53 protein-coding genes and 1 riboswitch (1 of these 54 running past the window's edge) are annotated in these 57,671 nt (G+C 42.3%); of the genes, 44 read left to right on the plus strand and 9 right to left on the minus strand.

Annotated elements, in window-relative coordinates; all coding sequences use genetic code 11:
• Nucleotides 1-515: 515 nt before the first annotated feature.
• The 16 genes from JOC77_RS10055 to JOC77_RS10130 all read left to right on the plus strand — a co-directional run bounded on the left by JOC77_RS10055 (nucleotide 516) and on the right by JOC77_RS10130 (nucleotide 21,303).
• On the plus strand, nucleotides 516-977 hold the full coding sequence (locus JOC77_RS10055) for a MarR family winged helix-turn-helix transcriptional regulator (RefSeq protein ID WP_204542650.1): 462 nt from the start codon (nucleotides 516-518) through the stop codon (nucleotides 975-977).
• A gap of 2 nt (nucleotides 978-979) precedes the next feature.
• Nucleotides 980-4,108 carry an MMPL family transporter gene (locus JOC77_RS10060; protein WP_204542652.1) on the plus strand — a complete coding sequence of 1,043 codons (3,129 nt, stop codon included), beginning with the start codon at nucleotides 980-982 and terminating at the stop codon, nucleotides 4,106-4,108.
• Nucleotides 4,109-4,252: 144 nt separating this feature from the next.
• Nucleotides 4,253-4,453, plus strand: a complete 201-nt coding sequence (locus tag JOC77_RS10065) for an NETI motif-containing protein (protein ID WP_377337460.1) — start codon at nucleotides 4,253-4,255, stop codon at nucleotides 4,451-4,453.
• Nucleotides 4,454-4,547: 94 nt separating this feature from the next.
• A riboswitch (purine riboswitch) is annotated at nucleotides 4,548-4,649 on the plus strand.
• A 111-nt stretch (nucleotides 4,650-4,760) separates the two neighbouring features.
• Nucleotides 4,761-5,252, plus strand: a complete 492-nt coding sequence (purE, locus tag JOC77_RS10070; RefSeq protein WP_204542656.1) for a 5-(carboxyamino)imidazole ribonucleotide mutase — start codon at nucleotides 4,761-4,763, stop codon at nucleotides 5,250-5,252.
• Nucleotides 5,233-6,369 carry a 5-(carboxyamino)imidazole ribonucleotide synthase gene (purK, locus tag JOC77_RS10075; protein ID WP_204542658.1) on the plus strand — a complete coding sequence of 379 codons (1,137 nt, stop codon included), beginning with the start codon at nucleotides 5,233-5,235 and terminating at the stop codon, nucleotides 6,367-6,369. The genes purE and purK overlap by 20 nt, the downstream gene beginning before the upstream one ends.
• A gap of 19 nt (nucleotides 6,370-6,388) precedes the next feature.
• Nucleotides 6,389-7,681: an adenylosuccinate lyase gene (gene purB, locus JOC77_RS10080; protein ID WP_204542660.1), complete on the plus strand. Its 1,293-nt coding sequence runs from the start codon at nucleotides 6,389-6,391 to the stop codon at nucleotides 7,679-7,681.
• Nucleotides 7,682-7,772: 91 nt separating this feature from the next.
• Entirely contained in the window at nucleotides 7,773-8,492 is a 720-nt protein-coding gene (purC, locus tag JOC77_RS10085) for a phosphoribosylaminoimidazolesuccinocarboxamide synthase (protein WP_204542662.1), read from the plus strand.
• Nucleotides 8,485-8,739 carry a phosphoribosylformylglycinamidine synthase subunit PurS gene (gene purS, locus JOC77_RS10090; protein WP_204542668.1) on the plus strand — a complete coding sequence of 85 codons (255 nt, stop codon included), beginning with the start codon at nucleotides 8,485-8,487 and terminating at the stop codon, nucleotides 8,737-8,739. Before purC ends, purS begins: the two co-directional genes overlap by 8 nt.
• The gene (gene purQ, locus JOC77_RS10095; protein WP_204542670.1) at nucleotides 8,736-9,422 is read left to right on the plus strand and encodes a phosphoribosylformylglycinamidine synthase subunit PurQ; all 687 of its coding nucleotides are present in this window, start codon (nucleotides 8,736-8,738) and stop codon (nucleotides 9,420-9,422) included. Before purS ends, purQ begins: the two co-directional genes overlap by 4 nt.
• Entirely contained in the window at nucleotides 9,406-11,628 is a 2,223-nt protein-coding gene (gene purL / locus JOC77_RS10100; RefSeq protein WP_204542672.1) for a phosphoribosylformylglycinamidine synthase subunit PurL, read from the plus strand. Before purQ ends, purL begins: the two co-directional genes overlap by 17 nt.
• Nucleotides 11,613-13,016: an amidophosphoribosyltransferase gene (gene purF / locus JOC77_RS10105; RefSeq protein WP_204542674.1), complete on the plus strand. Its 1,404-nt coding sequence runs from the start codon at nucleotides 11,613-11,615 to the stop codon at nucleotides 13,014-13,016. The genes purL and purF overlap by 16 nt, the downstream gene beginning before the upstream one ends.
• A gap of 73 nt (nucleotides 13,017-13,089) precedes the next feature.
• Nucleotides 13,090-14,127, plus strand: coding sequence for a phosphoribosylformylglycinamidine cyclo-ligase (purM, locus tag JOC77_RS10110; protein ID WP_204542676.1), 1,038 nt, complete (start codon nucleotides 13,090-13,092; stop codon nucleotides 14,125-14,127).
• On the plus strand, nucleotides 14,124-14,729 hold the full coding sequence (gene purN / locus JOC77_RS10115) for a phosphoribosylglycinamide formyltransferase (protein ID WP_204542678.1): 606 nt from the start codon (nucleotides 14,124-14,126) through the stop codon (nucleotides 14,727-14,729). The genes purM and purN overlap by 4 nt, the downstream gene beginning before the upstream one ends.
• Nucleotides 14,711-16,246 carry a bifunctional phosphoribosylaminoimidazolecarboxamide formyltransferase/IMP cyclohydrolase gene (gene purH / locus JOC77_RS10120; RefSeq protein ID WP_204542680.1) on the plus strand — a complete coding sequence of 512 codons (1,536 nt, stop codon included), beginning with the start codon at nucleotides 14,711-14,713 and terminating at the stop codon, nucleotides 16,244-16,246. The genes purN and purH overlap by 19 nt, the downstream gene beginning before the upstream one ends.
• A gap of 16 nt (nucleotides 16,247-16,262) precedes the next feature.
• Nucleotides 16,263-17,540: a phosphoribosylamine--glycine ligase gene (purD, locus tag JOC77_RS10125; protein ID WP_204542682.1), complete on the plus strand. Its 1,278-nt coding sequence runs from the start codon at nucleotides 16,263-16,265 to the stop codon at nucleotides 17,538-17,540.
• Between the two features lie 172 nt (nucleotides 17,541-17,712).
• Nucleotides 17,713-21,303, plus strand: coding sequence for a lamin tail domain-containing metallophosphoesterase family protein (locus tag JOC77_RS10130; RefSeq protein ID WP_204542683.1), 3,591 nt, complete (start codon nucleotides 17,713-17,715; stop codon nucleotides 21,301-21,303).
• Nucleotides 21,304-21,589: 286 nt separating this feature from the next.
• On the opposite strand, the gene JOC77_RS10135 is transcribed toward JOC77_RS10130, so the two are convergent.
• Nucleotides 21,590-21,832: a YgaP family membrane protein gene (locus JOC77_RS10135; RefSeq protein WP_204542685.1), complete on the minus strand. Its 243-nt coding sequence runs from the start codon at nucleotides 21,830-21,832 to the stop codon at nucleotides 21,590-21,592.
• Nucleotides 21,833-21,981: 149 nt separating this feature from the next.
• Between JOC77_RS10135 and JOC77_RS10140 the strand changes: the two genes are divergently transcribed.
• From JOC77_RS10140 to JOC77_RS10170, 7 genes are all read left to right on the plus strand, one after another.
• Complete coding sequence (locus JOC77_RS10140) at nucleotides 21,982-23,724, plus strand: adenine deaminase C-terminal domain-containing protein (protein ID WP_204542687.1); 1,743 nt, start codon at nucleotides 21,982-21,984, stop codon at nucleotides 23,722-23,724.
• 49 nt (nucleotides 23,725-23,773) lie between these two features.
• On the plus strand, nucleotides 23,774-24,793 hold the full coding sequence (locus JOC77_RS10145) for a DUF3048 domain-containing protein (RefSeq protein WP_204542689.1): 1,020 nt from the start codon (nucleotides 23,774-23,776) through the stop codon (nucleotides 24,791-24,793).
• 34 nt (nucleotides 24,794-24,827) lie between these two features.
• Nucleotides 24,828-25,127, plus strand: a complete 300-nt coding sequence (locus JOC77_RS10150; RefSeq protein ID WP_204542691.1) for a YerC/YecD family TrpR-related protein — start codon at nucleotides 24,828-24,830, stop codon at nucleotides 25,125-25,127.
• A gap of 605 nt (nucleotides 25,128-25,732) precedes the next feature.
• Nucleotides 25,733-26,425 (plus strand): heptaprenylglyceryl phosphate synthase, encoded by a 693-nt coding sequence (gene pcrB, locus JOC77_RS10155; RefSeq protein ID WP_204542693.1) that lies wholly within the window; start codon nucleotides 25,733-25,735, stop codon nucleotides 26,423-26,425.
• A 64-nt stretch (nucleotides 26,426-26,489) separates the two neighbouring features.
• A complete protein-coding gene (gene pcrA, locus JOC77_RS10160) occupies nucleotides 26,490-28,703 on the plus strand; it encodes a DNA helicase PcrA (protein ID WP_204542695.1) in 2,214 nt (737 codons plus the stop codon).
• A gap of 26 nt (nucleotides 28,704-28,729) precedes the next feature.
• On the plus strand, nucleotides 28,730-30,736 hold the full coding sequence (gene ligA / locus JOC77_RS10165; RefSeq protein WP_204542697.1) for an NAD-dependent DNA ligase LigA: 2,007 nt from the start codon (nucleotides 28,730-28,732) through the stop codon (nucleotides 30,734-30,736).
• 12 nt (nucleotides 30,737-30,748) lie between these two features.
• Entirely contained in the window at nucleotides 30,749-31,921 is a 1,173-nt protein-coding gene (locus JOC77_RS10170) for a CamS family sex pheromone protein (RefSeq protein WP_204542700.1), read from the plus strand.
• 18 nt (nucleotides 31,922-31,939) lie between these two features.
• Here the strand turns inward: JOC77_RS10170 and JOC77_RS10175 are convergent, their stop codons facing one another.
• Nucleotides 31,940-32,182: a hypothetical protein gene (locus JOC77_RS10175; protein ID WP_204542702.1), complete on the minus strand. Its 243-nt coding sequence runs from the start codon at nucleotides 32,180-32,182 to the stop codon at nucleotides 31,940-31,942.
• A gap of 692 nt (nucleotides 32,183-32,874) precedes the next feature.
• On the opposite strand from JOC77_RS10175, the gene pruA reads away from it, so the two are divergent.
• From pruA to JOC77_RS10200, 5 genes are all read left to right on the plus strand, one after another.
• A complete protein-coding gene (gene pruA, locus JOC77_RS10180) occupies nucleotides 32,875-34,422 on the plus strand; it encodes an L-glutamate gamma-semialdehyde dehydrogenase (RefSeq protein ID WP_204542704.1) in 1,548 nt (515 codons plus the stop codon).
• Nucleotides 34,423-34,784: 362 nt separating this feature from the next.
• Nucleotides 34,785-35,075 carry an Asp-tRNA(Asn)/Glu-tRNA(Gln) amidotransferase subunit GatC gene (gene gatC / locus JOC77_RS10185; RefSeq protein ID WP_204542706.1) on the plus strand — a complete coding sequence of 97 codons (291 nt, stop codon included), beginning with the start codon at nucleotides 34,785-34,787 and terminating at the stop codon, nucleotides 35,073-35,075.
• 12 nt (nucleotides 35,076-35,087) lie between these two features.
• A complete protein-coding gene (gene gatA / locus JOC77_RS10190) occupies nucleotides 35,088-36,545 on the plus strand; it encodes an Asp-tRNA(Asn)/Glu-tRNA(Gln) amidotransferase subunit GatA (RefSeq protein WP_204542708.1) in 1,458 nt (485 codons plus the stop codon).
• Between the two features lie 15 nt (nucleotides 36,546-36,560).
• The gene (gene gatB / locus JOC77_RS10195; protein WP_204542710.1) at nucleotides 36,561-37,991 is read left to right on the plus strand and encodes an Asp-tRNA(Asn)/Glu-tRNA(Gln) amidotransferase subunit GatB; all 1,431 of its coding nucleotides are present in this window, start codon (nucleotides 36,561-36,563) and stop codon (nucleotides 37,989-37,991) included.
• Between the two features lie 760 nt (nucleotides 37,992-38,751).
• Nucleotides 38,752-39,465, plus strand: a complete 714-nt coding sequence (locus tag JOC77_RS10200) for a hypothetical protein (protein WP_204542712.1) — start codon at nucleotides 38,752-38,754, stop codon at nucleotides 39,463-39,465.
• 109 nt (nucleotides 39,466-39,574) lie between these two features.
• Here the strand turns inward: JOC77_RS10200 and JOC77_RS10205 are convergent, their stop codons facing one another.
• Nucleotides 39,575-40,102, minus strand: a complete 528-nt coding sequence (locus tag JOC77_RS10205) for a hypothetical protein (RefSeq protein ID WP_204542714.1) — start codon at nucleotides 40,100-40,102, stop codon at nucleotides 39,575-39,577.
• A gap of 139 nt (nucleotides 40,103-40,241) precedes the next feature.
• Here JOC77_RS10205 and JOC77_RS10210 point away from each other — a divergent pair, with 139 nt between their 5' ends.
• Complete coding sequence (locus JOC77_RS10210) at nucleotides 40,242-41,555, plus strand: hypothetical protein (RefSeq protein ID WP_204542716.1); 1,314 nt, start codon at nucleotides 40,242-40,244, stop codon at nucleotides 41,553-41,555.
• A complete protein-coding gene (locus JOC77_RS10215; RefSeq protein WP_204542718.1) occupies nucleotides 41,527-42,747 on the plus strand; it encodes a hypothetical protein in 1,221 nt (406 codons plus the stop codon). Before JOC77_RS10210 ends, JOC77_RS10215 begins: the two co-directional genes overlap by 29 nt.
• Before the next feature lie 56 nt (nucleotides 42,748-42,803).
• Here the strand turns inward: JOC77_RS10215 and JOC77_RS10220 are convergent, their stop codons facing one another.
• Nucleotides 42,804-43,241 carry an Lrp/AsnC family transcriptional regulator gene (locus tag JOC77_RS10220; protein WP_204542720.1) on the minus strand — a complete coding sequence of 146 codons (438 nt, stop codon included), beginning with the start codon at nucleotides 43,239-43,241 and terminating at the stop codon, nucleotides 42,804-42,806.
• Between the two features lie 129 nt (nucleotides 43,242-43,370).
• Between JOC77_RS10220 and JOC77_RS10225 the strand changes: the two genes are divergently transcribed.
• Both JOC77_RS10225 and JOC77_RS10230 read left to right on the plus strand, forming a co-directional pair.
• Nucleotides 43,371-43,931, plus strand: coding sequence for a cysteine hydrolase family protein (locus JOC77_RS10225; RefSeq protein ID WP_204542722.1), 561 nt, complete (start codon nucleotides 43,371-43,373; stop codon nucleotides 43,929-43,931).
• 34 nt (nucleotides 43,932-43,965) lie between these two features.
• Nucleotides 43,966-44,565: a histidine phosphatase family protein gene (locus tag JOC77_RS10230; RefSeq protein WP_204542724.1), complete on the plus strand. Its 600-nt coding sequence runs from the start codon at nucleotides 43,966-43,968 to the stop codon at nucleotides 44,563-44,565.
• A 43-nt stretch (nucleotides 44,566-44,608) separates the two neighbouring features.
• Here JOC77_RS10230 and JOC77_RS10235 read toward each other — a convergent pair whose 3' ends face one another.
• The 3 genes from JOC77_RS10235 to JOC77_RS10245 all read right to left on the minus strand — a co-directional run bounded on the left by JOC77_RS10235 (nucleotide 44,609) and on the right by JOC77_RS10245 (nucleotide 46,335).
• On the minus strand, nucleotides 44,609-45,061 hold the full coding sequence (locus JOC77_RS10235; RefSeq protein WP_204542726.1) for an OsmC family protein: 453 nt from the start codon (nucleotides 45,059-45,061) through the stop codon (nucleotides 44,609-44,611).
• 170 nt (nucleotides 45,062-45,231) lie between these two features.
• Nucleotides 45,232-45,747, minus strand: a complete 516-nt coding sequence (locus tag JOC77_RS10240; RefSeq protein WP_204542741.1) for a YfiT family bacillithiol transferase — start codon at nucleotides 45,745-45,747, stop codon at nucleotides 45,232-45,234.
• Nucleotides 45,748-45,891: 144 nt separating this feature from the next.
• Nucleotides 45,892-46,335 (minus strand): VanZ family protein, encoded by a 444-nt coding sequence (locus JOC77_RS10245; RefSeq protein ID WP_204542744.1) that lies wholly within the window; start codon nucleotides 46,333-46,335, stop codon nucleotides 45,892-45,894.
• 204 nt (nucleotides 46,336-46,539) lie between these two features.
• Between JOC77_RS10245 and JOC77_RS10250 the strand changes: the two genes are divergently transcribed.
• Together JOC77_RS10250 and glsA are read left to right on the plus strand one after the other, a co-directional pair.
• Nucleotides 46,540-46,977 (plus strand): GyrI-like domain-containing protein, encoded by a 438-nt coding sequence (locus tag JOC77_RS10250; RefSeq protein WP_204542747.1) that lies wholly within the window; start codon nucleotides 46,540-46,542, stop codon nucleotides 46,975-46,977.
• Between the two features lie 120 nt (nucleotides 46,978-47,097).
• Nucleotides 47,098-48,027 carry a glutaminase A gene (gene glsA / locus JOC77_RS10255; protein ID WP_204542755.1) on the plus strand — a complete coding sequence of 310 codons (930 nt, stop codon included), beginning with the start codon at nucleotides 47,098-47,100 and terminating at the stop codon, nucleotides 48,025-48,027.
• Between the two features lie 111 nt (nucleotides 48,028-48,138).
• Here the strand turns inward: glsA and JOC77_RS10260 are convergent, their stop codons facing one another.
• Nucleotides 48,139-48,807: an SOS response-associated peptidase gene (locus JOC77_RS10260; RefSeq protein ID WP_204542757.1), complete on the minus strand. Its 669-nt coding sequence runs from the start codon at nucleotides 48,805-48,807 to the stop codon at nucleotides 48,139-48,141.
• A gap of 220 nt (nucleotides 48,808-49,027) precedes the next feature.
• Here JOC77_RS10260 and JOC77_RS10265 point away from each other — a divergent pair, with 220 nt between their 5' ends.
• The 5 genes from JOC77_RS10265 (at nucleotide 49,028) to JOC77_RS10285 (ending at nucleotide 52,711) form a co-directional block, all read left to right on the plus strand.
• Entirely contained in the window at nucleotides 49,028-49,414 is a 387-nt protein-coding gene (locus tag JOC77_RS10265) for a DoxX family protein (RefSeq protein ID WP_204542759.1), read from the plus strand.
• Nucleotides 49,415-49,503: 89 nt separating this feature from the next.
• Nucleotides 49,504-50,478: a VOC family protein gene (locus tag JOC77_RS10270; RefSeq protein WP_204542761.1), complete on the plus strand. Its 975-nt coding sequence runs from the start codon at nucleotides 49,504-49,506 to the stop codon at nucleotides 50,476-50,478.
• An 18-nt stretch (nucleotides 50,479-50,496) separates the two neighbouring features.
• On the plus strand, nucleotides 50,497-51,444 hold the full coding sequence (locus tag JOC77_RS10275) for a ring-cleaving dioxygenase (RefSeq protein WP_204542763.1): 948 nt from the start codon (nucleotides 50,497-50,499) through the stop codon (nucleotides 51,442-51,444).
• The gene (locus JOC77_RS10280; RefSeq protein WP_204542765.1) at nucleotides 51,441-52,055 is read left to right on the plus strand and encodes an alpha/beta hydrolase; all 615 of its coding nucleotides are present in this window, start codon (nucleotides 51,441-51,443) and stop codon (nucleotides 52,053-52,055) included. Before JOC77_RS10275 ends, JOC77_RS10280 begins: the two co-directional genes overlap by 4 nt.
• Nucleotides 52,056-52,102: 47 nt before the next feature.
• The gene (locus tag JOC77_RS10285) at nucleotides 52,103-52,711 is read left to right on the plus strand and encodes a flavin reductase family protein (RefSeq protein ID WP_204542767.1); all 609 of its coding nucleotides are present in this window, start codon (nucleotides 52,103-52,105) and stop codon (nucleotides 52,709-52,711) included.
• Between the two features lie 34 nt (nucleotides 52,712-52,745).
• On the opposite strand, the gene JOC77_RS10290 is transcribed toward JOC77_RS10285, so the two are convergent.
• Complete coding sequence (locus JOC77_RS10290; RefSeq protein WP_204542769.1) at nucleotides 52,746-53,051, minus strand: hypothetical protein; 306 nt, start codon at nucleotides 53,049-53,051, stop codon at nucleotides 52,746-52,748.
• A 500-nt stretch (nucleotides 53,052-53,551) separates the two neighbouring features.
• On the opposite strand from JOC77_RS10290, the gene JOC77_RS10295 reads away from it, so the two are divergent.
• From JOC77_RS10295 to JOC77_RS10315, 5 genes are all read left to right on the plus strand, one after another.
• The gene (locus JOC77_RS10295; protein ID WP_204542771.1) at nucleotides 53,552-54,094 is read left to right on the plus strand and encodes a ribonuclease FAU-1 family protein; all 543 of its coding nucleotides are present in this window, start codon (nucleotides 53,552-53,554) and stop codon (nucleotides 54,092-54,094) included.
• Between the two features lie 520 nt (nucleotides 54,095-54,614).
• Nucleotides 54,615-54,929, plus strand: coding sequence for a DUF485 domain-containing protein (locus tag JOC77_RS10300; protein ID WP_204543023.1), 315 nt, complete (start codon nucleotides 54,615-54,617; stop codon nucleotides 54,927-54,929).
• Nucleotides 54,926-56,464 carry a solute symporter family protein gene (locus tag JOC77_RS10305; protein WP_204542772.1) on the plus strand — a complete coding sequence of 513 codons (1,539 nt, stop codon included), beginning with the start codon at nucleotides 54,926-54,928 and terminating at the stop codon, nucleotides 56,462-56,464. Before JOC77_RS10300 ends, JOC77_RS10305 begins: the two co-directional genes overlap by 4 nt.
• A gap of 184 nt (nucleotides 56,465-56,648) precedes the next feature.
• Nucleotides 56,649-57,020: a GntR family transcriptional regulator gene (locus JOC77_RS10310; RefSeq protein ID WP_204542775.1), complete on the plus strand. Its 372-nt coding sequence runs from the start codon at nucleotides 56,649-56,651 to the stop codon at nucleotides 57,018-57,020.
• Nucleotides 57,021-57,031: 11 nt separating this feature from the next.
• Nucleotides 57,032-57,671: the 5' portion of an ABC transporter ATP-binding protein gene (locus tag JOC77_RS10315; protein WP_204542777.1), read on the plus strand. It continues 50 nt past the right edge of the window; only the first 640 of its 690 coding nucleotides appear in the window; the start codon lies at nucleotides 57,032-57,034; its stop codon lies off the right edge, out of view.

Raw genomic sequence — 57,671 nt, forward strand, 5'->3', positions numbered from 1 at the left:
GATGGTAGTTGGGGGATCTCCCCCTGTGAGAGTAGGACGCTGCCAGGCAATCCGAAGATCAGCTGATATAGCTGGTCTTTTTTTGTGTTGTTTTTAAACCGAAGGTTAAGAATTAAAAAATCAAAATTAATAAATATATCTCACCCAGAATGAGGAGGAACAAGGAGGTCCAGGAAGAGAAGCAGCGAGGAACCGGCATGTGCCTGTACATGAGGACCGGATGAGGGAAGCTGACGAAGAAATCCGCCGGTCATTGCCATTTAGGACCCGGGCACGGAAGTTAAGCTCTTTAGCGCCGAAGGCTTGCCTGCGGGATCTCCCCCTGGGAGAGCAGGATGCTGCCAGGCAAACGAAGAGCAGCTGTTATAGCTGGTTTTTTTGATATTTATTAAAAAGGACCAATCAAATATACTATTGACACCTCATATCCAACCATATTAAAGTTAAACATGTTAATAGTTAAACAGTTGAATTATTAAATAATAGAACTTATTTCAGGCAGGTGAGAGCTCAACATGTCTCAAGAGCATATTAAAGAATTAGTGGATAGGTATATTTCTCTTTCCTTTTCGGTAGCAAAAAAAGGTGAGAATTTAGTAAAGTGTCAGATTGGTGATGATTTAACAAATGATCAGCATTATACCTTAAGGTATATTCATCAGGTCAGTGAGTGTACTTCGACGGAGCTGGCTGAAGTGTTTGAGGTGAAAAAAAGTGCGATCACAGCAATCATTAATCGATTATGGGAAAAAGGACTGATCCAAAGAACTCGTGATCAAAAAGATCGCCGGGTAGTGTACTTAACGCTGACTGATAAAGGAAATATTCTTTTTAGGAAAACGGAAAACAGGATACATAAGCTGGTGGAGTCGTTGATTAATAAGTTTGAACAAGAAGAAATTGAAAAGTTTTTAAAGACATATGAAAAGTTAAATCAGGTTTTGACTGAGAGTAAAGATTATAAGATGGAGGAATAGATGTGGATGTAATAATAAGGAAAAAATGGCTTGTGCTAATTATTTGGATTGCTGCAGTAGTTGGGCTGTTAATCGCTGCTCCTAATATGGCAGAGCTTGTTCGTGAAAAGGGGCAGGTAGATGTACCGGAAGAATATTCTTCAGCGATAGCAGGGAAAATTCTGGATGAAGTTCAAAAACAGAAAGGCGGCGGGGATGAGACTCAGGTTGCCCTCGTATTTCACGATAATAAAAAATTGACAGCAGAAAAAATAAATGAGGCTGAAAAAGCGATTAAAACTTTGGAAGACAAGAAGGATGAATTAGGCATTAAACAGCTTTTAAGTCATTTCAACGATAAAAACTTAAAAGAACAGCTTGTATCAGACGATGGGAAGTCCATTTTGGCCTCCATCAGCATCAGCTGGAAGGATCGTGAGCCAGACGAGGTGAGCGCCGCTTTATACGATACAATAAAAGAATCAAAGGTGGATCATTATTACACAAGCAACTGGATGATCAATGAGGATCTTACCAAAAGCTCAGAGGAAGGGTTAAAGAAAACAGAGGGCATTACGGTTGTCTTTATATTGGTCGTGTTGTTCCTGGTGTTTAGGTCAGTTGTAGCTCCGGTTATTCCATTATTAACGGTAGGGTTTTCATATCTTGCTTCACAATCAATTGTTTCTTTCTTAGTGGATAAGTTTGATTTTCCGATCTCTAATTACACACAGATTTTCTTGGTAGCTGTCTTATTTGGAATTGGAACAGACTATTGTATTTTACTGCTTAGCCGGTTTAAAGAAGAATTACCGCATCATGAAACAATGGCACAAGCGATTGTAGCGACCTATCGTAATGCAGGAAGAACGGTGTTTTTCAGCGGCTTGGCCGTTATGATTGGATTTGCTGCAATTGGTTTCTCTCAATTTAAACTGTATCAATCGGCGGCGGCTGTTGCTGTAGGTGTGGCAATTCTTTTAATTGCCTTGTTTACAATTGTTCCTTTCTTTATGGCGGCCTTGGGTATGAAGATATTCTGGCCATCAAAGAGTAAAGCAGAGCACGGGGAAAGTAGATTATGGGGAGCTGCCGGTCGATTTGCTTTGGCTCGTCCATTGGCAGCCCTGGTTATAGTTGCAATCGTTTGTGTGCCATTTCTCGTTAAATATGACGGAAATTTATCTTTTAATTCATTAGAGGAAATTAGCGGAGATGTACCTTCTATTAAAGCCTTTAATGCAATTGCAGACAGTTTCGGACCTGGGGAATCTATGCCGACGCAAATTATTCTGAAGAATGATGAAAGAATGGATTCTACAGAATATGTCGGCCTGGCAGAGAAGATCAGCCAGGAGCTGGAAAAGGTTGATTTAGTGCATACTGTCCGCTCGGTAACAAGACCGACTGGTGAACCAATTGAAGACTTTTTTGTATCCAAACAGACGAAAAGTCTTGTAGCTGGCCTGGGCGAGGGCAAAGATGGTATCAATCAGATTAGTGAAGGTTTGCATGAAGCAGGCAGTGAGTTATCTAAGTCAGAGCCAGATTTAAAGGAAGCTGTTACAGGAATTGATTCTTTGATTAATGGAACAGGTGAAATTCAGTCTGGATTATCAGATATTCAATTAAATCTTTCGTTAATAGAAAATGGGGTCCGGAAAGGATCCTTAGGTTCGCATGAAATCAAAATGGGATTAGAGCAGGCAAAGTCTGGAGCTGAAGAATTAGCAGCAAATTATAATAAACTGTTAGAGGGCTACCAGCTTGCTGAAACCAACCTAAGCAGCTTAACTTCTAAATATAAACAAATTGGCAGCGGGCTGACGGCATTATCAAGCAGTCTTGCACAGGTTAAGGAAGAAGACTTTACCTACCTGGAAAAGACACATGAAGGCCTAGCAGATGAGAGCCAATATCAAAGGATTAAAGGAACCGTACAAACACTGAAGCAGCAGCTACCTCCGCTTTCGAGCGGCCTGAACCAATTAAACTCAGGACTTGGGCGAATAAGCGGTGGTGTTAAAACGGCTAACTCTGGTTTTGAAAAAGCCGTCATCGGACAGCAGCAAATGGCAGTGGGGCTGGAAAAACTAATTTACGGTATTGAGCAGCAAAAAGCCGGTTTAGACCAGCTGGCTGACGGGCAGGGAAAAATAGTCGATAACTTCCCTAAATTAACTCAAGGCCTTGAAGGGATTAATGGAGGACAAAGACAGCTGCTTGATGGATTCGGAGATTTAACCGGACAATTAGGTCAGTTAACGGAAGGATTAGGTCAAAGTGCCAAAGGGTTAGATCAAGTTTCCGAGGGCCTTGGTTCAGCTCAGAGTTATCTAACAGGGTTGTCTAAATCGGATCAGATGCATAGTTTCTATCTTCCAGAAGAGGTGCTTGAAAGCAAAGATTTTGAACAGTCTCTAGATGTGTATATGTCAAAAGATCGAAAATACATGACCTTGGATGTAATCTTTAAATCAAATCCGTATTCTAATGAATCCATCAACCAGGTGCCGGAAATTGAGGAAGCAGTGAAAAGGGCAACAAAGGATACAAAGCTTGAGAATGCAGTGCTGGCTGTAGGGGGTATTACAAGTATAAATGCAGATTTAGATAAGATGTCAGGCCAGGATTATTCACGAACAGTAGTACTGATGCTGGCGGGTATATCCATCATCCTTGTTTTCCTATTTCGTTCCCTTATTATGCCTGTTTATATTATTGGTTCATTAATTCTAACCTATTACACTTCTATGGCAATGAATGAGGTCTTATTTGTTGATATATTAGGTTTCACCGGCATAAGCTGGGCTGTGCCATTCTTTGGATTCGTCATCTTAGTTGCTTTAGGGGTGGATTACAGCATTTTCTTAATGGACCGCTTTAACGAATATAAAGACATGTCAGTCGCAGAAGCCATGCTGCTTTCAATGAAAAAAATGGGAACAGTTATCATTTCTGCTGTTATTATTCTAGGCGGTACCTTTGCTGCCATGATGCCATCTGGAATGTTATCCTTGCTCCAGATAGCTTCCATCATATTAATAGGCTTGCTTTTGTATGCCTTTATCATTCTTCCCTTGTTAATACCGGTAATGGTTAAAAACTTCGGGGAAGCGAACTGGTGGCCTTTTAAAAGAGGAACAAGCTGATATTCAAAGAGTAATCCACACTGGGTTACTCTTTTTTTTATCCGGGTAAGAATTCGAGTGTGATATTAGAATCAGGACATTAATTGAGTTTCTATACAAATATGGTTAAACTAGAACAAACATTTAAACACGTGAGGTATGCATATGGAAAAAGGAAAGAAAGTAAAATTTGAAGTAGCAGATCATGAATCGATCGACGACTGTCTAACCCGGATGAAAGCAGAAGGATATTCACCTGTCAGAAGGATGGAAGAGCCCATATTTAAAGAAGTAATAAAAGATGGAAAGGTTGAATACGAGCCATTTGGGAGAAGAATTGTTTTTGAAGCAAGAAAAGATGGTTAAAAACCGAACGTTATAGTTATTTTAAAAGATATTGTTCGAAAATAAGTTGACTCACTCTCACAGGATTGATAAGATAAAGACAAGGAAAAATGAAAATGATTAATAACGTTTCTCTCATATAATAGCGGGGATATGGCCCGCAAGTTTCTACCCGATTACCGTTAATAATTGGACTATGAGAGAAGGTAGCAGTGTTTTCGGCGCGCATATTTTCTTAAATCAATGTATTACGCCGGGTAGACTATCTTCTCTCATGGAAGAAGTCTACCCGTTTTTTTATGTTCAAAATAGTTTGGAGGAAAAACAAATGAGACCTCAAGTTGGAGTCATTATGGGAAGTATCTCAGATTGGGATACAATGAAATATGCGTGTGAAGCATTAGAAAGCTTAGAAGTCTCATTTGAAGCTAAAGTTATATCTGCACACCGCACGCCAGATCTTATGTTCGAGTATGCAGAAAGTGCAAGAGACCGCGGGTTGAAAGTAATAATTGCAGGAGCTGGGGGAGCAGCCCATCTGCCCGGCATGACTGCCTCTAAAACGACACTTCCTGTAATCGGAGTGCCAGTGCAGTCTAAGGCGTTAAAAGGTTTGGATTCGCTGTTATCCATAGTTCAGATGCCTGGCGGAATTCCCGTTGCCACAGTTGCAATCGGTAAAGCCGGCGCTGTAAACGCAGGTATTCTGGCAGCACAGATGATAGGCGCCTCGGATGATGCCCTTGCCTTAAGGATCGAAAACATGCGAAAAGAAACCAGAGAAAAGGTGTTAGCAAGCAGTGAACAACTTACATTTTAAAACCATCTTACCGGGGCAGACAATTGGAATCATTGGCGGCGGTCAGCTGGGCCGAATGATGGCATTAGCTGCAAAGGCATCGGGATTTAAAATTGCAGTGCTTGATCCAACAACTAATTGTCCATGCGCACAGGTAGCGGATACCGCCATAACATCAGACTACGATAACCTGGAAGCACTTGAACAGCTGGCTTCAATTAGCGATGTTATTACCTTCGAATTCGAAAATATTAATGCGGAAAGCTTGGAATGGCTGAGAAAGTATGCGTATATTCCCCAGGGAACAGAAATATTAAGAATATCGCAGAACAGAGTGCTGGAGAAAGAGGCTATCCAAAAAGCCGGGGTTTCAGTTGCTCCGTATGCAGTCATAAATGAAGCCTCACAGGTACAGGAAAAGGTAAAAGAGCTCGGATATCCATGTGTGCTTAAAACTGCAACAGGCGGATATGATGGGAAAGGCCAGCATGTAATCCGGGCAGACTCCGATATCGCAGAAGCGGTGGAGCTGCTTCGTAATGGGCAATGTGTGCTGGAGGCCTGGGTTCCTTTTGTAAAGGAAATCTCTGTGATTGTCACTAGAAATGTAAATGGTGATTATACCGTCTTTCCAACGGCTGAGAATATTCACATCCAAAACATCCTGCACCAAACGATTGTCCCTGCAAGGATCAGCGGGCAGGCTTCCAAGGCTGCGGAGGAGAAAGCGATCCAGCTGGCTGAGCATTTAGGACTTACAGGCACGCTTGCTGTTGAAATGTTTTTAACCGAAGACGAGGAAATCGTTATAAATGAAATTGCGCCGAGACCTCATAATTCTGGACACTATACCATGGAAGCCTGCGAAACTTCGCAATTTGAACAGCATGTCAGGGCTGTATGCAACTGGCCTCTTGGCAGCACAGAGCTACTAAAACCGGTTGTAATGGTAAATATCCTGGGTGAACATTTGGCAAAATTGATGGAAGAGATTCCTGTATTAGATAACTGGAAGGTCCATCTTTATGGAAAAAAGGAAGCTAAAGAAAAACGCAAAATGGGGCATGTGAATATTTTGCGGAATTCAGTGGATGATGCACTAAGAGAAGCAGGCTTGAGCAAGATCTGGCAAGCTTAATATTGAACGGGGGATTTACATGATTGAACGTTACACAAGACCTGAAATGGGCCGAATTTGGACAGAAGAAAATCGATTTAATGCATGGCTTGAGGTAGAAATCCTGGCATGTGAAGCATGGGCAGAATTAGGCGCTATCCCAAAAGAGGATGTAGCTATACTTAGAGAAAAGGCATCCTTCGATGTAAATCGAATTAAGGAAATTGAAGAAGAAACACGTCATGATGTTGTTGCTTTTACAAGAGCGGTTTCTGAAACACTCGGCGAAGAGCGTAAATGGGTTCATTACGGCTTAACTTCAACAGACGTTGTAGATACAGCTTTATCATACGTATTAAAGCAAGCTAATGAAATTCTTCTTAAGGATATTGAGAACTTTGTTGAAATCCTGAAAAACAAGGCGCAGGAACATAAATATACCGTTATGATGGGCCGTACACATGGTGTCCATGCAGAGCCGACTACATTCGGGCTAAAGCTGGCACTATGGTATGAAGAGATGAAACGAAATCTGGATCGTTTTAAAGATGCGGCTAGAGGAATTGAATTTGGGAAGATTTCTGGCGCTGTCGGCACTTACGCGAATATTGATCCTTTCGTTGAACAATACGTATGCGAGAAATTAGGCCTGCAGGCTGCACCTATTTCAACGCAGACACTTCAGCGCGACCGCCATGCGCATTATATGGGTACACTGGCTTTAATTGCGACTTCCGTTGAAAAATTTGCGGTTGAAATCAGAGGCCTTCAGAAGAGTGAAACACGTGAGGTGGAAGAGTATTTTGCAAAGGGCCAAAAAGGATCTTCGGCGATGCCGCATAAGCGTAATCCAATCGGATCTGAAAACATGACCGGTCTTGCCCGTGTGATCCGCGGCTTCATGATGACGGCTTATGACAATGTTCCACTGTGGCATGAACGGGATATTTCCCACTCTTCTGCTGAACGTATTATCCTGCCAGACGCGACGATTGCCTTAAATTACATGTTAAATCGTTTTGGAAATATCGTGAAGAACTTAACGGTATTCCCAGAGAACATGAAGCGCAATATGGACCGCACACTTGGCCTGATTTATTCACAGCGAGTACTGCTTGCGCTGATTGATAAAGGGCTTGTCCGCGAAGAGGCATATGATACTGTGCAGCCAAAAGCCATGGAAGCATGGGAAAAGCAGGTGCAGTTCCGTACGCTGATTGAGGAAGATGATAAAATTTCAAGCCTTCTATCTCCAGAAGAAATAGCCGATTGCTTCGACTACAATTACCATTTAAAGAATGTAGACGTCATATTTGACCGCGTAGGTCTTTAACTAAAAATAGTTTGGCTGCTTGACCAAGGATGGCAGCCAAACTATTTAATCTCAATATTCCTAATATTCCTAAACTTCGGAGGGGAAAAACATGCAAAAAGGTACTTTATTGTACGAGGGAAAAGCGAAAAAGATCTATTCAACAGAAGAAGAAAAAATCGTTTGGATCGAATACAAAGATTCTGCCACAGCTTTTAACGGTGAAAAAAAGGCAGAAATCGAAGGTAAAGGAATACTAAATAACGAGATTACTAGTTTACTGTTTTTAAAGCTTGATGAAGCCGGCATTCCATCACACTTTATTAAAAAGATATCGGACCGTGAACAGCTTGTACAAAGAGTCGATATCATTCCGCTTGAAGTGGTCGTTAGAAACTTTTCGGCAGGAAGCCTTGCAAAGCGTTTGGGAATAGAAGAGGGAATTCAATTCAAACAGCCAATCGTAGAGTTTTACTACAAAGACGATTCTCTTGGGGATCCCTTGATTATCGATGCACATATCAGAGAATTAGAGATTGCGAGTTCGGATGAATTAATAAAATTAAAAGAACATGCTGTAAAAGTGAATGCAGTTTTATCAAGCTTTTTTGAGGAAATTGGTATCCGGCTTGTCGATTTTAAGCTGGAGTTTGGAAAAACGGCAGAAGGAAATATCCTGCTTGCAGATGAAGTTTCACCTGATACCTGCCGCCTATGGGACCTGGAGACAAATGAAAAGCTCGATAAGGATGTATTCCGAAGAGATTTAGGCAGCTTAACTGATGCATATGAAAACATACTTACAAGACTAGGGGGACGTCTTCATGTATAAAGTAAAAGTTTATGTAACATTAAGGGAAAGTGTTTTAGATCCGCAGGGTACAGCGGTGAAAGGATCTCTTCACAGCATGTCTTACAATGAAGTCCAGGATGTTCGGATTGGAAAGTACCTGGAGCTTACGATTGAAAAATCAAACCGCGACCTCGATGACCTGGTTAGGGAAATGTGCGAAAGACTTCTTGCGAACACAGTGATTGAAGATTACAGATACGAGGTTGAGGAGGTAGTCGCCCAGTGAAATTTGCAGTCATCGTGTTTCCCGGTTCTAACTGTGATGTAGATATGTTCCACGCGATTAAGGATGAGCTGGGTGCTGAAGCAGAATATGTATGGCACTCAGAAGGAAGCCTTGACGGGTACGATGGAGTTCTTCTTCCAGGAGGATTTTCGTATGGTGACTATCTTCGCTCCGGCGCGATTGCGCGCTTCTCAAATGTGATGAATGAAGTAGTCAAGGCGGCTGAAGCCGGCAAACCTGTTCTGGGAGTATGCAATGGATTTCAGATCCTTTTGGAAGCTGGACTGCTTCCCGGCGCTATGCGCAGGAATCAGAATCTGAAGTTTATGTGCCGTACTGTTCAATTAAAAGTAGAAAATGCAGATACCCTTTTTACACTTGGTTACGAGCAGGGTGAAGTGATTCAGATTCCAATTGCGCATGGAGAAGGCAATTATTATTGTAATGAAGAAACGCTTATAAAGCTTGAAGAGAACAAACAGATTGCGTTTACCTATCATGGGGAGAACCCGAACGGAAGCCTGGCAGATATTGCTGGCATCACAAATGAAAAAGGCAACGTTCTTGGAATGATGCCTCACCCTGAACGTGCCGTGGATACTCTTTTAGGCAGTGCTGATGGGTTAAGGCTGTTTCAATCGATAGTAAAACATTGGAGGGAATCTCATGTCGTTATTGCTTGAACCAAATCCTGAATTAATCAAATCAGAAAGAATTTATGCAGAAATGGGATTATCGGATGATGAATTTGCGATGGTTGAGAATACCCTTGGCCGTCTTCCTAACTATACAGAGCTTGGATTGTTTTCGGTTATGTGGTCTGAGCATTGCAGCTACAAAAACTCAAAACCCGTATTAAGAAAATTTCCGACTACTGGAGAAAAAGTGCTGCAAGGTCCAGGCGAGGGTGCCGGAATTGTGGATATCGGCGATAATCAGGCGGTTGTTTTCAAGATAGAAAGCCATAACCATCCATCGGCTATTGAGCCGTATCAGGGTGCTGCTACAGGTGTAGGCGGAATTATCCGTGATGTATTTTCTATGGGTGCCCGCCCGATCGCACTTCTTAATTCCCTTCGTTTTGGGGAGCTTAAGTCAGCTAGAGGTAAATATTTATTTAAAGAAGTGGTAGCTGGTATTGCTGGATACGGAAACTGCATCGGGATTCCAACTGTCGGCGGGGAAATACAGTTTGATTCTTCCTATGAAGGAAACCCGCTTGTTAACGCTATGTGCGTCGGGCTTATTAATCACGAAGATATTAAAAAAGGCCAGGCTCACGGTGTAGGAAATACCGTTATGTATGTCGGCGCTAAAACAGGGCGCGACGGCATCCATGGGGCAACGTTTGCTTCTGAGGAACTGACTGATGCCTCGGAAGAAAAACGCCCGGCAGTGCAAGTGGGAGATCCATTTATGGAGAAACTTCTTCTTGAAGCTTGTCTGGAACTGATCCATTCAGATGCCCTCATTGGCATACAGGATATGGGAGCAGCAGGTCTTACAAGCTCTTCTGCTGAAATGGCAAGTAAAGCCGGATCTGGTATTGAAATGAACCTGGATCTTGTGCCGCAGCGGGAGACAGGTATGTCAGCTTACGAAATGATGCTTTCTGAATCTCAGGAACGCATGCTGATTGTTGTCACGAAAGGCCGTGAACAAGAAATCGTAGATTTATTTTCTAAATATGAATTAGAAGCGGTATCGATTGGAACCGTTACAGATGACCAAAAGCTCCGCCTGGTTCACAAAGGGGAAGTAGTGGCAGATGTACCGGTTGATGCACTTGCAGAAGAGGCCCCTGTTTACAACAAGCCATCGTCTGAACCGGCATTTTACCGCGAGTTTCAGGAAATGGAGGTTTCCGCTCCAGTTATAGAAGATTATTCTGAAACGTTGAAAAATCTGCTGTCCCAGCCGACTATCGCTAGTAAAGAATGGGTCTATGATCAATACGATTATATGGTGAGGACCAATACGGTTGTCGCGCCAGGGTCAGATGCAGCGGTTGTCAGGATCCGTGAAACGAATAAGGCGCTGGCTATGACGACTGATTGTAATTCCCGATACTTGTACCTTGATCCTGAGGCCGGCGGTAAAATTGCTGTAGCGGAAGCAGCACGGAATATTGTCTGCTCAGGAGCCGAGCCGCTGGCGATTACGGACTGCTTGAACTTCGGAAACCCGGAGAAGCCTGAGATTTTCTGGCAGATTGAAAAAGCCGTTGATGGCATGAGTGAGGCCTGCCGGACTTTAAGCACTCCGGTTATTGGCGGAAATGTTTCCCTTTATAACGAAACAAATGGGGAAGCGGTATATCCTACCCCTGTTGTAGGGATGGTTGGATTAGTCCATGATGTTAGACATATCACGACTCAAAGCTTTAAACAGTCAGGGGATCTTATATATGTAATTGGTGAAACAAAAGAAGAGTTTGGCGGAAGCGAGCTCCAGAAAATGCTGTCTGGCAAAATTTTTGGAAAAGCTCCTGAAATTGACCTTGAGGTTGAACTGAAAAGGCAGAAACAGCTGCTTACAGCAATTCAAGGCGGCTTAGTGGCATCAGCGCATGACATAGCTGAAGGCGGTTTTGCGGTTGCGGTTGCAGAATCTTTATTTGGAGAAAAGCAATTAGGTGCAGATGTAACGATTTCTGGCCATGCAGCGGCAGCGCTTTTCAGCGAAACACAGTCCCGCTTCCTGATTTCAGTACGTCCGGAGAATCAAACAGAATTTGAAGAGCTAGTAGAGGATGCGAATTTGATCGGTAAAGTTACGGATGTACCAGAATTAACGATTTCTGACAGCGGCCGCCAGCCAATTGTAACTGAGAGCGTAAACGAATTATTTACAGCTTGGAAAGGAGCAATCCCATGCTTGCTGAGTTAAAGGGCTTGAATGAAGAATGCGGTGTTTTTGGAGTCTGGGGACATCCGGATGCGGCACAAATCACGTATTATGGCCTGCATGCTTTGCAGCATCGAGGGCAGGAAGGCGCTGGCATTGTTGTCAAAGATGAAACCGGCCTAAAGTGTGTGAAAGGTGAAGGGCTGGTGACCGAGGTTTTTAGTTCCGATAAGATTGAGCAGTTAAACGGTACAGCTGCCATCGGGCATGTGCGCTATGCAACAGCTGGAGGGGGCGGCCTTGAAAATGTGCAGCCGCTCTTGTTCCGTTCTCAAACAGGAAGCCTTGCCATCGCACATAACGGGAACCTGGTGAACGCGACTCACCTGAAGCACCAGCTTGAGGGGCAGGGAAGTATTTTTCAAACAACCTCGGATACAGAGGTTCTTGCTCACTTAATTAAACGTTCAGGATTTTCGGACCTGAAAGAAAAGAAGAAAAATGCTCTAAGCATGCTAAAGGGAGCTTACGCTTTTCTGACCATGACAGAAAACGAACTAATAGTGGCATTAGATCCAAATGGCCTGCGTCCCCTTTCGCTCGGGCGCCTAGGCGGAGCCTATGTTCTTGCATCTGAAACCTGTGCTCTTGACATTGTAGGCGCTGAATTTTTAAGGGATGTTCAGCCTGGTGAAATTCTTCTCATTAATGATGAAGGCATCAAGTCTGAGCGCTTCGCGATGAATGTTAACCGTTCAATGTGTACCATGGAATATATTTATTTTTCCCGTCCGGATAGCAATGTGGATGGAATCAATGTTCATACAGCAAGAAAAAATCTGGGCAAGCAGCTTGCGCTCGAAGTACCGATTGAAGCTGATGTAGTAACAGGTGTGCCTGATTCAAGTATTTCTGTTGCTATCGGCTATGCGGAAGCGACCGGAATTCCTTATGAAATGGGTCTGATCAAAAACCGTTATGTCGGAAGAACGTTTATTCAGCCTTCACAGTCATTGCGCGAGCAGGGTGTGAAAATGAAATTGGCACCTGTCCGCGGAGTAGTTGAAGGAAAACGGGTTGTTATGGTGGATGACTCTATAGTACGGGGAACAACAAGCAGGCGAATCGTAAATATGCTGAAAGAAGCTGGCGCAACAGAGGTGCATGTGGTCATCAGTTCTCCTCCCATTATTAACCCTTGTTTTTACGGAATTGATACATCATCAAGGGAGGAGCTTATCGCTTCATCTAACTCTGTGGAAGAAATCCGAGAGCTTATAGGAGCAGATTCCTTAACATTCCTTTCCGTGGAGGGCACGATCAAAGCAATCGGACGACCATTTGAAGGAGGGGGCCAATGTATGGCCTGCTTCAACGGCAAATATCCGACCGAAATATACGAAGAACTAGAAAACTACCAAAAATGCTGATTGGCTTATGACCTCGAGGGTCTAGGCGCTCGAGTTATATTCAAAACCTAGTAGAAAAACAGGAGGTCCTTCAATGGCTAATGCATATAAAGCGGCAGGAGTGGATATAGAAGCAGGGTATGAGGCTGTTAATCGGATGAAGAAGCATGTGAAGCGAACGATGAGGCCTGAGGTGCTGAGCGGGCTGGGAGGGTTTGGCGGTATGTTCGATTTATCTGCTCTTCAGCTAAAGGAGCCGGTCCTTGTTTCAGGTACCGATGGGGTCGGGACTAAACTGATGCTTGCTTTCATGCTGGATAAACACGATACGATTGGCATTGACTGTGTGGCCATGTGTGTCAATGATATTGTCGTACAAGGTGCAGAGCCTATCTACTTTCTTGATTACATTGCCTGCGGGAAAGCAGAACCAGCGAAAATAGAGGCAATTGTTAAGGGGATATCAGATGGATGTGAACAAGCTGGCTGCGCGCTGGTCGGCGGCGAGACAGCTGAAATGCCTGGAATGTACGATGAGGAAGAATATGATCTTGCAGGGTTTGCTGTAGGGGCAGTTGAAAAGTCCAAGCTTGTGACTGGAAAAGAAATTTCGGCGGGTGACATTCTGATCGGACTATCTTCAAGCGGCATCCACAGCAACGGGTATTCACTTGTTCGTAAAATACTGCTTCAAGATCACAGTTTACATCTCGAGGATTATGTAGAAGAACTTGGATGTACATTAGGCGAAGAACTCCTCCGCCCGACTAAAATCTACGTTAAGACAATTGTCGAATCACTAAAGAGCTATTCCATAACAGGCATGGCCCATATTACAGGCGGCGGATTTATTGAAAATATACCAAGAATGCTTACAGATGGACTCGGAACAGAAATACAAAAAGGAAGCTGGGATGTTAACCCTATCTTTACCTTTCTTCAGGAAAAAGGAAATCTAAAAGAAGAGGAAATGTTTAATATTTTCAATATGGGTATCGGTATGGTGATTTCAGTTAAAGCAGAGGAAGCAGCAGATCTGGCAGACTTTTTTAATGCCAATGGCGAAAAGGCATATGTGATTGGAAAAGTCGTACAAGGTGAAGGTGTTTCCTTTACAGGAGAGATTGTATGAGAAAAATAGCGGTATTTGCATCTGGAAGCGGCAGCAACTTTGAATCGATAGCAAATGCAATACAAGTAAAGCAGCTTAATGCGGAAATCAGCCTGCTTGTATGTGATAATCCAAAAGCATATGTTATTCAAAGGGCGAAACAGCAACAAATACCAGCCTTTATTTTTTCGCCAAAGGATTATGAAAATAAAGAGGCCTTTGAAACGAGAATTCTAGATAAATTGGAAGAATATCAGGTGGATTTCATTGTCCTGGCTGGATATATGAGATTAATAGGATCCACTTTGCTATCAGCCTATTCAAAAAGGATCGTTAATATTCATCCATCACTGCTGCCATCTTTTCCAGGCAAAGATGCAATTGGCCAGGCCTTTCAAGCAGGTGTGAAAGTAACGGGGGTAACGGTCCATTTTGTAGACGAAGGGATGGATACGGGCCCGATTATTGCACAAAAAGCCGTCGATGTTCGGAATGGCGATACAAGGGATACACTGCAGGCTAGAATACAGGAAGTAGAGCACCGCTTATTTCCAGCAGTACTGCAGGAGCTATTACAAAAGCAACTTATGGAGGGATTACAGGAATGTCTAAGCGAGCGTTAATTAGTGTTTCGGATAAAACAGGAATAGTGGACTTTGCCAAAGGTCTGAAGGCAGCAGGATTTGAAATTATTTCAACAGGCGGAACAAAAAAGACCCTTATGGAACAAGGTGTTGAAGTAATAGGAATCAGCGATGTAACCGGTTTTCCGGAAATATTGGACGGGCGGGTAAAGACACTTCATCCCAATGTACATGGAGCACTGCTAGCGAAGCATGGAGAAAAAGATCATCAGGAACAGCTGGAAGAACATCAGATCAAACCCATTCAACTGGTTTGTGTTAATCTCTATCCTTTCCAACAAACCATATCAAAGCCGGATGTTACGGCCGTGGATGCCATTGAAAATATTGATATTGGCGGACCCACTATGCTTCGGTCCTCTGCGAAAAACCATGAGTACGTAACAGTAGTTGTGGATCCTTCCGATTATAATTCCATCCTCGATGAATTAAATAATGGCGGCGAGGTACAAAGCTCAACGAGACGAAAGCTTGCCGCTAAAGTATTCCGCCATACCGCAGCATACGATGCAGTTATTTCAGAATATATGACTAAGCTTGCTGAAGAAGAAGATCCAGAAAGCTACACAGTTACATTCGAATTGAAACAGCCGCTTCGCTACGGTGAAAATCCACACCAGAAAGCTGCCTTCTATAAAAAACCGCTTGGATCAAAGTTTTCACTCGCTTATGCCGAGCAGCTTCATGGCAAGGAGCTTTCTTATAACAACATTAATGATGCGGATGCCTCACTTCAAATTGTGAAAGAATTTGATTCGCCGGCAGCTGTTGCAGTAAAACATATGAATCCTTGCGGAGTTGGGACTGGCAGCACCATCTCAGAGGCTTTCCAAAAAGCATTCGAGGCAGATCCTACCTCTATATTTGGAGGCATTGTTGCATTAAACCGCGAGGTGGACCGCGAAACAGCCGCAAAGCTTCATGAAATTTTCTTAGAAATCGTCATCGCACCATCTTTCTCTAAAGAAGCTTTAGACATTTTAACAAGTAAGAAAAACCTGCGCTTATTAACAGTATCCTTCGAGGGGAATAAGGCTCCCGAAAAGAAGGTTACCTCCGTTGAAGGCGGTCTGCTCGTCCAGGACATGGACGCTTATGGTTTGAATGAGGCAGACATTAAAGTTCCAACAAAGCGCCAGCCGACAGACGAGGAATGGGAAGCTCTTAAGCTGGGCTGGAAAACTGTAAAGCATGTTAAATCAAACGCTATTGTCGTCAGCGATCAAACTATGACGCTGGGAATCGGTGCAGGGCAGATGAACCGGGTCGGCTCTGCCAAAATCGCCTTGGAGCAGGCAGGAGAAAAAGCCCGCGGAGCTGCCATGGCCTCCGATGCGTTTTTCCCGATGGATGATACCGTAGAAGCAGCAGCACAAGCTGGAGTTACAGCGATCATTCAGCCAGGCGGATCGGTACGTGATGAGGATTCTATTAAAAAAGCGGATGAGTATGGAATTGCCATGGTCTTCACAGGCATCAGACATTTTAAACATTAAAACAAGGGGTGATCTCTTGAAGGTTTTAATAATTGGACAAGGCGGCCGTGAACACGCCGTCGCAGCTAAATTTAAAGACAGCAGCAGAGTCGAGAAGGTGTACGCAGCTCCAGGAAACCCGGGCATGAAGGATGCTGCGGAATTGGTGCCTATCAATGAAAATGAGCATGAAGAATTGATTGCCTTCGCCCGGTTGAATGAGATTGATTTAACCTTTATAGGACCAGAGGTACCGCTGTTAAATGGGATTGTAAATGACTTTGAGGCTGCCGGGCTAACTGTTTTTGGCCCCCGTTCGAGCGCCGCAGAAATTGAAGGAAGCAAATCCTTCGCCAAGGATTTAATGAAAAAGTACAATATCCCTACTTCTGACTATCAAACCTTTTCTTCCTTTGAAGAAGCAAAAGTTTATATCGAAAAAAAGGGCGTTCCCATTGTTATTAAAGCAAATGGACTTGCAGCCGGGAAAGGCGTAGTCGTAGCCGAAACAATGAAGGAGGCAGAAGATGCTCTCCGCGGAATGCTTGTAGAGGATAAGTTTGGGGAATCATCAGCAAGTGTAGTAATCGAAGATTTTTTAACGGGAGAAGAGTTTTCTTTAATGGCTTTTGTAAATGGCGAAAAAGTGTATCCTATGGTCATTGCCCAGGATCACAAGCGTGCATTTGACGGTGACAAAGGTCCGAATACTGGCGGAATGGGTGCCTATTCTCCAGTCCCTCAGATTCCTGAAGAAACCATCAGCGAGGCTGTCCAAACCGTCCTTATTCCTGCTGCAGCAGCGATGGTAAAAGAAGAGCGGCCTTTTAAAGGGATCTTATATGCAGGGCTGATGGCGACCGAACAAGGGCCGAAAGTGATTGAATTCAATGCCCGGTTTGGTGACCCGGAAACACAGGTTGTCCTTCCCAGGCTGAAATCCGATTTGGCTGATGTAATGGAAGCCGTGCTAAAAGGAGCCGATCTGCAAATTGAATGGCACGAGGAAGAAGCTGTGGTCGGTGTGGTTCTTGCTTCTAAAGGATATCCTGCTCAGTATGAAAAGGGTCATATCATTTCACTTCCTGTAACGCAAGCCGAAGATACGGCAGTTTTTCATGCTGGAACAACCATTAATGACCAGGGTGAATTCATAACAAACGGAGGCAGAGTACTGCTGGTTTCAGCAAAGGCATCTACTCTTGAGACAGCCCAGGAAAAAGCTTATGAAGAAGTCCGGAAAATAAAGTGTGACGGTCTGTACTATAGGAGAGACATTGGAAACAAAGCGATTTTAAAAGAGCATATCGTATAAACCACCAATAAAGAGCGGATCCGAGCCAGCAGCTTAAGGATCCGCTCTTTTTTCTTTTAAAGAAGAAATCCAGAATAAAAAAGCTGCTTTAATAAAAGCATAAATATAACATGGGGATCATTTACCCCCTTCAGCCGGGATCTTTGACAGAATTAAGGGGGAGAAGCAGCCATTGAAAAAGCTATGTGTACTTTTCAGCGTTATGATTGCGCTGACTGTTATAGGAAAAAGCCATGTCACTTATGGCCGGACAGCCGTTCCCGGAATTCCAGGCTCTGATCTATTCTTTCCTGATATTTTAATTACAGAAATATCTGCAAATCCATCAAAAGGAAACAGCCGCGGTGAGGGCTATGAATTTATAGAACTATATAATAATACTAACCGTCCCGTTAACATTAAGGATTACAATATAAAATGCCAAATGCCGGATGGAACTTTTGAGCAGTGGGACATTACCGAAGACCGGCGGATCAAGCCGAAACAAACGGTTGTCATCTGGGCCAAAAATAGTGACAGCTATAAAAAAAGAGGAGAGCTTACTCATTCGGATTTTAACCGTCATTATAGAGCTTCCCTTAGCAAAGAAAATTTAGTGAGTGCCGAGGCAAGCGGAATGTCGAATATTCATGACCGCACCATTTCTGTGACAACAGATTCTGGAAATACACTTGTGACAGCCTCCTATATAGCTGGTGCTTTATCTTCAGTCACGCCCAACGGGGCTTCCTTATTATATGAGTATCCAAAGGATGGTTCTTCTTCAATGGTCAAACGGGGGATATCGGATATTCCCGGGCCAGGGAAAATCAATAAAGGGCAGGTTCCTGAACAAGTGAATAAAATTATCGATTATATGCTTCCGTCGGTGACACCGATAAAGCCCAAAACTGAAATTCCTGAACGTACGGATCTGCCTATTTCTTTTCAAATTGAGGATGACCGGTTTATCCAGCGAGCTACATTATTTTATAAACGGCATCAGGATCGATCATTTACCGAAGCAAATTTATCAGCTACAGAGTTAAATAACTTTTCATATGTTGTTTCACGCTTTGATGTATTCGCTTCTAATCCGACTTTTGATTATTATCTGGAGGTTTCAGATGGATATCATACGATTAAATATCCAGCTGACGGATATCTATCCGTTATAGTCGGAAACCCTTCTACATATAAACCCTTTAAAAAGGGTATGTCTCTTACAAATGACAGTATATTGAGCGGAACGAAACATGTAGAGGTCCATAAAAATAGGGCACAGGATGAAGTTAAACTTTATAAGAACGGCAGCCCTCTGAATACGAAAGCCACATTAAGCCGGCCGCCGACTCTTGTTTTTGAAGCGAATAATATTAAAGAAGGATATAAGAACGGACTTTTTGCCGGAAACAGTAAAATTAAAATACTAGAACCCACTCACGGCTCTTTTGGCCCCTTTGAGATTATGATCCCTCTTGAGAACATTAAACGAGGGAAGAATGAATTTACTGTAAGAGCTGGAAGCAGGAATACGTATTACGTTAGTGATGATCCAATCGTTAGAAGCCAGCTCAATAACTTTGAAATCAAAAATGTAAAGCTGCTGCTGGGTGATGGCAGCATCATAAGGCCAAAGGAAGTTATCGCAGATTATGGCGATGGCAAGGAATTAAAAGAAATTTACAAAGATCAAAGAATCTACCCTTTGGGCCATGGAAACCCAAGGCGGCAGGCTAATCAATCGACTAAAGCCAGCCTCCGCCGCTTTGTGTTCCATATTCCTCCGGAAAAGTTTCTTACAGAAAGGGCTTCTATTAATACTAGAAACTATACGGATGGGCGATACAACTTTAAAGCAGTGATAAATGGCACGGAACAATATGAAGCAAATCCTAAGTTTGATAATACAGCACCGGAAATCACCATCAAATCCTTGTCCGAAGGCCATACATACAAAGGAACCTTTACGATAGATGCAGAAGCTAAGGACTGGGTTTCCAAGTGGTCGTCATTACAGGCGGTCTTAGATGGAAAGAAGATTAAGCTTCCCTATACTACTTCATCCGGTCAATTAAAGAAGGGGAAACATCATGTTATTTTTACCGCTTCTGATGCTGTCGGAAATGTCAGCAGAATAATGTTCCGCTTCAAAGTGGTGAATGAAGACCCTATTATAAAGGGTACCGTTTTCCCCCGGAACGACTCGAATGACGTTCGTCTCGATACCAGGCTCTCGGTAAAAGTGAATGATCCAACTAAAGATAATGTGAAAGCCATTTTTTATAGGGCTGACAGATATGATTACACGAAGGAAAATAACAAAATAAAAGGATTTTTTAATATTGCAGATCGTGAGCCGCCAATTGAGCTTGAGGCCGCCGGAGAAAAAGAAATCGAAGGCTTAGAAGAAAGAAAGCTAAGCAAAATGGATAAACAATATCTGATTACTAAATCAAATCAAGGGTTTCCATACCAGAGATTTGAAATACCCATTGAAGAAAATATATCTAAAGTCAGCGAGGTTGAACTTGAATGGACAGGACATTCCTATAGCGGCAGGCGTGTTACCATGTATGCCTGGAACCACAAACGCTACAAATGGGAAGCCCTGACCTTTGGATATGGAGATAAAGATTTCACCTTAAAAGCTTCTTTAGACAAGAATAAGTATGTAAAGCATCAAAGAGTTCAAGTATTGATTCAGGACCTGCCGGAAGCTGTAAACCAGAACTTTACTTTGTTGTGGATGTCTGATACACAATATTACTCTAGCACCTTTCCGTTCATTTTCCCAATTATGACCAATTGGGCTAAAAATCAATATGAGAAAGGCAATGCCGGTTATGTCATCCATACCGGCGATATCGTGGACTTCAGATGGGACTTAAACCAATGGGATGTCGCGAGTAAAAGCATGGCTGCCCTGGATGCCGGCATGGTGCCATATGGTGTTACGGCTGGGAACCACGATTCAGGGTCCATATTTATTGATTATACAAACTACTGGAAATACTTTGGCCGAAACCGTTTTGCCAGCCAGCCTTCATACGGAGGGGACTTGAATAACAATGCCCATCATTATGATTTAGTTTCTTTTGGCGGGCATGATTTTATCATCCTTTACCTGGGCTGGGGCGGAGAAACGGCCAGCGGCACAGTTACATGGGCAAATTCAATCTTGAAAAAATATTCTGACCGGAATGCAATCCTGGCCACACATGCTTATTTAGATATAAACGGCGAGCGGACCGCCAAAGGCCAGCTGATGTTTAATCAATTGGTAAAACCAAACGAAAATGTGAAAGTCGTCCTAAGCGGGCATTACTTCGGGGCGAGCCGTCATATTGAAGAAATACCTGCTGGAAAAGGAAAAGTACGAAGAGTGATTGAAATGCTGGCTGATTACCAGGGAGGGCCTGAAGGCGGACAGGGATATATGAGGCTGCTGCAATTTGATCCGGCCAACAAACAATTGAGAGTAAAAACTTATTCCCCATACCTTGATCACTATAACTTTTTCGACAGTGGAACAGATGAATTTACCCTATCAAACGTTGAATTGATTCCTATGCATAAACAGGTGGCCACGGACTATCTAACCCTTAATATCTATACGAACGAAAAAATAGGGGTAGATGAGAATGTAAAAAGCAGCCGGAAAGCGGCCATCCCTGTAAAGGGACTAAAACCCGGCGAGGATTATTACTGGTATGTCGAAGTAAGCGATAAGTATGGCGGAAAAGCAAAATCGCCTATTTGGAAGTTTTCAACCCGAAAATAACATTATGCGAAAAAAGATCTTTGGTGCCGGGGCATCAGGGTCTTTTTTATGCAGTTAGAATGCGGTTATGAGGAAGTACGAGAATCTTATGGGTAATTAGGAAGAGGACAATTCTACGGTGGTTGGAGCAGTACGAGAAAAAACTTAAAAAGCGGGGCAATTACCGGCGGGTTGTTTAGAACAATCGGGATCAAAGAACGACGTTATTTTATACCTATTATCTTGGGCCGCTATAGTAAGCAGTAAAAAAGGGCAAACCATTCAGCAGATGGGTTGCCCTTTTCCTTTATTCCCGGTTATCCTGTTTATTTTGGCGGTTCATGTCCTGGCTTTGCTGCATGAGATCTGTTACCGGGCAATAGCGGACAATGCCTTCACCAATCTTCATTGCAGACATCATAGCGACCATTAGATACCTGCTTCTATTCGGTTTTTTAGCCAATTTTGCAGTTGACCACGCCAGCATAGTGAATCCGCATGTAAGGCGTATTAAAGCATTCACAATACCGATATTCGGTTTCACATTCATAGTTAAGGACTCCTTTCTTAAAAAATTCACATTAAATCAGTAAAACTTTAATGTGCTAAATTAAAATATGTGTTAGTATTTAATTAAAATAAAACGCTTACATTTTCAGGATTAATGTGAATGTACGGTTTTCTGTAAGGAGAATGTTCATGCTGGAACAGCGCTATCGATGGAAGAACAAACAACTGCGTGAGCATGTAGCTGTACTTGATGGTAAAATTCCACCTAATACATTGCTCACTAATGCACGATATTTAAATCCAACATTTAGAAAATGGATAGAAGCTAATATATGGATATACGACGACCGAATCATATATGTTGGGGATATGATGCCGGAAAACTTATCAGACTGCGAAGTAATTGACTGCAGCGATTATTATTTAGTTCCTGGCTATATAGAGCCGCATGCCCATCCATTTCAATTATATAATCCCCATACTTTTGCGGCATATGCATCGCAATGCGGGACCTCAACCATGATTAATGATAATTTAATGCTTTTTTTGCAGATGGAAAATAAGAAAGCATTTTCTTTGTTGAAGGATCTGCGTAATCTCCCGGCTACGCTTTATTGGTGGTGCCGTTTCGATGCTCAGACAGAAATCTTAAACGAAGAATCTGTTTTCTCACACAGTAATGTGAAGGCATGGCTGGAGCACGATGCGGTGCTTCAAGGCGGAGAGCTGACAGGCTGGCCAAAATTACTGGCAGGCGATGATATGATGCTTCATTGGATTCAGGAAGCAAAGCGTATGCGAAAACAGATTGAAGGGCACTTTCCCGGTGCCTCTGAAAAAACGTTAGCCAAGATGAGGCTTTTTGGTGCAGATTGTGATCATGAAGCTATGACTGGCAAGGAAGTACTGGCCCGGCTGCTGCAAGGATATACAGTAAGTCTGCGGCATTCTTCAATCAGGCCGGATCTGCCTAATCTTTTAAAGGAAATCTTGGAATATGACATTAAAAACTTTGATAAATTCTTCTATACCACCGATGGTTCGCCGCCTTCCTTTTATGAAGATGGCATGATTGACAAGCTCATCAAGATTGCGATCGATGCTGGTGTTCCATTAGTGGATGCCTACAATATGGGAACCATTAATGTTGCAAAGTACTATAATATTGAATACCTCCACGGGTCCATTGCAACGGGAAGAGTAGCTAACATCAACTTTTTAAAGGATATTCATAACCCATCACCCGTCTCAGTCCTCGCTAAAGGCAAATGGGTAAAACGAGAGGGCAGGAGTGTGGATCTGGGCCGTAATTTTGATTGGACTCAGCATGAGTTCGGTCCTTTAAAACTGGATTGGAACATTACAATGGACGATCTGCAATTTTCCATGCCTTTTGGAATTGAAATGCTAAACGATGTAATCACAAAGCCTTATTCCGTTTCTATTGATTTATCAGTCGATACGCTATCTTCAGACCACGACCAATCCTTTTTAATGATGATAGACAGAAATGGGAAGTGGAGAATTAATACTGTCATCAAGGGGTTTGCAAACAGGTTGGGAGGTTTCGCCAGCTCTTACTCAAACACAGGTGATATTGTATTAATTGGGAAAAATAAAGAAGATATGCTGCAGGCTTTTTATAGAATGAAGGAACTGGGCGGCGGAATTGTAATCGCCGAACATGGCGAGATAGTGTATGAGATGCCGTTACTGTTAAACGGGCTCATGTCTGAGAAAACATTGGAAGAATTAATCAAAGAGGAAAATGGACTTAAAATCATGCTGAAGGATAGAGGATATAAATTTAATGATCCAATTTATACGTTATTATTCTTTTCCTCCACCCATCTGCCATACATCCGCATTACACCGCAGGGTATGTATGATGTGATGAATAAAAATGTTCTCTTTCCTTCTATAATGCGTTAAAATATAAAAGTGTGATGGTTCCCTCGTAAAGAGGTAAGGAGTTACGAGCATGAAATGTAAAATGCTAAGTATTGCTTTAGTTTCAGTTTTGATTATAACAGGCTGCAGCGGTCAGGATAAACCAGGGAAAACGCCGGATTATACAGAGCAGGAAGCTCAGCCAAGGCAGGATTATCCTGATACCTTTCCGTTGACAGGAATTGGAACAGACAAATCCATCAATCAAAGAGCGGTGGCGGTTATGGTGAATAACCATCCCAAAGCCCGGCCGCAATCAGGTCTGGAAAAAGCAGATATTGTGTATGAACTTCTTGCGGAAGGTGAGGTTACACGCTTTCTTGCCATTTTTCAAAGTGAGAAACCGAAACGGGTAGGACCTGTACGAAGTGCCAGGGATTATTATTTGCAGCTTGCTAAAGGATTCAACAGTCTTTATATACTTCATGGGTACAGCCCTGAAGCCAGGGAACTCCTAGAGAGCGGCAGCATCGATCACTTGAATGGCCTGAAGTATGATGGGACCTTATTTAAGAGGGAGTCTTCCCGTAAAGCTCCACATGATTCTTACATTTCCTTTGAAAATATCAAAAAGGGTGCCGAAAAAAACTCTTTTAATATGGAGGCTCCTCCAGCACCTCTCACCTTTTTAACGGCTGACGAGGTGAAGAGCTTAGGCGGGGAAACGGCAGCAGAAGCGGATGTTTCTTATCATTCCAGACTCTTTAATGTCCATTATAAATATGACAGCAAGAAACAAAAATATAAAAGATATACAGATCACGAACTTACAGTAGACGAAGAGACGAATAATCCTGTACTCATAGATAACCTGCTTATCATCGGTGCCCGTCATCAGGTAACGGACAGCAAAGGCAGACGGGACATTGATCTGCAGGCTGGTGGAGAAGGATATCTCCTCCAAAAAGGGAAAATAAATGAAGTAACCTGGGAGATGAAGAATGGAATGATCACTCCTTTAATCAATGGCCGGGAAGCAGGGCTGATACCAGGGAAAACATGGATAAATGTCGTTCCGGATGCTGCATCTGATATACATGTAAAGCCTTAATATACTCGAAATGCAATCAAGAAGGAGTCAATGTATGCAAATAAATAAATTAAGAGGAAAAGAACTAGATCAGCTATTTAAATCAGTTCTATCACTGGAAACCTTAGAAGAATGTTATCTATTCTTTGACGATCTATGTACGGTGAACGAAATCCAGTCATTAGCCCAGCGCCTGGAAGTAGCCCGGATGCTTCGAGAAGGGAATACCTATCATAAAATTGAAACAGAAACAGGTGCGAGCACTGCTACCATTTCCCGCGTAAAACGCAGCCTTAATTATGGAAACGATGCCTATGAAATCGTCCTGGAACGAATTAAAGAAGAACAAAAATAAGCAGAGCCGGCTGTGCGCCAACTCTTAAGGATGTCGACAAAGTCGGCATCCCAGACTGCAGGCAAACTCGATGAAATTCGAGCTTGCCTGCAGTTTTTTTATTTGGCCTGTTACCGGGGTCTGTTGATTTTCGTTCCAGGCGCTGCGCTTTTTTGCGGGGCGAGCGGTGAGCCTCCTCGGCGCAAAGACTACTGCGGGGTCTCACCTGTCTCGCTGCTCCAGCAGGATCTTCGCATCTTTCAATCCAATCAACCGGCTTAAAACGTTAGCCCGAAGTCTATTTTAAAATTAATACATAAAATGATTGAGGCGACGAAAATGCATTCCAAGAACTCCTTTCCAGCGAGATCAATTAGAGATGGTGGGAAAATCCGCCCGTTCTGGATTATTTCCATTAATCCTCCCATCCGTTTAAATCCCCTCCAAAGTTCCTAAGAATTACTTAATGCAAACACGATAGTAAAGTACATATAAAATTGATAAAATGCCTTCGCTTAGGAAGCTGCTCAGAATTTACCTTTAATTTTATCCCGGCTTCTATTTTTTATTGGAAATTTCTAATGGTATAATGGAGAAATGGGATATTGAATGTGGAGGCTTTTTTTATGTACGATTATCGAATGTGGAAGCATGTTTTTAAGCTGGATCCTTATAAGGAACTGTCTGATGACCAGCTTGAGAGGATTTGTGAATCTGGAACGGATGCGATTCTTATCGGTGGAAGCGACGGGGTTACTCTGGAAAATGTGCTTGATTTAATGTCCCGCGTACGAAGATATACGGTCCCTTGTGTACTGGAAGTTTCAGGAGTAGACACTGTGACGCCAGGTTTTGATTTATACTTTATACCTACGGTTTTAAATAGCAGAAATCCTGACTGGATTGTGAATCTTCATCATCAGGCCGTTCGTGAATACGGTGAGATTATGGATTGGGATGAGATTCATGTAGAAGGTTATTGTATTTTAAATAGTAATTGCAAAGCTGCAAAATTAACGGAAGCTAATGCCGATCTGACTGAAGATGATGTGATGGCTTATGCCATGATGGCAGAGAAGATGTTTAATCTGCCTATCTTTTACTTAGAGAATAGCGGGGAATATGCATCTCCTGCCCTTGTACAGAAGGTAAAGAGCAGACTTGATGAAACAGTGCTGTTCTATGGCGGAGGAATTAAGACTGCTGAACAGGCGCGCGAGATGGCTTTATTAGCTGATGTTGTTGTTGTTGGAAATGCCGTTTATGATGATTTGGAAGATGCGCTTCTAACCGTGAAGGCAGCAAAATCTTCAATTTAAATATTTATTTAAAAAAGAACATGTTATAATAGGAACAGGTGTTCTATTATGGGAGTGGATATATATGCAATTCCTTTCAGACCGATTGTTGAAAGGGTTAAATAATGAACAGCAGGAAGCAGTAAAATCTACGGATGGCCCTCTGTTAATAATGGCAGGGGCAGGAAGCGGAAAAACGCGGGTTCTTACACACCGCATCGCTTATTTAATTGTAGAAAAGCAGGTAGCACCATGGAATATACTCGCTATAACTTTTACCAATAAGGCTGCCCGGGAAATGAAAGAGCGTATTAAGGGGATTCTTGGCGGAGCCTCAGAGGACATCTGGATATCAACTTTTCACTCGATGTGTGTAAGAATTCTGCGCAGAGACATTGACCGGATCGGGTATAACCGAAACTTTACGATCCTGGATACGACAGATCAGCAATCTGTAATTAAGCAGATTTTAAAAGATAAAAACCTGGATCCAAAAAAGTATGATTATCGAGCCATACTGGGATCGATTAGTTCTGCAAAAAATGAGCTGATTGATGAAGAAGAATATTCAAACATGTCCGGCGGCTTTTTTGAGCAGGTTGTAGCAGATGTTTATAAGGAATACCAGCGGCGCCTTCGGAAAAATCAGGCACTGGATTTTGATGACCTTATTATGAAAACCATATTGCTGTTTACTAGAGTTCCGGAAGTGTTAGAGTATTATCAGCGGAAATTCCAATATATACATGTGGATGAGTACCAGGATACAAACAGGGCACAATACATGCTAGTAAAATCGCTGGCGGCTCGTTTTAAGAATCTTTGTGTAGTAGGAGACTCGGATCAGTCCATCTATCGCTGGCGCGGTGCGGACATCGCCAATATTTTAAGCTTTGAAAAGGATTATCCAAATGCAAAAGTCATCATGCTGGAACAAAATTATCGTTCTACAAAGAGAATCCTGAAGGCGGCCAATGAAGTTATTTCAAAGAATGCAAACCGAAAGCCGAAGAATCTGTGGACAGAAAATCTGGAAGGAAACAAGATCTCCTACTACCGTGCAGACAGTGAGCAGGGAGAGGCACAGTTTGTTGCAGGAAAAATTAATGAAATGTCGCGGGGTGGCAGAAAGCTTTCCGAAATTGCCATTCTTTACAGAACCAATGCACAGTCACGTGTAATGGAGGAAGTTCTGCTGAAATCGAATATTCAATATTCAATCGTAGGCGGAATCAAGTTCTATGACCGAAAAGAAATCAAGGATATTTTAGCTTATCTGCGCTTAATTTCTAATCCGGATGATGATATCAGCCTTCGCCGGGTTATCAATGTTCCAAAGAGGGGAATTGGCGCCACATCTCTTGATAGAATTGCTGATTTTGCTGCCATGAATGATTCATCTATCATGCAGGCGCTTGATTCAGTTGAATTGATTGGTGTATCTCCTAAAATTATGAAAGCGGCCGCTGAATTTAGGGATTTAATAAATGGATATTCCCAAATGCAGGAATACTTGTCGGTAACTGAGCTGGTTGAACAGGTGTTAGACAAAACGGGCTACCGCGAAATGCTTCAGATAGAAAAAACGATTGAATCACAGAGCAGACTTGAGAATATCGACGAGTTTTTATCTGTTACGAAAAGTTTTGAAGAGAATAATGATGATAAAAGCCTGGTGGCTTTTTTAACAGATCTTGCATTGGTTGCAGACATAGATTCCCTTGGTGAGGATGAGACACCTCAGGACTCTGTAGTCTTGATGACCCTTCATTCAGCAAAAGGACTTGAATTCCCGGTAGTATTTTTAATAGGCATGGAGGAAGGGGTATTCCCTCACAGCCGCTCCCTTATGGAAGAGGATGAAATGGAAGAGGAGCGCCGGCTCGCTTATGTTGGTATTACAAGAGCGGAAGTAGATTTGTTTATGACAAATGCCCAGATGAGGACTTTGTTTGGGCGGACGAATATGAATCCTGTTTCCAGATTCATTTCTGAAATACCGGAGGACCTCCTTGAAGACTTAATGCCAAAACCAAAACAATCTGGGTTTAAGTCTTCCCCTCAGGATACAAGACGCCGTCCGGCTGCTGCAAGGACCGTAACGATGAAGCAGACGACTACAGGCGGAGACGAGATTGGATGGAATGTAGGCGATAAGGCTCTCCACAAGGTTTGGGGAACAGGAACTGTGGTCAGTGTCAAAGGAGAAGGAGAAGGGAAAGAGCTTGATATAGCATTCCCTAGCCCAACAGGAATCAAAAGACTGCTTGCTAAATTTGCCCCGATTACAAAGGGCTAGCTCTATTTAAGGAAAGGGCTGAACGTATGGAACGATTGGATGCCGAAAAACAGATTCGTGAGCTGCAGACTATTATTAATCAATATAATTATGAGTACCATGTGCTGGACAAGCCTTCTGTGCCGGATGCGGAATACGACCGTCTCATCCGTGAGCTGATTCAGCTTGAGGAGCAGTACCCGGAATACAGAACTCCTGATTCACCTACGGTCAGAGTAGGCGGCGCCATTTTAGACATGTTTGAGAAGGTAGAGCACCGGTCACCGATGCTCAGCCTTGGCAATGCTTTTAACGAAAGCGACCTCCGGGATTTTGACAGAAAAGTCCGGCAGGCTGTAGGTGATCAATTTACCTATGTATGTGAATTGAAGATAGATGGACTGGCTGTATCCCTCAGGTATGAAGATGGATTATTTGTCAAGGGTGCCACACGCGGGGATGGAACGATCGGCGAGGATATTACCTCTAATCTAAGAACCATCAAATCTATTCCGCTAAGGATTAAAGAGCCTTTCACGATGGAGGTTAGAGGCGAGGCTTTCATGCCGAAGCGCTCGTTTGAAGCATTGAACAAAGTGAAAGAAGAACGCAGCGAAGAACCTTTTGCAAATCCGCGAAATGCAGCGGCCGGTTCCCTGCGTCAGCTTGATCCGAAAATAGCAGCTTCCAGAAATCTAGATATCTTCCTTTATGCCATTGCTGACTTAGGGGAAACGGGTGTTGAGTCGCATAGCGAGGGACTTGACCTGCTGGATACTCTTGGCTTTAAAACGAATAAAGAAAGAAAAAGATGTGCTGATATCGAAGAAGTGATTGCTTATGTGGAGGGATGGGTGGAAAGGCGCCCCAACCTTCCATATGATATAGACGGCATTGTAGTAAAAGTGGACTCTCTTCTTCAGCAGGAAAGGCTGGGCACTACAGCAAAAAGTCCCCGCTGGGCTATAGCCTATAAATTCCCGGCAGAAGAAGTAGTCACTATTTTAAAAGATATTATGCTTACTGTAGGAAGAACCGGGGCTATTACACCGACGGCGATTCTGGAACCAGTCCGTGTGGCTGGAACAACTGTGCAGAGAGCGACTCTTCATAATGAAGATTTAATTCGCGCGAAGGATATTAAATTAGGTGACCATGTAGTCGTAAAAAAAGCAGGAGATATCATTCCGGAAATTGTAAATGTACTGCCGGAAAAACGGACAGGCCAAGAGATTGAATTTAACATGCCCACTCATTGCCCTGAGTGCGGCAGCGACCTTGTAAGGCTTGAAGGAGAAGTTGCACTAAGATGCATTAATCCAAAATGCCCTGCCCAGATAAGAGAAGGGCTGATTCACTTTGTGTCCCGAAATGCCATGAATATAGAAGGCCTCGGTGAAAAAGTGATCAGCCAGCTGTTTCATGAAAAATTGGTACATGATGTGGCAGACATTTATAAGCTGACTCATGAACAGCTGATAGGCATGGAACGCATGGGTGAGAAGTCTATATCGAATCTGCTAAAGGCGATCGAAGGCTCAAAAAGCAATTCGCTTGAGAAACTGCTTTTTGGACTGGGAATCAGACATGTCGGCGCTAAAGCGGCTAAAACACTGGCCCAGCATTTTGGCAGTATGGATGCCCTGATGATTGCCAAAGATGAGGAGCTCACTTCCATAAATGAAGTCGGAGGCAAAATGGCAGATTCCATTGTCACTTACTTTGAGATGGAAGAGGCAGGGGAACTGATCAATGAACTAAAAGCTGCTGGAGTAAACATGGAATATAAAGGGCCGAAACCTGTGTCAGCAGCAGAGTCCGATTCCTTCTTTGCTGGAAAAACGATTGTTTTAACCGGAAAACTTGAACAGCTGTCACGGAACGAAGCCAAGGATCAAATAGAGGCTCTCGGAGGAAATGTAGCAGGCAGTGTGAGTAAAAAGACAGATCTAGTCATTGCAGGAGAAGATGCAGGGTCTAAATTGGCAAAAGCTGAGGGATTAGGCATCGAAGTCTGGAACGAGGAGAGAATGCTGCAAGAATTAAAAAAATAAGAGGTGTAAACGATGAAGAAGAAAATATCCTTTATCGGGTTGGCGCTTCTCTTACTATTAACGGCGTGCGCGCCTAAGTTTGATAAGCAGGAGGAAGTTATCCAAAATTCGGAGGCTAAGAAGGAAAAAGCGATTATCCCGAAATATAAAATTTCGGAAAAATATTATCGTACAACCCTTCCATTTGAGCCGGGGGAAGCAAGAGGGCTCGTCGTAGCAAACCTAAACACACGCTACGATATAAACGAGTTTGAAACAGGATTGATGAGGGTTGCCCAGCATACCTTTGATCCAGATAAATATTTATTTAAGGAAGGACAGTTCCTTGATAAAAAAACGGTTTCGCTATGGCTGAACCGAAAGTTCACTAAGAGCCAGCTTAAAGCAGAAGGGTTGAAGGAAGAAGAAAATATCGGCCTCAACCCATTAGACCCTGAAAAAGGAAATATGGATAAAAGGCAGCAGGAAAATCCATTGTATCTGGCTCACATCTTAGAACATGATTATTTAATCAAATCTGACAAAAACACAGTCGGCCTCGGCGGCGTGGTTATCGGTCTCGCACTTAACTCAGTACACTATTATAAAAAAGAGGACTTTGGAGCAGATTATGAGACTCAAATTCCAAAGAGTGAACTGATGGCTGAAGGAAAAAGGATTGCTCAGGAAGTACTCCAGCGCCTGAGAAAGAAATCTGAATTGAAGCAGGTACCTATTACGATTGCATTATTTGAGCAGGCTCCAAAGACATCGGCTGTGCCTGGGAGTTTCCTCGCTTATACAGCGGTGGGTGAAGGAGAAAATAATCTCGGGAAATGGGAAAATATTAATGAAAAGTATGAATTGTTCCCTCCTCCAAAGACAGATGAAAAACATAGAGAGGATGTTAATTCTTTCTTGAATTTCAAACAGGATGTTGAGGAATATTTTCCTAACTTTAACGGAGTAATCGGCCGTGCCTTTTATTCAGGTGATCAGCTGCAGGATTTGAGTATCAAGATTCCGATTCAATTTTATGGAAAAGCGGAAGCCATCGGGTTTACCCAATATGTAACCGGTCTGGTTATGCAGCATTTTCCCGAATATGTAACTGTGGAAGTAAATATAACATCAGTGAACGGCCCTGAAGCTCTTATAGTGAGGAAGCCTGAAACTAGTGAACCTTTTGTTCATATTTATGAATAATGTGAGCCCTTTTCGTTTTTACGGAAAGGGTTTTTTTCTGCTGTTTTTTAGAATGGTGTAGTGCTGATTAAAACTAAAGCTATGTGAAGTTTCATTGTTGATTATTGCACTATGTTGATTGTAACGGATTGCGAGACTCATGCGGGATATGCGGACTTCGCCCGGCTCCGGACTGACACCCTCGGTCATTAACCAATCGCCATCAAAAGGCAGCCCTGGCCTTTCGATGCCGCCCGGCTTAATATCCTCGCCAATCAGCATTCTTCTTTATCAGGTTCTGCTCTCTCTAAAATTTTTGTTCAAAAAAAGCTTGAATGGAACACGTGGAAAAGCACCGTCCTCCGCTTTTCTAGCTCCAGCTCCAAGCAGAGACCATCGAGTCATAAGCCAAACAGTCCATAAGAAGAAAACCGCTTCTCATGGCCAGCTCGTCTTATGCTTGGCTGGGGCATAAGTGCGACTAAGCTTCTGTCTTCGTTACGCTCGCCAATCAGAAAGTCTACTTTATCGGGAATCTGCCTGCTTTATCTGCTTTGTTGCTTACTAATTATTACTTCATCATTCAGCTAGAACTAGTTATGTGTTGGCAGGCACCGCTTTCTGCTTTTCTATTAAGGGAGACCCCGCATTCGTAAACGCGGAGGAGGCTCCCGGACCGCCCTGCGGAAAAGCGAGTGCCTGCTAGCTGCAATCAACAGGCACGTTTAATAGAGCAAAGAGTAAAAATATAAACAAAGAATAATTTTTTAAAAGGAAGACTACAAGTGAAAGTGTATTTATGCAAGCGTTTCCTGATTTGATAATATACCAGCTGAATAAAAATTAATAGATTAGTATAATTTTTTTGAATGTTAACTAGAATGTAATTCCAAATAGAATAACATAATTGAAGACTTAGAATTTATCGGTTAGAATAGGTATGTTGATTAATTTTTATAGAGGGAGCGATGGGGATGGTACAACCTTACAAGCATGAACCGTTTACGGATTTTTCCGTAGAATCAAATAAAGAGTCTTATCTTCAAGGTTTAAACAAGGTAGAAGGCTACCTTGGCAAAGATTATGATTTGATTATCGGCGGAGAGCGCATTTCCACTGATGATAAAATTGTATCTGTAAACCCAGCTGATAAAGAAGAAGTGATCGGACGTGTATCTAAAGCGGATCGTGAGCTAGCTGAAAAGGCAATGCAGGCTGCAGATGAAGCATTCAAAACCTGGAAAAAGACTAAGCCAGAAGTAAGAGCAGACGTTTTATTCCGTGCAGCAGCGATTATCCGCCGCCGTAAGGATGAGTTTTCTGCCCTTTTAACAAAAGAAGCAGGAAAGCCTTGGAACGAAGCAGATGCTGATACAGCTGAAGCGATCGACTTCTTAGAGTTTTATGCCCGTCAAATGCTGAAGTTAAAAGATGGTATTCCAGTACAAAGCCGTCCTGGTGAATATAACCGCTTCAACTACATTCCTCTTGGAATCGGCATCATTATTTCTCCATGGAACTTCCCGTTTGCGATCATGGCTGGTACTGCTGTAGCTGCGATTGTAACCGGTAACACCGTTCTATTAAAACCAGCTTCTACTACACCAGTTGTGGCAGCAAAATTTGTTGAAGTAATGGAAGAAGCAGGACTGCCAAATGGCGTTCTGAACTATGTACCTGGAAACGGTGCTGAAGTTGGGGATTACCTGGTTGACCATCCTCGTACTCGTTTCATCTCATTTACAGGATCCCGTGATGTAGGTGTCCGCATCTATGAGCGCGCTTCTAAAGTAAACGAAGGCCAAATCTGGCTGAAGCGTGTTATCGCTGAAATGGGCGGTAAAGATACGATTGTGGTAGATAAAGAGGCTGATTTAGAGCTTGCTGCTCAATCAATCGTGAAATCTGCATTCGGTTTCTCCGGTCAAAAATGCTCTGCATGTTCCCGCGCAGTTATCGTAGAAGATGTATACGATCAAGTGCTGCAGCGTGCTATAGAGCTTACAAAAGACTTAACCATCGGAAACCCAGTGGATCCAAGCAACTTCATGGGTCCGGTTATTGATAATAATGCATTCAAAAAGATTATGGAATACATTGAAATCGGTAAAGAAGAAGGACGCTTAGCAGCAGGGGGAGAAGGAGACAACTCAAAAGGTTTCTTCGTTCAGCCTACTATTATTGCTGATGTAGATCCTAAATCACGTGTGATGCAGGAAGAAATTTTTGGACCGGTTGTAGCTTTCGCTAAAGCCAAAGACTTTGACCATGCCATTGAAATTGCAAACAACACAGAGTATGGGTTAACAGGTGCGGTTATAACTAATAACCGAACAAACATGGAAAAAGCTCGTGAAGAATTCCATGTAGGAAACCTTTACTTCAACCGCGGCTGTACAGGAGCAATCGTTGGTTATCAGCCGTTTGGCGGATTCAACATGTCCGGTACAGATTCCAAAGCAGGCGGACCAGATTACCTGGCACTGCACATGCAAGGAAAAACAACGTCAGAAACATACTAAAAGCATGCTTCACTGCTGAAAACCCCACAAACTGTGGGGTTTTTATTTTGGGAAATGAGGGACAGTCTCAATTTCCCGGTTTATTTCCCAGACAATATTCGCGGTTAACTGCTTTTTTAGATGACAAAATTCTTTTGCATTAGAGAGTGGCTGAGGCATAGGTACAGGTCGTTCAGGATGAATGTAATTAAACGTTTGATTAATTGAAATCGACATGAGTTCCGGGACCATTATCCATTTTTTTCTTTTATATGCACTAAGGTGCAATAGCTTCAGAATCAAGGGGTCAGCTGTTGCTTTAATGCGAAAAAGTCTGATATTATCAATATATTGTGTTTGTACGATTTTTGGAGGTGAAAGAGATGAGCCGTATTTCAGAGGATCAGGTAAAACATGTAGCAAATCTTGCGCGTTTAGCAATAACAGAAGAAGAAACAGAAACACTTACAAAAGAACTTGATGCAATCATTGCCTTTGCAGAGGAATTAAATGAGCTGAATACCGAGAATGTTGAGCCGACTTCTCATGTTCTGGATATTAAGAATGTCCTAAGAGAAGATCAAGCAGAAAAAGGGCTGCCGATTACGGAAGTTTTAAAAAATGCACCTGACAGCAAGGATGGCCATATTAGGGTGCCGTCCATTATGGACTAAGGAGGGGAAATCATGTCATTGCTAGACCAAAAAGTATCTCACCTGCAAGGTCTTTTACATAAAAAAGAAATTAAAGTATCCGATCTGATAGATGAGTCTTACAAAAGAATTAACCAGGTTGATGATAAAATTAAGGCGTTTTTAACACTAAATGAAGAAAATGCCCGCACTCAGGCTGCCAGTCTTGATGATAAACTAACAAGCGGCGAGGAATTGGGTGCTTTATTTGGAATGCCAATAGGGATTAAAGATAATATTGTGACTAAGAATCTGCGAACCACTTGCGGCAGCAGAATTTTAGAGAAATTTGATCCAGTTTATGATGCGACTGCTATTCAGAACTTACATAATGCAGGAACCATTACGATCGGAAAACTAAATATGGATGAATTCGGAATGGGTTCTTCTAATGAGAACTCTGCCTTTCAAAAGACACTGAATCCATGGAATCTGGAGTATGTGCCAGGCGGATCTTCTGGAGGATCGGCTGCGGCGGTGGCGGCCGGTGAAGTGCTTTTCTCTCTTGGATCGGATACAGGCGGTTCCATACGCCAGCCAGCTGCATTTTGCGGAGTAGTAGGATTAAAACCTACATATGGCCGTGTTTCGCGTTTTGGATTAGTGGCGTTTGCTTCTTCACTTGAGCAGATTGGCCCTATTACCCGTACGGTGGAAGATAACGCTTTTCTATTGGAGACATTGGCAGGATTAGATCCGATGGACTCAACTTCAGCGAATGTGCCGGTTCCTAAATATACGGAGAGCTTAACTGGTGATATCAAAGGCCTTAAAATCGGGGTGCCTAAGGAATATATTGGTGAAGGTGTAAGCCCGGAATCCAGGGATTCTGTCCTAGAAGCCCTAAAGGTTCTGGAAAAGCTGGGAGCTACATGGGAAGAAGTGTCTCTCCCTCATTCAAAATACGCTCTTTCTGCCTACTATTTACTATCTTCATCAGAAGCCTCAGCAAACCTTGCACGTTTCGACGGGGTACGCTATGGCTATCGTACAGACAACGCTAAGAATTTAATAGAAATGTATAAAAATACCCGGGCTGAAGGGTTCGGGGATGAAGTGAAACGGCGCATCATGCTTGGTACTTTCGCCTTAAGTTCGGGGTATTACGATGCTTATTATAAAAAGGCTCAGCAGGTCCGTACCTTGATTAAGAAGGACTTTGAAGATGTCTTTGAGAAATTTGATGTGATTATCGGACCGACAGCACCTACTCCAGCCTTTAAACTAGGTGAAAAAACGACAGATCCTTTAACCATGTATGCTAATGATATTTTGACTATTCCTGTTAACCTTGCAGGTGTCCCGGGAATTTCTGTTCCATGCGGATTTGCAGGCGGACTTCCATTAGGCTTGCAGATCATTGGAAGGCACTTTGATGAAAGCACAGTCTATCGCGTTGCACATGCATTTGAGCAGGCAACATCATTTCATAAAGAAAAACCAGATATGTAAGGGGTGAGAGTGAAGATGAGTTTTGATACAGTAATTGGGTTAGAGGTACATGTTGAACTTAAAACAAATTCTAAGATTTTTTCTGCAAGCCCGAACCATTTCGGTGCGGAGCCAAATACAAATACTAGTGTCATTGATCTCGGTTATCCCGGGGTTCTGCCAGTATTAAATAAAAAAGCGGTAGAATATGCGATGAAAGCGGCTATGGCGCTTAACTGCGAAGTGGCCGAGTACACGAAATTTGACCGTAAGAATTATTTTTACCCCGACAATCCGAAAGCTTATCAAATTTCTCAATTCGATAAACCGATTGGGGAAAATGGCTGGATTGAAATTGAAGTAAACGGCACCAAGAAGAAAATCGGCATCACTAGGATTCATATGGAGGAAGATGCCGGCAAGCTGACTCATACTGGAGACGGCTATTCTCTTGTGGATTACAACCGCCAGGGAACCCCGCTTGTAGAAATCGTATCAGAGCCGGATATATCTTCTCCTGAGGAAGCCTATGCATACCTTGAAAAGCTAAAATCAATTATTCAATATACAGGTGTTTCTGACTGCAAAATGGAAGAGGGTTCCCTTCGCTGTGACGCCAATATTTCTCTAAAGCCGGCTGGGCAGAAAGAGTTTGGGACGAAAACGGAGCTTAAAAACTTAAACTCCTTTAACTTTGTAAAAAAGGGGCTGGAGTTTGAAGAAAAGCGCCAGGCAGAGGTACTGTTGGCTGGCGGTGTGATTGATCAGGAAACACGCCGGTTTGATGAAGCCACAGGCAAAACATTGCTGATGCGCGTTAAGGAAGGTTCCGATGATTACCGCTACTTCCCTGAACCGGACTTAGTACCTGTTGTAATTGATGAGGACTGGAAAGCACGCATCCGCGCTGAGATTCCAGAACTTCCCGATGAGCGTAAAAAGCGGTACACAGAAGAGTTTGGCCTTCCTGCCTATGATGCAGCCGTTCTTACAGTAACAAAAGAAATGGCCGACTTTTTTGAGGCCGCTGTGGCAGCTGGAGCCGATCCAAAACAGGCGTCCAACTGGATTATGGGTGAAGTTTCCGCTTACCTGAACGCAGAAGGAAAAGAGCTTCATGATACAGCTCTTACTCCAGAAAGCCTGGCTGGATTAATCAGATTGATTGAAAATGGAACCATTTCTTCAAAAATTGCGAAGCAGGTTTTTAAAGATTTGATTGAAGAGGGCGGAAATGCTGAGGAAATTGTTAAAGCAAAAGGGCTGGTCCAGATTTCTGATGAAGGAACCCTTCGCCAAATAATAAATGAATCACTAGATAACAATCCTCAATCTATTGAGGACTTTAAGAATGGAAAGCAAAAAGCAATTGGCTTCCTGGTAGGCCAGATCATGAAAGCAACAAAGGGGCAGGCAAATCCTCCTCTCGTTAACAAATTGCTTGTTGAAGAAATTCAAAAAAGATAAGAAAGAAGGCATTCCAAACTATTTTTGATTGGGGTGCCTTTTTTTGCATTGTTGTTCAGAGTGCAGCGGCATCCTGTGTCCGATCATATATTTGCTCTGGCCTGACTTAGGCGCATATTTTTTCGATAATGACTCATTTATTTGAAACGACCGCTCATATTATTTCTAAAAAAGAACAGCTAATAATTCTTTCAAAACTGCTCATATAGCTGGCATGGTTACTATATGGGGCTTCAGCAGTGAAACCAGCGCGCATATTTTCTCAAAGTAAAGCACAGGCTCCCGTATTTGCTCATATATATGCTCCGTTCTGACTTAGGCGCATATTCTTTCGATAATGGCTCATTTATTAAAAACGACCGCTCATATTTTTTCTGGAACAACTCATAAATCTTTCAGAACCTCTCATATAGCTAACCCCATGGTATTAGGCAATAGTTTAACCTGATGGAAATTCGCAGTTAACCGCTTTATTTATCCAATTAAAAAGGGTCAGAAAGATTTCCGGCGAATTGATTTAAGGAGATATAAAAAGTAAAGGAGCAATAATTGTTATGGAAATGCTGACCCGTAATAAATTTGAAAAATCCGCAAGCTTCATCAAAGCTAATGCCCGGCCGCTCGATGCGAGCTTATTTAATACTATTTTGAAAGAGGCAGTGCAGAACATGTAATCAAGGAGTTAGAAGCTTATCAAAATGAGGATGGCGGGTTCGGACATTCTATTGAACCAGATTTCCGTCTGGATGTTTCCTCTCCTATGGCGACAACAGTTGGTCTGCAATATGCAAAGGAGTTAAAACTGTCTTCAGAGCACCCTTTGATTCAAAGAGCGATTACATATTTGCTGAACAGCTTTGATTATGAGAAAAATGTTTGGCCGGCAGTACCTGAAGCGGTAAACCTTGTTCCGCATGCCCCCTGGTGGAACTTTGATGTGGAGAAAGGACACTGCGGTGTACATGCTTCTTGGGCAAATCCTAATGCCGAGATTACCGGGTACCTCCGAGAATATTCGGAATTGGTTCCGAACCCTTTCTTAAATTTTATTACAGAATTAGCATTGAAGGATTTGCAGGAGCTGCCGACTAAGATGGAGATGCATGATTTCTTATGCTGCCTGCGGCTTTCCGAAACGCTTCAGGGACAGCAAAAGGAGGCCGCAGTAAAAAAGTTAAGAAAATCAGCCCGTGAAATAACAGGCCTTGACGAAAATGCCTGGCAGGGGTACGGTCTCAAGCCTTTACAAATTGTCAGTTCACCTGATTCAGTTTATGCTGATTTGTTTAAGGAAGAGCTTCCACTGCAGCTTGATTACGAAATCACTTCATTAAGTGAAGAAGGATCTTGGAATCCTAATTGGTCTTGGTTTGGACAATATGATGAAGAATGGAAAATGGCAGAAATAGATTGGAAAGGTCATTTAACCGTGAGGATGCTAAAAACATTAAAGAATTTTGGAAGGATAGAATAGGAGGCGGAATATAGCTTTTCTATTCAGAGGTATAGTTCTTTTAGTACATCAAAAATTATTTCTGTAGCCAACAGTGCAGGAGCCCAGTATTCCTCGGACTCCTGCACTGTTATTTCAATGTAACCGCCTGAAATCCAGACTCTGTTTCAACCGGTTTATCAAGATAATAGAAGTATAGATTTTTATAATCGCGCGCATATTTGCTTGAAGAAAAATATTTTTCTAGCGGAAAGACATGTACTTTCTTGTTTTTCACATAAGCCTGTTGGCCTTTTGGAATAGTTGTTAAACCGTAAACCAGCTTGTTATTGATAAAACAGTCTGTATCCTTTTTAAAGGTTGACTCATACAAGTTAAATCCCATATCAAGGGAAGAGCTGTATCTGCCGAGGAACTCTTTAGTCCTTAATAACCACATCTTATGAGGAGAATCAAAGATAACAAGTGTATAGGGACTGCCAGGCACCTGGACTATTTGCTGTTCTTTGCTCGAATAAGGCTGGTCTTCATTTTTCAGGGTACTTATGATGGCTGCTCTGGCATTTGAAGAAGCAGGTATGCTGAAAAAAGTTAGACCGGTAAATAGTATGGCAGCGGAACATATTGGGATTATAAGCTTTTTTATTATGCTGCTCACTCCTTTTGGTTTGTAAATACTGGAATCTGCTCATTATTCAAATTTAAGGGTATATAACTAGTAGATAGACTATTATTATACAATTTTTACCATAAAAAAGGAATACAGGAATGGATTTTTATATAGATGAGGTGTTTATATGGCTGAAAACGAGATACTGCCTTTAGCTGTTTTTAGCGGCTATGAAATAGATCAGACAGATGGGGACTTGAAAAAATGTATTGAATCGCAAATGAATTCTATTGTACCTATGGTTTCTGGGATTTCATCTCCAGGCGATACATTGCTCTGTGTGGTACCTATAAATGGAAAGCTAAGCAGGCAGGCTAAATATAAGCTGGAACAAAAGCTTGTAGATTTAATTGAGAGTTCTCTTCCTGAAGATTGGAAAGCGGATGTTTATTTAATTAGGAAGGGAAAGGGGCAGCCTTTTAAATTCATATTGAATGAGGCTGAGCTTTTGATTCACAAAATTTCTTTTTTTTATCCTTATGAAACGATTATTCAGCTTTCAGGTTCAGGTGATGATGATTGTTTTCAAGCGATTTTCCTAGAATGTGCCAGGCAGCTGGGGAGCCGACACGGCTTTCTTTTTGAAGAAGCGGGACAATCACATATCTCTATGTCAAAGTCAATTGTATCCCACCGTTCCTGGAAGCTTCAGATCCGAAGTTTTCTCATGGAATACGACTTTCCAGGTGCCATTGAATTAGTGAAGGATAAGGCGGAAGCCCCTAAAGCTATGGAGCTGCTCTTAAAGATGATGGATAGCAGACTAAACTTTTGTTTTAAGGAGGCCTCTCAGTATCTGCAGGAATGTGAGAAGCTGCTTGGGAATGAGATTGGTGTTATACAAGAAACAAAAGGAATTCTTAATAAACTTTTATCCAAAGAAGGCCAGGAAAAGGATCTGGCCTTAATTGAAGAATTGTACAGGCAAATGGAGATTTGCATTGACTTGGATGATCTTCCTGCTTTTCTTACCAGATTCTATCGAGCACGGGAAGCCATTTTGCTATTTCTCCTTGTTCATGGAGCTAATGATCAAGATTCTGCGGCTCAAATCAAGAAATCCTCCATTTATCAGCTGATTGAAGAGCTTGAGAAGAAATACGAAAACGGCGATGTAGAAGATTATATTGGGGCCTATTTTTACTTGAAAAGCTTGAATGTAGCTCATACGCTGCAGGTTAGAAATCAAAGCTTTATTGGACATGGAAGAGAGGAAATAAAGTCAGCAGAGCTATGGCACTCTTACTATGGAACAAAGCGGACAACTGTATCGCGGGTTAAGAGAAGGTTTTTGCTTGAATCAAATATGATGCTGAAAGACCTCGGTGCAGCCTTGGACGATAATTACTCAGACTTGATAGATTATATGCTGAAAATGGATATAGACAAACAGCCGAAAGGAAAAGAAACGGATGAAGAATCACGTGTTCTGCCATTATAACAATTATATTAATTTGGATCAGGTGTCTGCGCTGAAAAATCAGACATTTACTGTGCATTGCTTATATCCTCAATCCGCTGAGAAGCCGGAGATTACAGCACATGATGAATACAAAGAATGTAAAGTTCATAGTTTATCAAATGATTTGGAGAGTGCAGAAAAAGAGATTAATGAAATACTTACACAGCAGGTTGGTGATGAAGATAAGATTTATGTAAGATTGAGTGAAAGGCCGAATCTTTATGAATTGGTTATCATGCAGATTGTGCTGGAAAGCTATAGTAAAGCTGCCTATTTTATTAAAGGCAGGGAGCTGGTTCCTGCATTCTCAGAAGCAGAAGACAAGATTCAGGATTTATATGCCCGACTTCATGATTTAATCTGTAAAAGAAATTATCATTCCGCAGGTAAACTAGTATACCACAGCTTTCAAAGCCCGGAGCTGACGAAAATGCTTATCTTTGGAGAAAGGCTTAAAAGTCTGGACCTGGCTGTTTCAGAAGGTCAGGAAGACTATTTCGACTTATTAATGGAGACTCTCCGGGAGATGGATGAAGATGAAGCGCTGGTTGAATATGCAGACAGCATGAAGAACTTGCGGAATCGGGATCAAAAGTCATTTATTTCTTACCTTCATAATTCGGCGGCCAGATTGTATGATGAAAATAAATTAATAGACTTTGTGGTTTTATACTATCGGCTCACAGAAGAGCTGCTATTGTATGCCTTGGGCTGGGATATAGACTGGAACAAGCCAGGCAGCGGCAAGGATACATTTATTTATAGAAAGGAAGCTTATTTTAAGCTCGATATCCCTAAAGAGCGTGTTACCCGGCATTTTCACAGCTATTTGCGCACACTTAATAGAGAAGTGAGAGTGCTAGAGAAGAAGCAAGAAATTACACAGGTAGACCAATATTTTATAAAGCTGCACCGCCTGTTCAATGATGAGGAATTACAGGAAGTCCTGAAGCTTCGGCATGCTGGTGTCAGCGGCCATGGTTTTTGTGATTTTTCAAAAGAGCAGTTTGAGAATATTTGTGAAATGAATCCTTTAGAAAAGCTGGAACCTATTTTTAGCTTCTTAAATATTACATTTGAGGATGGGCTGTTTGAGCTCATTGAAAAAAGCTCGCTTTATCTTGCGAGAAAAGGCTTGGAATCGAGCCAGCAAGCGAGTCAAGGAGCGTGATAGATTGAAAGAGGAGATACCCCCTTCTTTCGCAGAAGGGGGCAATTTACTTCTTTTTATCCAAGGATAGAGGTTTCTATACCGACTTCAGATAAAACTATATGTGTAGTTGTCTGTGCCAGGACACTTATTTCATCAATGATTTGTTCAATTTCTTCGAGTTTTTGCACAGATAGCATTACGATGTAGTCTGCAGGGCCTGCCATTCTGTAACACCACTGGGCATTAGGGTGGAGCCTGATCAAGCTGCGGAAGTCCTCGCACTTCCCATTCCTTGTTGTAACTTGAATGATAGCCTGGATTGAATAGCCTAGAGCGCTGTAGTTTAATTTTGATGAATAGCCTTCAATAACCCCCTCCTCCTCGAGCCTTCTAACACGTTCAGCAACCGAAGGCGCTGACAGGTTCACCTGCTTTGATAATTCACGGATGGAAAGACGTGAATTTCCAACTAAACACCTTAATATATGCTTGTCAATATCGTCGATTTTCAAATGAAAACCCCCTTCCTTATTTTTATTTTATATGAAAGGTTTTTAACTCTAAATAACTTTTTTATGAGAAGGAAAATATCCAAACTGTTTAATAAAATAAAGGTAGATTAAGAAAAGGGGAGATTAATAATGGCTGCATTTGGTAAAAATTCTGCTTTACTTATTATTGATGTACAAAAAGGGTTTGATTCCGAAAAATGGGGAGCCCGGAACAATCCTGACGCAGAAGAGAATATTTTTAAGCTGCTGACTCAGTGGAGAAAACGCGAGCTTCCTGTTATTCATACTCAGCACTTATCCCGTAACCCTAATTCTCCTTTATTCCCAGGCCAGGACGGCTGTGAAATAAAAGAGCTGGTTCTTCCCCTCGAGGGTGAAGCTGTGATTCAGAAGAACGTGAACAGCGCCTTTATTGGAACCGAATTAGAGGAGTATTTGAGGAAGAATGAGATTGATACACTTGTTATTACAGGCTTAATTACACCGCATTGTGTGTCTACAACAGCAAGAATGAGCGCAAATTTAGGATTTACCACTTATGTCGTATCAGATGCCGCGGCTGCATTTGATATTATTGGACATAACGGAATTCTTTATCAAGCAGAAGAGGTACATAACCTCTCACTTGCTACTCTCCATAAAGAATTTGCAGCCATTGTCACGACAGAAGACATTTTAGCAGGGAAATAATTGGGAAATGGGGGACTGTCCCCTGGGAGGGTTTATGAAGATATTGTTGATCAGGCATGGGGAGTCAGAAGCGGATCTATTATATGTTCATGAGGGAAGAGCCGATTTCAGCTTAACGGAAAGCGGGAGATCTCAGGTTCATAAATTATCAGCTTTCCTTAAAGAAAATTATAAGATTGATAAGCTGTACAGCAGTACGTTAAAAAGGGCAGCAGAGACGGCGGGCATTGTGGGTGAGGTGCTCAATCTCGAAGTTGAATTGCGCGGCGAGTTAATGGAACATAATAACGGGGTTTTCGCTGGGCTTAGATATGCTGAAGCTGAAGAACGATACCCAGTTCCTGAAGGCGGATATAAAATGCATGAAGGTGTGCCGGAAGGGGAAACAGAAATTGAATTCCGGGCACGGATAGGGGGAGCTTTTTCCCGCATACTTGCCGATAATGAGTATGAAACGGTTGCGATGGTATCCCATGGAGGAGCGATCAGCAGGATGATGCAGTCCTTTTTTAAGCTTCCATTTAATGTAGAGCATTATGTATTAACAGGTGATACCGGAATTCCTTTTTTAGAGGATAGAGGAAATTTGCGAGTTGTTCATTTTATGAATTCGACAGAACATCTCCGGAGATAATAAAAAGGGAGCTGGCCGCAGATATGGTGACCAGCTCTCTTTTTTATAAAGAAGCGTTTATGATTTCAGGTTTAAGCTCAATTTCAACATTGCCGGCAATAGCACGGGAAATCATACAGGAGACTTCAGCTTTTTTGGCCAGCCTTAGTGCAAGCTCATGATCTCTCTCGCCCGCATCTTGTTTTAATATGATTCGCGGACGGTGGATAATCTTCTTATAAGTAATAACCCCAGAGGTTACATCGACAATTCCTTCAGATTCCATCGTAAGATTTTCTTTATCTAAAGCACTTCGCTGCATCATAGCAGCGAGCGTAATGATATAACAAGTTGCCGCTGCTCCTAAAAGCATTTCATCCGGATTTGTGCCAATACCTGGGCCATCCATTTCCGGAGGTATGGATATTTTTGTCTTCAAATTACCTGCTTCTATTTCCCCCACATCATTGCGGAGTCCCGGCCACGAGGCCTTTAAATGAAAAGAATGCTCTGCCATAGTTAGTCCTCCTCACACAAACATTTAAGACTAATCATAGCACTAAACATGTCTCAATCAAAAAGTGCACACTCGGGGAAATGGGGACAGTCCCCCATTTCCCGGCAGGAAAAGGCTGGCATCACAGGCATCCGCGGCGGGAAGTTATTCGGGAAATAGGGACAGACCCACTACTGCTTGAGAGATGTAATATGGGCGGTATGGTGCCGCGAGTGCCAGGAATAGAGGGCCAGGGTTGTATACAGGTCCAGAGTTGTTTGAAGTTCTGGATGGATGAATTTTCGTTTGAAGTCTTCCATTGTCATTGAATTGAGAAGGACTTCCCAGCGGGTGTGCAGTCCTTCGAGCAGTTTTAGGGAAGCTTCAATATATGCTGAGGAAGAATCAGGCAATAAAGCCCAGTCACCCTCGCTATATGGCTTGATCGTTGGGAAATCTTCCGTCAAGCTGAGTTTGAATCGGATAAATGCATTCATGTGGCTGTCAGCAAGATGATGCACAACCTGCCGGACTGTCCAGCCGCCTTCTCTATATGGTGTATCCAGCTGTTCCTGTGAAAAGTCTTTTACAGCTTCTTTTAGTCTGCCTGGAGCAGCGGCAATATCTCTAATCCAGACATTCTTCTGCTCTTCTGAAATAACATGCGGAACGACAAACCTTCCAATCGGATATTTTTTATCCTCCATACTTAACTCACCCCTAAAGACTCTCTATTGATTACTAAGGACTTAACAAAAACGACTGTTATAAGACTTAATCGAATGCAGCAATGTCATATTAATAATCCGCCTCGAATAAATAAGAAATCACACTTTTACGCTAAAAAATGATTAATGCTTCTTTTGAAATGGGACTACTTTCAGAAATAAGAAGCCAATCATACTGCCGATTACATTTAAGATCATATCATCTATATCAAAGACACCTACTTTAAAAAGCAGCTGAAGGATTTCAACTGATAATGTGGTTAGAATTGAAAAAAGGAATAGATGCTTCCAGTTATTTATCTTCCGCCATATTAATGGAACGAGCAGGCCGAAAGGAACAAAGGCCAGGATGTTTCCAAACAGATTATTTGTTAGTAGACCGATATGTATTCCGTCAATGGCATCTACATCACGCGAGATGGAACGAAAAGGAACAAGGTTGTAATCTAAAGTGCCCTGAACTCTCTGACGGTATTGAGAAAAAAATAGCAGATAAAACAGTATGGTAAAATACAAGCTCGAAACGATATAGATAAAAGTGTTAAATGAATTCTTTTTTTTAAACATAAACAAAAGCCCCTATAACTTGTCATATACTCAGATAAAAGTTGAAAAGCTTACCGTCCTCTATATACCCTCCGTCGAGCTAATATATTCTATGAGATTAAAGGAGTTTGTATAGAAACTAGAAACTGGAGAATTGTTTTATTGGTAAAATGGAGAGCCAAGACATGCCCGAAATAAAGTATAGCAAGTAGGAGAAAGAACACAATGGACATAGTAAATAAAGAGGAATTTTATGTGATTGGCAAAAAAGTAATCTGTCCATGGCAGGACCTTGGAACTCTTATGCCAGAAGCGTGGAATACGGTCATGCAGCAAAAGGACGAAATTCAAAACCGTGTGTCTCCTTATATACTGGATATCTGCCTGCACGTTATTGACGGTGAGTTCACTCAGCTCGTAGGAGTAGAAGTGTCTTCATTAGAGAATATTCCTGAAGGATTTGAAGGAGCCGTTATACCAAAACAAAAATATATTTATGCAAAACATACAGGTTCAGTAATGGATATTGCTGGTCATTTCGGGAGAATGATAGAATGGGCGAAGGATAACTGCCTGACCATCGATCCATATGATTTTAAAATTCAGTATTCCCCCGAGTATAACGAAGAGCGGGGATATGATTTGTACTTTAAACTGGCGTAATCCATTTTAAAAACCATTTTCTCTTCAAGGAAAGTGGTTTTTTTATGTAGTGAATGATTTAAGCCTGTTGCGTGGAACATATAAGCATTGTACGGAAATCTTTTATAAGGGTGATTTTACTTGTTATGCCAATCAGCATCGGAATTAGAAAATCTTGTGGAGATGGCCAAACCAATTGCGAAGGAAGGAAAAGTAGCCGACTATATTCCGGCACTAAGCAAAGTGGACGGTGAATTATTATCTGTCTCTCTTTTTTATCCAGATGGCTGCAGCTATACAGCCGGAGATGGCAATTTAATCTTAACACTACAGAGTATTTCCAAGGTCATAACCTTAGCCCTTGCTCTAATGGACAGGGGGGAGGACTATGTGTTTGAACGGGTAGGGCAGGAACCAACGGGAGATCCGTTCAACTCTATAGCGAAGCTTGAAACCATCAATCCATCAAAACCACTGAATCCAATGATTAATGCTGGTGCTTTAGCCATAACCAGTATGATCGGCGGAAAAAATGGTACTGAACGTATTAATAGGATTCTTCACTTTATACACGAATTAACGGGAAACTGTGATCTTACATACAACTCAGAGGTGGCACGCTCTGAATTTGATACTTCGCATCTAAACCGTGCTCTTTGTTATTTTATGAAGCAAAGCAGCATAATCAATGAGGATGTCGAGGAGCTCATGGAACTGTATTCCAAGCAATGTGCAATAGAGATGGATTGCTTATCCTTGGCTAAAATGGGCTGTGTGTTTGCTAATAATGGTATAGACCCTTCCAGCGGCCGTCAGCTGATACCTGCAGATATCTCGCGGATATGTAAAACGTTTATGGTAACCTGCGGGATGTATAATGCCTCTGGCGAGTTTGCTATCAAGGTAGGAATTCCAGCCAAAAGCGGCGTGTCAGGCGGAATAATGGGAGCTATTCCAGGAAAATGCGGGATAGGCATTTTTGGCGCTGCCTTAGATGAAAAGGGCAACAGCCTTGCAGGCGTAAAACTACTCGAATTAATGTCGCGAAAATACTCATTAAGTATGTTTTAGCAGCTCAGCCAGGATCGGGACTGTCCCCTATTTCCCGTAAGGAAAACCCTTGATACAGCAGGAAAACATAAGGGGACTGTCCCTATTTCCCAGCGTGCAGCCTCGCTCTTTTTACAGGCTGTTCATAGGCAGCAGCAGGTCAACTGAGTTATTTTTTGGTGAATTCACTAACGATGAGACAGGGTATTTGTCCATTTTTTCGGCAGCATAGGGAACAAGCAGGGATTTCAGGTAGTCAGTGTCCTGCAGGTCCGGATTTAACCAATCGTTATACACTTCAGACGGGAGGATGACAGGCATCCGGTCATGTACATCCTCTGTGACTGTATTGGAATCAGTAGTAATGATAGTACATGAGTGCAGCTGGCTGCCGTCCTTTGTCCAGGTATCCCATAGTCCCGCAAAGGCAAAAACATCCTTATCCTTCATGATAAACCGGTAAGGCTGCTTTCCGCCCTCTGTTTTTTTCCATTCGTAAAATCCGTCAGCCAGAATCAAACAGCGTTTACGGCGGAAAGGAGTTTTGAAACTGGCTTTTGTGTCAATTCCTTCAGCGCGTGCGTTAATCATCTTATAACCTATTTTTATGTCCTTGGCCCAATAGGGTACGAGACCCCATTTCATAAACCGCCCGGCACGCTTATATCCATCTGATGCCACCGTCAGTATCTGCTGGCTGGGCGCTATATTATAACGGGGAATCAACTCTTCAGTGAATTCAAACTCAAATTTTGTCTGCAGCTGCTGCAGGCCCTGAGTCAAGGTAAACCGTCCACACATAATTTTTCACCTCAGAATCATCATACCCTGTAAAAAAGAAAAGAATCTACCTTTAAAGAGGTACAATTTTTTTATGTTGACATATACTATGAAATATAATATCTTTAATTCAAGATATTTAATTTAAAGGTAATCGGTCAAGCACTTCTTTTTTTATCTCAATATCTCAAATTAAAGACTTTTAAATTAAATATAAATAATGCTAGATGGAGGAATTATCATGTTAGATGCAGGATTATTAATTATCAGGTTAGTCATAGGATTAGCACTCATGGCTCATGGAGCACAAAAATTATTTGGATGGTTTGGCGGATATGGGTTAAAGGGAACAGGCCAATGGATGGAATCCTTAGGACTTAAGCCAGGATATGCAATGGCTTTGCTTGCAGGATTAAGTGAGTTTGCAGGAGGATTCTTATTCGCTTCAGGAATATTCACTGTGGCTGGATCGATCCTTATAATCGCAACGATGCTTGTTGCCATCATTAAAGTTCACGGTGCCAATGGATTCTGGGTAACACAGAATGGTTACGAGTTCAACTTAATCTTGATAGCTGTAGTTCTAGGAGTCGCATTAACAGGTCCTGGCGCCTACACGCTTTTATAACAGTTTTTAAGAAAAAGTCCGCTGAATTATACATTCAAACAATTAAGCAAAAACTAAAATCAGCATTCTAAACAAATGGAGGTATCATCGTGGAACTCAAAGGAATACACCATGTCTCAGCACTAACTGCTAAAGCTTCGAATAACTATCAATTTTATACAAAGGTCATGGGTATGCGCCTGATTAAAAAGACAGTAAACCAGGATGATACCTCTGTTTACCATTTGTTTTACGGAGATGAGGAGGGCAGGCCTGGAACAGAATTGACGTTTTTTGAAATTCCGATGGCAGCCCGGACACATGAGGGAGGCAATAGTATCTCAGCCACATCTCTCAGGGTGAGAGACAACGCAGCGCTGGAGTATTGGAAACAGCGTTTTGAACAGCACAATGTCTATCACGAAGATATTGTAGACAGGGGCGGCCGTTTAACATTGGCGTTTAGAGATCCGGAAGGGCAGAGGCTCATCCTTGTATCTGACGAAAAAAATATAGGTGTTGAAGCAGGAATACCATGGGCAAAGAGCTCTGTTCCAGCAGAGTCTGCTGTGCTGGGACTTGGGCCTGTGAAGCTTACAGTCAGATACCCGGAAGCCACTATTGGGGTGCTCACTGAGGTGCTCGGATTCCGGCACAAAGCTGCTTATCCAAACCCAGAACATGGCCAGCCGCATATATTAGTATATGAAACAGGTGAAGGCGGTTCGGGCGCAGAGATTCATATAGAGGAACGAACAGATCTCCCTCCGGAGCGCTTGGGCCGGGGAGGTGTTCATCATGTGGCCTTCAGAGTAAATAATGAGGATGAAATGAAGGGCTGGATAGAAAAAGTGAATGAAGCCGGAATTTCAAACTCTGGTTTTGTTGACCGTTTTTACTTTCGATCCTTATATTTCAGGGAGCCTAATGGAATACTATTTGAATTAGCCACAGATGGACCTGGCTTTGATACGGACGAGGATATAGAACATTTAGGGGAATCTCTTGCATTGCCTCCTTTCTTAGAGGGTAAACGTAAAGAAATTGAAGCACGCTTAAAACCATTGGATACAAGAGCCGAATAAAGAAAGGAGCGGATTTTTTTGCAAAAAAGAACAGCGGGTATACACCATATCACAGCAATTGTGGGGAATCCTCAGGAAAATGTCGACTTTTACGCTGGAGTGTTAGGACTTCGCCTGGTAAAAAAGACGGTGAATTTCGATGATCCAGGAACATATCATTTGTATTTCGGCAATGAAGCAGGCAGCCCAGGGACCATTATGACATTCTTTCCCTGGCACAATGCACACAGTGGAAAAAGGGGCTCCGGCCAGGTTGGAGTTACTTCATTTGTTGTTCCAGAAGGGGCACTTCCGTTCTGGGAGGAGAGGCTTTCTACCTTTCAAATAGCCTATGAAAAAATTACACGTTTCGGAGAAGAATCACTCCAGTTTATGGATCCGCATGGCCTCCACCTTGAGCTGGCCGCCCGAAAAAATGGGCCAGTAAGTAAGTGGACATTTGGGAAAGTGACTCCGGATGTGGCGATAAAAGGATTTGGCGGTGCTATTCTTCTTTCTGCTGACCCCGAAAGTACGATGGAGCTGCTGGTTAATGGAATGGGACTTGAGAAAGTAGAAACAGAGGGTGATTTTACAAGATTTAAATCAACTGATGATCTTGGAAATATCATTGATGTAAAACAGAGTGCTTTGCCAGAAGGATCTATGGGTGTAGGCACTGTCCATCATATTGCATGGAGAGCCCAGGATTTTGAAGACCATGAAAGCTGGAGGCAGCATATTGGTTCTAAGGGATACGGCGTTACCAAGATTGTGGACAGGCAATATTTTAACGCGATTTATTTTAGAGAAAAAGGCGGCATCCTCTTTGAGATTGCTACTGACCCGCCCGGTTTTACTAAGGATGAAAGCGCCGAAACAATGGGAGAAAATCTATTGCTTCCTCCTTGGCTTGAGGAGAAGCGAGCCCTTATTGAAGCTAATTTACTGCCGGCAGAGGTAAGGTTATTGGAGGAAGATCTATGATGAGGCATATATTTAACAAAGGGACCAGACCAGAAGCCCCAACACTTCTATTGCTACATGGAACCGGGGGAACCGAGCACGATTTGCTTGGATTGGCTGAATTAATCAGTCCAGAATCTAACGTGTTAAGTGTAAGAGGGAATGTTTTAGAAAACGGTATGCCCCGGTTCTTTCGTAGATTGGCTGAAGGTGTGTTTGATGAGGAAGATCTAATATTCCGTACTAGAGAGTTAAAAGACTTTATAGATCAATCTGCTGCAGATCATGGCTTTGACCGCAATAATGTCGTGGCAGTAGGATATTCAAATGGTGCAAATATAGCGGGCAGCTTATTATTTCATTATGAAAATTCGTTAAAAGGCGCCGTCCTGCACCATCCCATGGTGCCCAGAAGAGGAATTGATGTACCAGATTTGAGCGGCACACCTGTGTTCATCGGTGCCGGAAAAAATGATCCGATCTGTCCGGCAGCAGAAACAGAAGAACTAAGCAGCATCTTGCAAGACGCCAGAGCAGAAGTCGAAGTCTACTGGGAAAACTACGGCCATCAGCTCACACGCTCCGAAGTAGATAAAGCAGCAGACTGGTTCCAGAAAAAGTTCGGGAAATAATTCGGGAAATCGGGGACTGTCCCCAATTTCCCAAGGAGGGTGATAGAATGATTTCGTTGGATCCTTTAGAGTTGAGTGAGCGGGAGAATTATAAGTTTTTGATTGGGAGTATTATTCCCCGGCCGGTTGCGCTGGTGTCTACAATCTCAAGTGAGGGCGTGGTGAATGCAGCTCCTTTCAGTTATTTTAATATTGTCAGCTCGAATCCGCCGATGATTTCTGTATCGGTGCAGCGGCGGAAAGGCGAACAGAAGGATACGGCTAGGAACGCACAGGCTGCAGGAGAAATGGTTGTGCATATTACAGATGAAACAATCGTAGAAGCTGCTAATGGAACGGCAATTGAATTAGAGCATAATCAGAGCGAGCTTGACCGGGTTCCGCTATCACTTATCCCAAGCACCAAACTTAAAGTCCCTGGAATACAGGAAGCGAAGGTCCGTTTAGAATGTATGGTTGAAAGAATGATTCCCCTTGGTGGAACGGACAATGAACCTGGCTGTGACCTTATTATTGGGAAGATTGTTCACTATCATATTAGAAATGACTTATATGACATGGGAAAAATAGATCCAATTGGCCTTCAGCCGGTCAGCAGACTCGCCGGCAATAGCTATTCAAAGCTCGGAGACATATTTGAATTAGAACGTCCTTAAAAGCAGTAAAGATGCCGTCAGACTAGCGGCATCTTTACTGCTTTTTTAGCCAATTGTTTACGATTGAAGTTACAGTCATCATCATGGCAATAAATAAACAGCAGACGGAGAGCAGCCATGTGATAGCAAAGACGCGGCCAACGGTAAGGCTGATGCGGCTTCCTTCGGATGCAGTAAAGATAACGGCGTATAAGAGGGGAATCGAGCATATCAAATAAATAATTCCAAGAGCTATTGTCCGCTGTTTTGTCCTCTTATAAAGCGAGAAAAGAATAGAAAGAAATGAAAGGAGCAATAAAGCTAAGGTAAGTGAAGTATAAAACATAATATTCATGATCATAGAATTTCCCCTTACTAATTCCTTGCTTAATCTCATAGATATCATTAAACAAGAGAATTTATGCCCGATTTAGGGAACCGGGAACAACCAGCATTGCGCGCTGGCTTTTAAGGGCCAACAATTAAGTGCTATGGGTCTGAAACGAACTTGTATGAGGGAAATTTGGCTTTGCTGTGTATGGGAAAGGATTTTGGAGCAAGCACTTACAGCAGCGCTTTTTTAAAATAAAAGATTGTTGTTATTTAATAAGTTTTACAAAGTCATTTCATTGTTAAATCAGGTTGATTGGAGCGTAAGGTGCGAGACTCCTGCGGGAGCACCGCCCGCCCCGCGGAAAGCGAGCAACCTGGAGAGGAAATTAATCCCTCCTTGTTCAATAGCAACAAAGTTTGCGAAAACAGCCAAATAAAATATCTATTTGTTTAAAAAAACTAAAATAAATTGTCACATTATTTGTAATTTTTGTTAAAATAACAAAAAAGACAAGAAAGGGAGCGACAATGAAAAGGAAAAATGCGGATCGAGAGACTTGGAGCCGTTTGCTGAAGAGTCAATTTCAAAGTAACAAGTCAAGCGATTATAACGGAATGTGGACACGTATTGATATCTTCAAAATCCGCGAACCCCTTTTTGTAACCTATAATAATGTAACTCAATGTATTGTTCAGGAAGGCTACAGCTGGATTCAGCTTTTTCCAAAGGGAGAGCTCTATACAATAACAGCTGTTGTCGATGAAAAGGGCCAGATTATTCAATGGTATCTTGATGTCTGCTGGCAGCATGGTATCAATGAAAAGGGCATTCCGTGGTATGATGACTTATATCTCGATCTTGTGATTTTGCCGACGGGAGATTACTTCATTTTAGATGAAGATGAACTCCAGGAAGCTCTTGATTTAGAGCTCATCAATCAAGAACAATTTGATTCGGCGTACCAAACTCTTTTCAAGCTCATTGAAATGCACAAATCAGGTTCTTTCTCTTTGCTGAAGATAAGCGAGAATTATAAAATGCAAGCTTCTGAGAAGGTTGATAGTAAATAATAAAACAAAACAAGGACATCTCCTGATCATTCAAGGGTGTCCTTTTTTTTATTTGTAATGGTTACTTCCGTAGGCTGTGAAGCGGAATCCATTTTAAACGCTGGATTCAAAGTTGTGTGTAACAGCTTGAACGTTATTTCCGTTGACATGGTTGTGATCGGTTGTAAACATAGCTTTTTTATATTTTTTAACATTGAACACTACTAAAAAAAGATCAGAAAAATATAGGTTTCTATTTTCAAAACTATCATTTCATCATTATGAACAAAAGAGAACCAATTTTTGGGAAAAGCAGTCATTCTGAGTGTACTAATTCCTTGCATAAATATGGGTGTAATCACTATAATTAAAAAAGAAGTTTGAAAAGTCAGTCTTTTTCGAGAGAGGTGGTGAGACAGGAATTAAATGACGGTTGCAGCTAAGAGAAAATCACCTGAGAATAATAAGGCTTATTTAAATAGTCAGCGTATGCAGCTGACAGCATATTCGAGAGGGGGATTTTTTTGTGGAAGCAAGAAAAATGAGAGACATAAATGAAAGCGATTACAGTAAAATTGTTCAATCTCAGACATTTCAGGAGCTGTTATCAGCGAAAAAAAAATTTATTGTACCTGTCACCATATTCTTTTTCTGTTTTTATTTTGCCCTTCCTATTCTTACTTCTTATACCAATGTCTTAAATAACACATTTATTGGCAGCATTACATGGGCCTGGGTTTTTGCTTTCCTTCAATTTGTCATGACCTGGGGACTGTGCATGCTTTACTCCCGCAAAGCTGCTAGGTTTGACGAGCTAGCTGAAAAGGTGGTTCAAGAAAGGGGTAAAGGATCATGAATATTGCTGCTTTTACTATGTTTCTGGGAATTGTTTTTGTTACGCTGATCATTACGTATTACGCATCGAAAAAAACCAATAATGCGAGTGAGTTTTATACAGCCGGCGGAGGGCTGACCGGATGGCAGAACGGCATGGCTATCGCTGGTGACTATATGTCAGCCGCTTCATTTCTGGGGATTGCTGGTGCAGTTGCCTTAACTGGGTTTGATGGGTTTTTCTACAGCATTGGATTTTTGGTTGCTTACTTAGTTGTTCTATATTTAGTTGCCGAACCGATGCGTAATCTAGGGAAATATACATTTGCTGATATGATTGCTGCTCGTTTTGACGCGAATAAAATCCGCGGTTTTGCAGCTATGAATACAGTGGCTATCTCCATTTTTTATATGATTGCACAGCTTGTAGGAGCAGGTGCCCTTATTAAATTATTATTAGGTTTGGAATACACTACTTCTGTGCTTATCGTTGGAATTTTAATGACTGTGTATGTAATTTTTGGCGGAATGCATGCCACAAGCTGGGTGCAGATCGTCAAGGCAGTTTTGCTGATGGGCGGCACTCTGCTGATTTCCATCATTGTTTTTGCGAAATTTAATTTCAGCATTACCGGCATGTTTGCCCATATGAAAGACGCCACCCCTTTAAAGGAAGCATTTTTGAATCCGGGTGTGAAATATAAGGACGGCCTTGATACCATCTCGCTGAATATGGGGCTTGTGCTCGGTACAGCCGGTCTCCCTCATATCCTAGTTCGTTTCTTTACGGTTAAGGATGCAAAGACAGCCCGCTCGTCTGTTGTATATGCGACATGGATTATCGGAATTTTCTATGTGATGACGATCTTCCTTGGTTTTGGGGCTGCAGCTTTTGTTGGCACAGCAGATATTACGGCTGCTAATGCGGCAGGAAACATGGCAGCACCTCTTTTAGCGAAAGCTCTTGGGGGCAATATGCTGTTTGCCTTTGTTTCGGCTGTAGCATTCGCGACTATTCTTGCTGTTGTAGCAGGACTTGTTCTAACGGCTGCTTCTGCCTTTGCCCATGATTTTTATAATGAAATCCTCTGCAAGGGAAAGGCTTCAGAGGGGCAGCAGGTGAAAATGGCAAGATATGCTGCAATAGGTGTGTCTGTACTTTCTATTATCCTTGCATTATTTGCGCAATCCTTAAACGTAGCATTCCTTGTATCACTTGCTTTTGCTGTGGCAGCAAGTGCCAACCTTCCCGTTATTCTATATACGATCTACTGGAAGCGATTTAATACTACCGGTGCCATATGGGCGATGGCGGTTGGTTTGATTTCTGCTGTCGGCCTCGTATTAATAAGTCCAAATGTATTCAGCCCCGAAGCAGGAAAGGCTATATTTGTCGGCAATCCTTTATTCCCATATACAACACCAGGCATCGTGTCGATCCCGCTTGGCTTCCTTGCTGGATACCTAGGAACCATCTTCTCCAGCCAAAAAGCGGATGTCAAGAAATACGAAGAAGTGTTGGTCAAAACAAACACAGGCATTGGATTAGGCCAATAAAAATCACATCATCATCCTAAAAGAGCTGACTTTTCAGCTCTTTTTGTTTTGGGAAATCAATCGGGAAATAGGGACAGTCCCCAAAACTTTTTTGAAAATGAGTTGACTTGGTTGGTGTATTAATCGTATAGTACATGTATAAGGTGTATGAACCAATTAGTACACACACTGGGAGTTGTGATCAATGGATCTTTCTTTTAATAACCGCGATCCTGTTTATCTTCAGGTTGTCAGATACTTTAAAGAACAAATTGCCATCGGGGATCTTACAGCAGGACAGGAAATTTCATCACGGCGGGAACTGGCGGGCTTGTTAAAAATTAATCCAAATACCGCACAAAAAGCGTATAAAGAAATGGAGGAACAGGGATTGATTACTACAGAACGAAACTTCCCCAGCCGGATTACGACAGACGAAAAGATCTTAAATGCAGTAAGAGAAGAGCTGATATTGGAAGCTGTCTCTTCTTTTATAGCATCGGTAAGGCCGATTAAAGTTCCGCTCGATGAACTAATAAAAATGGTAAGTGAAAAGTATTCACAGCCAGGGGAATAGGAGGCGAAGAGATGATTGAAGTAAAAAATCTTACAAAAAAGTTCGGTCGCAGACGGGTCCTCGAAAATGTATCGTTTACAGCGGAGAAGGGACAAATCACCTGTCTGATCGGGATTAATGGAGTGGGGAAAACCACTACCCTAAAGGCCATTATGGGGCTGACACCATATAAGAGCGGAACAATTCTGATTGATAATGAGCCGATCAGCAAACAGGTCTATGAGAAGATCACGTTCATTCCGGATGCTGCTATCATGCCGCCTTCGATGACTATTGGTGAAGCCCTGGTGTTTATGCAGGACTTTTATAGCAACTGGAATAATGAGAGGGCCCTGGAGCTGCTAAAATTCTTTAATTTAAAAGAGGAATTCCGGATTGCAGAGCTTTCAAAAGGTAACACAGCAAAAGTGAATCTTCTAATGGGACTTGCTATTGATGTTGATTACATATTGATGGATGAACCATTTTCAGGCATTGATATCTTCAGCAGAGAACAGATTGCAAATGTCTTTACCAGCCACTTAATTGAAGACCGCGGAGTCATCATTACCACACATGAAATTAACGATATTGAACATTTAATCGATAAGGTGATCCTTCTTGACAATGGCAGTGTGCTGAAGGAATTTTATACAGAGGAAATGCGGTCGC

It is taken from the genome of Peribacillus deserti (assembly GCF_016909175.1).
GTDB lineage: Bacteria > Bacillota > Bacilli > Bacillales > DSM-1321 > Paraperibacillus > Paraperibacillus deserti.

Bases quoted from the DNA above. Each gene is read 5' to 3' on its own strand.
- purC (WP_204542662.1), top strand. From the start codon at position 7,773: ATGCAAAAAGGTACTTTATTGTACGAGGGAAAAGCGAAAAAGATCTAT.
- purS (WP_204542668.1), top strand. From the start codon at position 8,485: ATGTATAAAGTAAAAGTTTATGTAACATTAAGGGAAAGTGTTTTAGAT.
- JOC77_RS10140 (WP_204542687.1), top strand. From the start codon at position 21,982: ATGCTGGAACAGCGCTATCGATGGAAGAACAAACAACTGCGTGAGCAT.
- purE (WP_204542656.1), top strand. From the start codon at position 4,761: ATGAGACCTCAAGTTGGAGTCATTATGGGAAGTATCTCAGATTGGGAT.
- gatB (WP_204542710.1), top strand. From the start codon at position 36,561: ATGAGTTTTGATACAGTAATTGGGTTAGAGGTACATGTTGAACTTAAA.
- JOC77_RS10210 (WP_204542716.1), top strand. From the start codon at position 40,242: ATGGCTGAAAACGAGATACTGCCTTTAGCTGTTTTTAGCGGCTATGAA.
- JOC77_RS10145 (WP_204542689.1), top strand. From the start codon at position 23,774: ATGAAATGTAAAATGCTAAGTATTGCTTTAGTTTCAGTTTTGATTATA.
- JOC77_RS10175 (WP_204542702.1), bottom strand. From the start codon at position 32,182: ATGCTGATTGGCGAGGATATTAAGCCGGGCGGCATCGAAAGGCCAGGG.
- purL (WP_204542672.1), top strand. From the start codon at position 9,406: ATGTCGTTATTGCTTGAACCAAATCCTGAATTAATCAAATCAGAAAGA.
- pruA (WP_204542704.1), top strand. From the start codon at position 32,875: ATGGTACAACCTTACAAGCATGAACCGTTTACGGATTTTTCCGTAGAA.
- gatC (WP_204542706.1), top strand. From the start codon at position 34,785: ATGAGCCGTATTTCAGAGGATCAGGTAAAACATGTAGCAAATCTTGCG.
- JOC77_RS10300 (WP_204543023.1), top strand. From the start codon at position 54,615: ATGAGAGACATAAATGAAAGCGATTACAGTAAAATTGTTCAATCTCAG.
- JOC77_RS10230 (WP_204542724.1), top strand. From the start codon at position 43,966: ATGAAGATATTGTTGATCAGGCATGGGGAGTCAGAAGCGGATCTATTA.
- JOC77_RS10260 (WP_204542757.1), bottom strand. From the start codon at position 48,807: ATGTGTGGACGGTTTACCTTGACTCAGGGCCTGCAGCAGCTGCAGACA.
- JOC77_RS10065 (WP_377337460.1), top strand. From the start codon at position 4,253: ATGGAAAAAGGAAAGAAAGTAAAATTTGAAGTAGCAGATCATGAATCG.
- ligA (WP_204542697.1), top strand. From the start codon at position 28,730: ATGGAACGATTGGATGCCGAAAAACAGATTCGTGAGCTGCAGACTATT.
- gatA (WP_204542708.1), top strand. From the start codon at position 35,088: ATGTCATTGCTAGACCAAAAAGTATCTCACCTGCAAGGTCTTTTACAT.
- JOC77_RS10295 (WP_204542771.1), top strand. From the start codon at position 53,552: ATGAAAAGGAAAAATGCGGATCGAGAGACTTGGAGCCGTTTGCTGAAG.
- JOC77_RS10215 (WP_204542718.1), top strand. From the start codon at position 41,527: ATGAAGAATCACGTGTTCTGCCATTATAACAATTATATTAATTTGGAT.
- JOC77_RS10310 (WP_204542775.1), top strand. From the start codon at position 56,649: ATGGATCTTTCTTTTAATAACCGCGATCCTGTTTATCTTCAGGTTGTC.
- pcrA (WP_204542695.1), top strand. From the start codon at position 26,490: ATGCAATTCCTTTCAGACCGATTGTTGAAAGGGTTAAATAATGAACAG.
- JOC77_RS10170 (WP_204542700.1), top strand. From the start codon at position 30,749: ATGAAGAAGAAAATATCCTTTATCGGGTTGGCGCTTCTCTTACTATTA.
- JOC77_RS10305 (WP_204542772.1), top strand. From the start codon at position 54,926: ATGAATATTGCTGCTTTTACTATGTTTCTGGGAATTGTTTTTGTTACG.
- JOC77_RS10200 (WP_204542712.1), top strand. From the start codon at position 38,752: ATGGCGACAACAGTTGGTCTGCAATATGCAAAGGAGTTAAAACTGTCT.
- JOC77_RS10245 (WP_204542744.1), bottom strand. From the start codon at position 46,335: ATGTTTAAAAAAAAGAATTCATTTAACACTTTTATCTATATCGTTTCG.
- purM (WP_204542676.1), top strand. From the start codon at position 13,090: ATGGCTAATGCATATAAAGCGGCAGGAGTGGATATAGAAGCAGGGTAT.
- purN (WP_204542678.1), top strand. From the start codon at position 14,124: ATGAGAAAAATAGCGGTATTTGCATCTGGAAGCGGCAGCAACTTTGAA.
- pcrB (WP_204542693.1), top strand. From the start codon at position 25,733: ATGTACGATTATCGAATGTGGAAGCATGTTTTTAAGCTGGATCCTTAT.
- JOC77_RS10225 (WP_204542722.1), top strand. From the start codon at position 43,371: ATGGCTGCATTTGGTAAAAATTCTGCTTTACTTATTATTGATGTACAA.
- JOC77_RS10250 (WP_204542747.1), top strand. From the start codon at position 46,540: ATGGACATAGTAAATAAAGAGGAATTTTATGTGATTGGCAAAAAAGTA.
- purH (WP_204542680.1), top strand. From the start codon at position 14,711: ATGTCTAAGCGAGCGTTAATTAGTGTTTCGGATAAAACAGGAATAGTG.
- JOC77_RS10290 (WP_204542769.1), bottom strand. From the start codon at position 53,051: ATGATCATGAATATTATGTTTTATACTTCACTTACCTTAGCTTTATTG.
- JOC77_RS10135 (WP_204542685.1), bottom strand. From the start codon at position 21,832: ATGAATGTGAAACCGAATATCGGTATTGTGAATGCTTTAATACGCCTT.
- purB (WP_204542660.1), top strand. From the start codon at position 6,389: ATGATTGAACGTTACACAAGACCTGAAATGGGCCGAATTTGGACAGAA.
- JOC77_RS10265 (WP_204542759.1), top strand. From the start codon at position 49,028: ATGTTAGATGCAGGATTATTAATTATCAGGTTAGTCATAGGATTAGCA.
- JOC77_RS10150 (WP_204542691.1), top strand. From the start codon at position 24,828: ATGCAAATAAATAAATTAAGAGGAAAAGAACTAGATCAGCTATTTAAA.
- JOC77_RS10240 (WP_204542741.1), bottom strand. From the start codon at position 45,747: ATGGAGGATAAAAAATATCCGATTGGAAGGTTTGTCGTTCCGCATGTT.
- JOC77_RS10280 (WP_204542765.1), top strand. From the start codon at position 51,441: ATGATGAGGCATATATTTAACAAAGGGACCAGACCAGAAGCCCCAACA.
- purF (WP_204542674.1), top strand. From the start codon at position 11,613: ATGCTTGCTGAGTTAAAGGGCTTGAATGAAGAATGCGGTGTTTTTGGA.
- JOC77_RS10055 (WP_204542650.1), top strand. From the start codon at position 516: ATGTCTCAAGAGCATATTAAAGAATTAGTGGATAGGTATATTTCTCTT.
- JOC77_RS10235 (WP_204542726.1), bottom strand. From the start codon at position 45,061: ATGGCAGAGCATTCTTTTCATTTAAAGGCCTCGTGGCCGGGACTCCGC.
- JOC77_RS10285 (WP_204542767.1), top strand. From the start codon at position 52,103: ATGATTTCGTTGGATCCTTTAGAGTTGAGTGAGCGGGAGAATTATAAG.